Raw genomic sequence first — 57,671 nt, forward strand, 5'->3', positions numbered from 1 at the left:
AGATGTGGGAGAGTAGGTCGCCGCCCTTTTAATAAAAGCTAATTCTTATAAAGAGTTAGCTTTTTTTGTGTCTATACTTTTCTGAAATATAACTATGCTATCGTTTTAGAAATAAAGAGATGTATCTTCTAATATTGGCAAGAGGAACCTCTTCCCGAATTTATTGCCCTTTGGGAACAGAGAAGTTAAGCCCTATCTCGCCAATGGTAATATAGAGATGGGCGATAGTAGGTCGCCGCCCTTTTAATAAAAGCTGATTCTTATAAAGAGTTAGCTTTTTTTGTGTCTATACTTTTCTGAAATATAACTATGCTATCGTTTTAGAAATAAAGAGATGTATCTTCTAATATTGGCAAGAGGAACCTCTTCCCGAATTTATTGCCCTTTGGGAACAGAGAAGTTAAGCCCTATCTCGCCAATGGTAATATAGAGATGGGCGATAGTAGGTCGCCGCCCTTTTAATAAAAGCTGATTCTTATAAAGAGTTAGCTTTTTTTGTGTCTATACTTTTCTGAAATATAACTATGCTATCGTTTTAGAAATAAAGAGATGTATCTTCTAATATTGGCAAGAGGAACCTCTTCCCGAATTTATTGCCCTTTGGGAACAGAGAAGTTAAGCCCTAAGGTGCTGAGGTTATTGCAGAGATGGGTGATAGTAGGTCGCCGCCCTTTTAATAAAAGGGGCTTCTTTAAAGTGTTAGCTTTTTTGTGTCTATACTTTTCTGAAATATAACTATGCTATCGTTTTAGAAATAAAGAGATGTATCTTCTAATATTGGCAAGAGGAACCTCTTCCCGAATTTATTGCCCTTTGGGAACAGAGAAGTTAAGCCCTATGGTGCTGAGGTTATTGCAGAGATGGGCGATAGTAGGTCGCCGCCCTTTTAATAAAAGGGGCTTCTTTAAAGAGTTAGCTTTTTTTGTGTCTATACTTTTCTGAAATATAACTATGCTATCGTTTTAGAAATAAAGAGATGTATCTTCTAATATTGGCAAGAGGAACCTCTTCCCGAATTTATTGCCCTTTGGGAACAGAGAAGTTAAGCCCTATGGTGCTGAGGTTATTGCAGAGATGGGCGATAGTAGGTCGCCGCCCTTTTAATAAAAGGGGCTTCTTTTAAAGAGTCAGCTTTTTTGTGTCTATACTTTTCAGAGGGAAATTTTATTCCTTTTGATGTCTATATCTTATGAGAATAGAACTAGTTTTTATATACATTACAATTGATTCTAATTTCTCTTGTCAAGATTTCTTCTGTAGACTTTCTATCCTATTATACTCTCTTCTATATTATCGTTCTTTCTCTAAAAGATCGATTGAAACACTTTTTTATAGGAAGAGAGTCAATTCTTTTAAAGTCAGTCATAATTTTTGTTATAATTTTACGTTTAGAGTAATGTTAATAAGTTATTTATGTGACTTAAGTGGCGAAGCTGTGTTTGAATGTTCTTACATTGGTTCTTCCATGAATTGCGTATATGAACAAAAAGACTGGTAAACATATTCTATAGTTATTTCTTATATAAAACGCTATAGACTATGAATACCAGTAGTATATATCATTGTTTAGGATTACAAGACCAGCAATTGTTATCCACATCCTATGTTGGAGATACCATCCAACTTAAAGTTAAAACAAAAAAAGACAAACTACGTTGTAGTCGCTATAAAAGAATGCATGTTATTTGTTGTGGAGTTGTTGAACGTAGTTTCAAGGGGCCAATGATAGGCAAAAAGAAGTGCGTTATTATCATAGATGTTCAACGCCTTTATTGCAAGAAATGCAAGATCGTACGTCAGGAACATTTAAGGTTTGCAAAAGAGCAGAAGTCCTATATTCGATCTTTAGAGAAGATGGTTTTACTTCTCTCTTCTCATATGACGATTCAATCAATCAGTCGACTTTTAGATCTTAACTGGAATATTGTAAAAGATATCATTAAGTCTCACTTAAAATCAAAATATCATTCTCCTGGGCTAAAGGGGGTGAAACATATTGCTATCGATGAATTCGCAGTGAGGAAGGGACATGTATACATGACTTGTGTATATGACTTAGATAAAGGAGTCGTTTTGCATGTAGGAAAAGGTAAAGGTTCCGAATCATTGGTTCCATTTTGGAAACGAATAAAGATCAATAAAGTCCAAAGAGAATCTGTTGCTATTGATATGTCAGCTGCCTATATCCTTTCAGTAAAGACCAATGCACCTAAAGCTACTATGGTATTTGACCATTTCCATATAATAAAGAAACTAAATGAGACTATAAGTAAAATTAGAAGAGATCTTTACAACAAAGAGAAGGATAAGGTTATCAAGAAAAGTTTAAAAGGAAGTCGTTGGCTATTGTTAAAGAACCCAGAGAATCTCAACCTTCAGAAAGGGGAAGACTCAAGACTTGAAAAAGTATTAGAAACGAATACCACCTTGTTTTACGCATATTATTTGAAAGAAGAATTAAGGGAATTATGGAATCAAGATAATATTAGAGACGCTTCAAAATTACTTAAACAATGGATAGAAGAGGCAAATGAGACTGAAATACCACGGCTTAAGAAAATGGTAGAACTATTGACCAAACACAAAACAGGAATTTTAAATTGGTATAAGTGCAATATCTCCACGGGGCCTTTAGAAGGAATAAATAACAAGATTAAAACCTTAAAAAGACAAGCATATGGCTATCGTGACTTAGATTTTTTTATGTTAAAAATAAAAGCAATGCATCAAGATATATACGCAAAATGTGGATGAACCAATATTAATTGGTTAATACTTTGAATTAAATTATTGGATCTGTACCTTTATTTAATATGAAATGATAAAAGTGATGAGTAAAAAAAAGTTATATATTGCCTGCATTGGAGCAGGTTACGTTGGAGGTCCAACCATGTCTGTTATTGCTAAGCATTGTCCAGAGATTGATGTGGAAGTGGTTGACGTTAACAAAGATAGAATTAATGCTTGGAATGATTCCAATTTAGATAACTTACCTGTGTATGAACCTGGATTAAAAGAGGTGATACAAAAAGCAAGAGGACGTAACTTATTCTTTACTACTGATGTAAAAGGAGCAATTGAGCGTGCTGATATCATATTTATTTCTGTAAATACTCCGACGAAGGTGTATGGTGAAGGTAAAGGAATGGCAGCCGATCTTAAGTATGTTGAACTTTGTACACGTCAAATCGCTAAGTACTCTAATGGTGATAAGATTGTTGTTGAAAAATCGACTTTGCCAGTTCGTACTGCAGAAAGTATCAGACGAATCTTAGAAGCTGAAGATAGTAAACACAGTTTTACTGTATTATCTAATCCTGAATTTCTTGCTGAAGGGACAGCAATAGATGATTTAGAGAATGCTGACCGTGTTTTAATAGGATCTGATGAAACACCTTTTGGATTAAGTGCTTTAGAAAAAATCTCTTCTATCTATGAGCATTGGTTACCGAAAGAGCGGGTACTAAAAACGAATGTATGGTCTTCTGAATTATCTAAACTTACAGCCAATGCCATGTTGGCTCAAAGGGTGAGCTCTATTAATGCAATATCTGCTTTATGCGAACAAACTGGTGCTGATGTCGCAGAAATCTCACATGCTATTGGGATGGATAGTCGTATAGGATCTAAATTCCTAAATGCGTCTGTTGGTTTTGGTGGTTCATGCTTTCAAAAGGATATTTTGAATTTAACATACTTGTGCCGTTATTTTAATTTACCTGAAGTTGCTGAGTATTGGGAACAGGTAGTTAAGATGAACGATTATCAAAAGAATCGCTTTGCAAACAATATTATTAAGACCTTATTTAACACTGTATCTGGAAAGAAAATAAGTTTTCTTGGTTGGGCTTTTAAGAAGGACACTAATGATACCCGTGAATCTGCTGCAATCTACGTTGCAGATAAATTATTGCAAGACAGAGCTGAGATTCATGTATATGATCCAAAAGTGAACTCAGAACAAGTTATACAAGACTTACTGTATCTACAAAAATATCGATTTGTTAATAATCATGATTTTGAATCTCTTCCAGAAGAAGAAGTTCGTGATCTAGTCAAAGTCTATAATGATCCTTATAGTGCTTTAAAAGATGCTCATGCCATAGCTATTTTAACAGAGTGGGATGAATTTAAATCATATAATTGGCAAGAGATATATGACAATATGCATAAACCTGCTTTCGTCTTTGATGGTCGAAATATTTTAACCAGAACAATGATGTCTAAAATAGGATTCAAATATCAAGGAATTGGTAGTGCAGAATTATAATAATTATTCTCATTGTCTATTTTCCTCCTTTCGATAAAATGAGTCTGTATATTTATTAATATATATTTATGGGATACAACAAAGAAAATACTCAACAAAATAGTACTGAAATTGAGTTAATCCCTTTACTAAAGCATGTGTGGAGTCAACGTATCATTGTAGTGATCGTTTCAGGTATTTTTATTTTTATAGGGTTTTTAATAGCAATAAAATCCAAGGATGTTTATAAAACAAGAACTGTTTTTATAACACAGGAGTCGAAAACAAATACAAGAGGGTTTTCAGGTCTTGCTGCTATGGCTGGGGTCAACTTTTCTTCTCAGAATCAAATGACTATTGTACCTATCGTTTTGTATCCTGTTGTCGTTTCTAGTGTCCCATTCCAGAAAGAATTAATGTATAGTAAGTTATTTCTTGAGGGGGATTCAGTTACATTAATAGAATATCGGAATCGGTTAGAAATGACTAAGAATTCTTTTTTTAGTAAACGGATATTAGGCTTTCCTAAAAAATATATGGGATTCGTTAGTGATGATGTGGGGCTTGATAAGGTTTCTGATTTTAAATCAGGTAGTTATTCTAAAGATGAATTTATTACAATGAAATGGTTGAACGAACGAGTTCATCTCATTATTGATGAGGATACTGAATGCATTACGATTGAGACTAACTTTAATTCAGCAGAAGTTACTGCTAAGATTGCCAATATTTATCTACATCTTCTTCAAAAAAAAATTATTGAGTTCAGAACTAAGAAATCTTTTTTTGATTTGGAAGAGATTGAAACTAGATATTTGTCAAAGAAGAAAGAAACAGAAATGCTTCAGCTAAAATTAGCCACGTACCAAGATAATAATATGCATGTTTCAACTGTATTGGGTAATATTAAGTTTGATCGATTGAACTCTGAGTATATTCTAAGTCAAACTATTTATGCTGAACTTGCTAAACAATATGAACATGCAAAGCTTCAGCTTAAAAAAGATACTCCTGTTTTTGTCGTATTAAAACCTGCTTCTGTTCCTCTTTATAGGAGTGACCCTAACAGAGTTAATATTTGTATTATAAGCCTGTTCCTTGGTTTAATATCAGGATGTTTGATTGTAATAATGAAATTAGTTTTTAAAAACATAGTCAATAAGTGGATAATTTCATAAACTTAAATAATAGTTTAACCTTTATTTTAAAAAGCTCGATATATTTAATCGTAGAATTTGTTCTATTTTTTGAGGATATGTATGAATAATTCAAGTGTTAAAGTAAGTTCATCTATTGATATAAAATTCCTTATTGTAGGAGACTTTGCTTATGATATATATGAAGAAAGTCTTCGTAAATCTTTTCATGGTATTGTTAATGAAATTTATTCATTTCCCCTTGGACCTTATTATGATTACATTACACATCCATCTATCAACAGGTTTAAGTTTACAATAGAGAATGTTTTGAAGTTTTGTCAAATTAAGTTTAGATATGGAAGATTAATTAAAAAAATTAATGATGATTTAGTTGACTTCATCTCAGAGAATCAGGTGGATATCGTTTTTTTATATAGACCTATATTGATAAAAGGTGAGACATTAAGAAGAATCAAAAGGACTTTACCTAACATTAAAATTATTACATACAACAATGATTGTGCATTTTCAAATAAATATCCGTGGTATTTTTGGAGATTGTATCATCAATGTTGTCGTGAATCTTCCTTAAACTTGGCCTATAGATATTTAGATCTTAAGTTTCTTCAGCAACTTTCAATAGATTCATCTCTTTTTTTACCCTCATTTTCTGATCACATATATCCCATTATTGATATTCAAGATAATTATAAGTCAGATGTGGTTTTTATAGGTCATTTTGAAGATGATGGACGAGATTATTATTTAGTAGAACTGTTACGTAAAGGATATAACCTACGTATATTTGGCACAAAATGGAGTGATTCAAAATATTATAAGGAAATATGTAGTTATCTAGGGTATAAAATAATTCCTGTGTACAAAAATGAGTATAATCTGTATCTTAATGGGGCAAAGATTGCTTTAGTGTTTTTATCTAAATTAAACAACGATAGATACACTAGGAGAAACTTTGAAATACCCATGACTAATACATTGATGTTATCTGTTTTCAGTAAAGAGTTAGCCTGTGAATTATTTAAAGAGGGACAACATATAGTGTTTTTTAATGATCTTCAGAGTCTCATGTCTAAGATTGATTTTTATTTAGAGCATGAAGATGAACGAAATAAGATCGTTTCGGATTCTTATTATTGGACATGTAATAACCATTCGATGAATTCAAGAGTTAATTCTTTAATGAAGAAAATCAAAAGTTTATGAGACGATCTATCTTATATCTTTATGCAGAGTTAGCAAATTATCAATATTCAACTTTTATAGAATTAGTGAAAAATTCTTATAGAATTGATGTGGTTTTTTGGGATACTTGTAAAGAGACTCCTTATGAAATGCCTGACATTTTAGACGTTAATTTTTTTCCAAAGAGTAGAATTACAATCTCCGAGATTATTTGTATGGCAAATGACAATCATTATGATATTGTTTATATGTCTGGTTGGATTGACAAAGATTATATTAAAATATGCAAATATCTTAAGAATATTGGCCTAAAAGTTATTGTGGGTTCAGATACACCATGGTATGGGAGTTTTAGGCAATATGTGGCATGTATAATTGCTAATTTCTACCATAAGAAGTTTTGTAGCTATATGTGGGTTGCAGGAGTACGACAGTTTGAATATGCTAGAAGATTAGGTTTTAGAAATGATCAAATTATAATGGATTGCTTATCAGCAAATTCAACGGTATACTCAAATCTGTATAAATATAGAACTACTCTTACGTCTTATGATCGAACATTTTTTTATGTAGGCAGAAATGCGGAGGTTAAGAATGTGAATTTATTGTTGGATGCTTATAAGATATATTCAAATAGAAATGAAAAACCATGGAAATTACAACTAATTGGTGGTGATTTCAATATAAATGCTTACCATGAATTTGATATAGATGTTATTCCTTTTGTTGATTCTGAGGAATTGATTGAGTTAGTAAAAAATAATGGATGTTTTGTACTTCCAAGTATTAAAGAGCCTTGGGGGGTTGTTGTACATGAATTTGCAATTTCTGGATATCCTATTTTGATAAGTAAAAACGTTGGAAGTCGAAGCTCTTTTGTGATAAATGGATATAATGGGTTTGATTTTGATCCGAAGGATGTTAATTCATTGGTGATGCAAATGAATAGAATAACTAATCTTGATTCAGTTGAATTAAATGTGATGGCAAAACGTAGTCATGAGTTGGGAAATAAGATTTCAACTGTTTCTTCTGTAGCTAATTTATTATCTGTTATTTAAAGTGTATATATATATTCTTGTATTATTATTCTCATTCTTATATATTGTAAGAGTACGAAATTTTGCCCCCTTATTTGTAATGGCAATCTTTATGTTTACATATGTTGTTAATAGTCTTCCTCTTTTTTATAGTAATATTCCAGGTGGTGCAAGAGTTCAATATCAATCTATCGATCTCTATTCAGAAGTTTATTTTTCGTATTTATTGTTTATTATACCGTTGTATTTCTTTACTCCTAGAATAAAACAACGTTTCTTTTTACGAAGTCATATACCTCAATACAAATCTAATACAATATATACTATTTGTGTTTTTATGCTTTTCTTTTTTCTTTTTTTTGGGATTTCAGGAGAGTCGATAATATCATCCGGAGGATATGGAAGAGGAGAGGTCACTTCTTTGGGTGGATTCTCTGAGTATTATGTGGTTTTTACAATTCTTGGAATTATATATAGTGGTGGAAAGAAGATTAAAAAAGGATTAATTGTTTTTCTTACATTCATAATCGTTCTAAAATTTATGCTGTATGGTGGACGCATTGCTTTAGTTCAGATGTTTCTACTCTTTTTTTTACTTTTTTTTGATACTAATTCACGGCATTTTAGTCTGAAAACAATTATTGCAATTATATTATTATCATTCTATATCTTGTTAGTATTAGCATGTTTAAGAACACGGTTTATATATTATATCAAGAATGGCAGTGTCTTAAAATTATTATATGCCCCATTTGAGAATGATTTTATGAAGACTTTATCCTTTGCATTTGGCAATCAGAATGATATTGTATATGCTTCGTCTGTTTTTACACAATATGCTGAAAAAATTGGCTTATTTGCTAGAACAAAATTATTCTTCTATAATTGTATGGCTCTGTTTTTGCCGTATTCATTACTTCCTAAGGATGCTAATATCGTATTTTCGATACAAAAAACCTTTGCAAATACAGGGGGAGGTACCCTTATCTCAACATATTACTACTTATTCTTAGGGAACTTCGGTTCAATTTTAATCGGTTCAATCATTGGATTGGTAATTCGAAGATTTTATAGAGTACCTAAGCAATCGTTGCTTTTTGTATTAATTTTTATGCTTTTTTTATATCCTCGTTGGTTTGGGTATAACCAAATTGCATTATTTAAGATGACAATATTTTGCTATCTATTTCATTTAATAGTTAAGAAAATTATTAAATATCTGAGAATATAATAATACTGAATAATTTAAATAAATCTTTAGTATTATATACGTTAAATAATAATTTAACTGGTTTAGACTAAAGATCATAGTGTTATTCCTTACATCTTTTTTGCTATTTGATGTTTATTTGTAATTAACTAGTGAAATGTATTTAAATAATGAACAAGATTAATCTATTAAATTCAGATATAAAAAAGATTTTCAAAAATTTTTCGGTCATTGGAACAGCTCATGTTTTAAACATGTTGATTCCATTAATAGTTTACCCGATCTTGATTAGACGCCTAGGTGCAAATCTATATGGGCAAGTTGTACTTGTTTTAAGTGTTGTGCAATATTTTTCTTTGATTATTAATTTTGGTTTAAATACGATAGGTATTAAAGATATTTCAAAGTGTGAAAGTGATGATGAGTTGGGGGATGTATTCTGTACTATCTATTTCATACGATTTTTATTACTGATTTTATGTGCAATTATATATTTTACAATAGGTTTCATTTTTATCAATGATTTCAGAACAACACCTCTATATTTTTATTCTTTTGGTATATTGCTGTATGATTCGTTTATTCCTTTATGGTTCTTTCAAGGAGTTGAGAGAGTGAAAGTAATGTCTATTTTAATATTGATAACTCGCCTTCTAGGTGCGGGACTTGTTATTTGTTTTGTACAGACAAAGGTGGACCATTATTTAATTCCCGTTTGTTATTTCATAGGTCATATTGTTGCAATTGTTATAGGTTTATTTATAGTTAATAAAGACTATAATTTCAAACCTAGTGTACCATCATTACAAAAATCATTGTATACGATTAAGGCTGGAGCTCCTCTTTTTTTATCTCAATTTTCTTTATTATTAAGGGACAGGGGTATTGTTATCTTATCTGGGATATTCTTTTCTAATACAATTGTTGCATATTATGATTTATCTTCAAAAATTGTGAATATATATTTAAATTTTTATAATCAATTACCTATTGTAGCTTTACCTCGGGTTATCAAGAGTAAGAAATCAGTATTGTTATTCAAACAGTTAATACTCTTGACAATTATTATTGGAAGTATTGGGATATTTGGTTGTCTTATCATCGGAGATAAAGTTGTCTTATTTCTGGGATCTAATAAAATGTATTCAAGTATATTTTTGTTGAAAATTATCAGCCCTCTATTAATTATCACTCCGTTAAATACTCTACTAAACTATTACTTCATTTCTATTGGAGCACAAAAACGGGTCTTGTATTATACATTTTTTTCAGCCGTACTATTTCTTATTCTTAGTTGTTCTTTATTATTATTTAAAGATATTAAAGTGTCAATATTTATTTTGATCCTTGTTGGCGTGATTGAACTGTTCTTTAAATCTAAAGAGTTTAGAAGTTCAGCAAATGAAAGTAGGTAGTTTTGATTGTAAATCTTTATACAATTATTTATGCATATCATGAGAAGAAAAATGTTAAAAATATTTCCAGATTCCATATATCTGACTATCCAATATTTATATCTTAATGGGGCATTCCTTAATTTATTAAGGCCACAAACTTTTAATGAAAAACTTAATTGGTTAAAAATAAATGATAGAACAAGGCTTCACACTATTTGTGCGGATAAAGTATTGGTTAAAGAATTTGTATCTGAAAAAATAGGAGAACAGTATGTAATACCAACTTATCATGTAATTGATAAATGTTCAGATCTTACGATTGAAAAATTGTCAACAAAACCGTGTATGGTTAAAGCAAATCATGACAGTGGAACTACATTTTGTGTAGACCAATTCAATCTATCTGAGAATTACTTTAATCACATTAAGTTAACTTTAGAATCTGCAATGTCCCAAAATTATTATTGGGCAGGCCGGGAATGGCAATATAAGGATATTAAACCAAAGATATTAATTGAAGAATTACTTGAATCTTCAGATCAAGAATTCTTATTAGATTATAAGGTATTTGTTTTTAATGGTGTTGCAAAGTTCATTCAAGTAGATACAGACAAACCTGAATTTCATAAAATAAACCTTTATGATCGGAATTGGGAATTTGTCCCAGTTCAAATTGTTTATCCTAATGACATGAAATTGATTGAAAGACCTGTTTTACTTGATAAGATGTTAGAATTATCTGAAGTTCTAGCTCAACCCTTTAAGTTTGTTCGTATTGATTGGTACATTTCTGATAACAGGCTATTTGTTGGAGAGATGACTTTTCATCCATCCTCTGGTATGGTTCCATTTAAACCAAAGTCAATGAATAGACTGTTTGGAGATTGTTTGGATATCCAGTAGGAGTATGAGCAGTATTAGTCTGTAATATATACTAACTATTCAGTGGTTTACTTGAGAGCATATTGTTTATGGCATTATTATTACCATTGTTTAGTAATATGCCAATACATAAGGTATCCAATCTTAAAGGAGGATGATAAATTATGGACTTTATTGACTAAGTATATCGAGAAGCAGGGCTTGTTCATGAATTATTTAAATGAGAAAAGGTCGACTATTCATATTATATTTGGATTTGTAAAAACAGATATAAATTATGGATAACGACCTTTCAAGTGCCGAAATTAGAAGATTTTATGAGAAATTACAAGTCAAATTGGTAGATAATAGGAGTCATGTAGGACTTAAGCACGAATTGGCTTTTGTTATCACTCTTTTTATTATCTCAATTCTGACAAGTTATGGTCATCTAAGTATGAATAAAATTCATCGCAATATGGTTCGTCATTACGAGAAACTATGTATCTGTTTGCATAAAGATATCGACAGTTGTATAAGTCGAGTTCAGTTAACAAGAATCCTATCTGAATTTGATTATGATTCCTTTTTGACAATTTGTGATGAAGTATACTCTTCTACAGAATGGATATCTATTGATGGGAAGGAACTTCGAGGAAGTATAGATTCTAAAAGCAATAAAAAGAGAGGGTTAAGTATTGTTTATTCTATTGGTCATAACACAAATATACAGCAGTTATTAGGCTTTTATGATGGAACAAAAGAGAGTGAAAAGAACATTGTTTATGATCATATTCTTGAGTTGCCAGAGAAGGCAAAGGTAACACTAGATGCAATGCATAATTCAGAAAATCTGTTGTCTAATATTCACCAAAATAGTCGATTCTATTTAACTCAAATAAAGTCCAATCAGCAGAAATTAAAGGATGACTTAGTACATACATCCAATCATATAAAAGTAGATGATGTGATGACAGAAATAGACAAGTCACATGGAAGAATAGACTCTAGGAGGTACGAAATATACCCAATAAATACAGAAATGTTAGATCCTAGATGGTGTAATAGTGGCATATGTAATATGATTAAAGTGACAAGAGAGAGTTATAATGTAAAGAGAGATAAAAGGAGTACAGAAACACGATATTATATCACAAATTATAATGGGAAAATTGATGAAATTGCTGGAGCTATTAGAGGTCATTGGAAAATAGAAATAATGAATCGTATTCGTGATGTTAATTTTGGAGAAGACAAATTAAAGTCTTTAGATCATGGATTGCAAAAATCGATATCCTCTATTATGTTATTTATATGCAGTAAGTTAATGGAAATAAATAGTTACAACAACTTAAATATTTTAAGAGAAGAACTTGTGCACAATACTGATAAAATACACGATGTCTTCGCTGCTTAAATTTCATGAACAAGCCCTGTATCGAGAAGTCTAGATCTACAGAGTTTTATAATGATTTTGAGATTGTAGGTATTGATGAGATTCCATGAGAAAAAGCAGATAACTATGTGACGCTATTTGTTGATTAAAAGAAATGTAAACGGTACATGTCTTGAAAAATAAAGGATCAGATACTATTGCATCATTTTATGAGGTTATTCCTTATAAGACAGAAGAGAATAAATATATTGACTCAGATCCAATAAAACAAGTCAGTTGTGATATGTCACTGTCCTTTATTAATAGGGTTCAAAAACATCTGCCTAACGTATCGATCACATTTGATGAATACCATATTATAAAACTTATAAATGAAGCTGTAGATCGTGTCAGATGGTTTGAATATAAAGAAGAAAAGTGTTTAAAAGGACTCCGTTATTTGTATTTTTAGGAATAAAGAGAATTATATAACAAAGCAAGAGGAGTCTTTTAATGATCTGATGATTTCTTATCGTAAATTAAAAAGTTTTTGAATTTTACGCATAAGAGAAAGTTCCCAAGATATCTATTCTTATGCTAATATCTTAGACGAGTTTGAATGCCTGCTGAAATAATGGTATTATTGGGCAACACATTCAAGATTGAACCCTATTAAGAATGTAGCAAGAACAATAAAAAATCATTGGAATAGAATTGTTAAGTGGATGGATACTAAAATTATCAATGGTATTTAGAAAGCCTTATTTAGAAAGCCTTATTTAGATTGTTCAATCTGTAAAAAGAAGAGCACACTAGTCCAGAAATATAGAGTATCTTATTACAATGATATACATGACTACAGATTAGTTCGATTTTAGAAAAATCAACGAACATTATAAATTTAAGATAGTTCATCAATAGATTAAGAGTTGTTTTGTATTATATGAAAAAGAATACGATTTTATTAATGGGGCCATTACCTCTACCTATAACAGGTCAGTCTCTTGCATTTAGTGTTGTTTGTGATTCTTTGTCAGGTATATATGTCGTAAATACGACAATGTATTCTAGTAAAATTATTTCCATGATATATGTTCTTTTTTCAATTGTTTTGGGTTTTTTAACGAAGAGATTTACATGTGTCTATTTTACCTGTTCTAGAAGCAAATTTGGTGGGATCAGAGACCTTCTATTATTGTTATGTTCTAGATTATGGAAAGTCCCTGTTGTAAACCATTTACATGGATTTGATTTCTATCAATACTCACAGTCTTTAAGCAAGATCCATAGAAAACTATTCATCTATGCTTATGCTTGGGTTGATACTTCTATCGTTTTGCATGAAGATATGATAAGTGAGTTCAAAGATTTTCCTAAGATGGATATTACCATTGTCGAGAATTGTTACGACCCAAGCTTAGAAATTTCACCATTAACTAGTGTTGGTATAAGAATGAAATTGTTGTATTTGAGTAATATTATGCAATCGAAAGGAATTTTTATCCTACTTGATGCGATTGAAAAGATGAAAGACTTGAAGAATGATTTTGAATTAAATATTGCAGGAGAGTTTCTTGATGACTATTTAATGTCATCTGAGGAAGTAAAAGTTAAATTCGAGAATAAAGTTAAGTTGTTGAATGATAATGGCTTTAGAGTAGTATATAAAGGGGTGGTATTTCAGAGTAAGAAGATTGAATTATTATCAGATTCAGACATTTTCATTCTACCAACTTTTCATAGAACAGAAGCATTTCCGATATCGATTATAGAAGCAATGAGAGCAGGGTGTGGAATTATTTCTACAAACCACAATTTAATACCTTCGATTATTAAAGATACAAATGGAATTTTGGTTGAACCAAAATCAATAAATTCTTTAAGTAGAGGGATTATTCAATTGGTAAAAGATCAATTGAAAGTAGAGAAATTGAAATTCAATAATGTTTTAGAGGCTAAGAATAAATATTCTCCGTTAAGATATATCAAAGAAGTTAATGATATTATTATTAGATGAAAGTATCCATAATTACAGCAACATATAATAGTTCTAGTAAAGTAAAAGATGCAATCCAGTCAGTGAATGATCAAACATATCAAGATATTGAGCATGTATTTATTGATGGAGGTTCTTCAGATAATACTTTAGAGCTTATTAATTCTATTTCAACACGGAAGAGAACAATATTATCCGAACCAGATAATGGAATCTATGATGCATTGAATAAGGGGATTTTGATGAGTAGTGGTGATCTTATAGGCTTTGTACACTCAGATGATTTTCTTGCACATCCAGATACGATAAGTCGAATTGTTCATACTATTAGAAAAAGTGATTATGATGGAGTTTATGGTGATTTGGAGTATATAGATTCGTCAAATAGTTCAAAGAGCATTCGGGTGTGGCGAAGTTGTTGCTTTTCTCCACGATTACTTAATCGAGGATGGATGCCTGCACATCCAACTTTCTTTATTAAAAAGTCTGTTTATGATCAAATGGGGTTGTTTGATATTGGGTATCGTATTTCAGGTGATTATGACTTTATGGTTAGAATTCTCACTTCAAATAGGTATCAGTTTGGATATTTATCTGAAGTCATATCTAAAATGAGAGTAGGAGGAATTTCAAATAGAAGCTTGAAGAGTATTATTCGAAAATCGAAGGAGGATTACTCTATAATGAAACAGAATCGTTTCCGTTTTCCATTATTTGTATTGCTAAATAAGAATATATCAAAAATACCACAATATTTTAGAGCATGTCAAAGAAAGTAGCATTTATAACTGGCGTCACTGGGCAAGATGGTGCCTATTTATCAGAATATCTTCTTAAGAAAGGATATATTGTTCATGGTATGAAACGTCGTGTTTCGTTACTGAATACTGATAGAATTGATCATCTATATCAAGATCCTCATGTGGAGAATAGAAACTTTATTCTACACTATGGAGATTTAACTGATTCGATGAATATAACTAAGTTAATTAAGGAAATACAACCTGATGAGATATATAATTTGGCAGCGATGAGTCATGTTAAGGTCTCATTCGATATGCCTGAGTATGTTGCAAATGCCGATGGTATTGGTACATTAAGGATTTTAGAAGCTGTGAGACTTCTTGGTCTTGAGAACAAAACTAGGGTTTATCAAGCATCTACTTCTGAGCTTTATGGATTGGTTCAAGAGGTTCCACAAAAAGAGACTACACCTTTTTATCCAAGATCTCCATATGCGGTTGCCAAAATGTATGCTTATTGGATTACTGTAAACTACAGAGAGGCTTACGGTATTCATGCTTCTAATGGGATCTTATTTAACCATGAATCGCCTCTTAGAGGTGAAACCTTTGTTACGAGGAAAGTGACAAGAGCTCTTAGCCGAATTATTCTAGGGTTGCAGGATATGGTCTATTTGGGTAACCTATCCTCTAAACGCGACTGGGGACATGCAAAAGATTATGTAAGAGCGATGCATGCAATTCTTCAACAAGAAAAAGGGGATGATTATGTTATTGCAACAGGGATTACTACAACTATCAGAGACTTCATTAAAAAGGCTGCTAAAGATGTTGGTCTAGAGATTTTGTTTCAAGGGGAAGGAGTAGAAGAGAAAGGATATTTGAATCATGTAGATCAAGATATATTTGTTGAGAAAGTGGGAGAGGAATATCTTGAACAGATTCTTTTACGTACTAAAGAGAAGTCTATTATTGTTGGTGTGGATGTATCGTATTTCAGACCAACAGAAGTCGATATGTTGATTGGAGACCCTTCAAAATGTAAGAAACACCTAGATTGGGAACCCGAATATGATTTAGATGGATTGATTAAGGAGATGATGGCTAGTGATATTAAACTGTTTAAGAAAGATAATTATCTTAAAGAGGGTGGTTTTACTACAATGAATTATTATGAGTAATTGAAAAATCGATGAATAAAGATAGTAAGATATATGTAGCGGGTCATAATGGCCTGGTTGGTTCTGCTATATGTCAGAGCCTAAAAAAACAGGGATATACAAATTTGATTAGTCGGTCACACTCTGAATTAGATCTTATTGATCAATGTGCAGTGGACGAATTTTTTCAAAAAGAGAAGCCTGAATATGTCTTTTTAGCTGCTGCTGTCGTTGGTGGTATTGTTGCAAATGCAACTTATAGAGCGGACTTCATCTATGGAAATATGATGATCCAAAACAATGTGATTCACTCTAGTTATCTTCATGGAGTGAAGAAACTTTTATTTCTTGGTAGTACTTGTATTTACCCTAAGTTCGCCCCCCAGCCAATGGTTGAGAGTGCCCTACTAACATCTGAGCTTGAGTATACCAATGAGCCATATGCGATTGCTAAAATTGCAGGAATAAAGATGTGTGAAAGCTACAATCTTCAATATGGGACCAATTTTATAAGTGTGATGCCTACCAACTTGTATGGACCTAATGATAATTTTGATTTAGAGAAGAGTCATGTTTTACCCGCATTGGTCCGTAAAATTCATTTGGGAAGATGTTTAGATGAAGAGAATTGGGATGCTATTCGCGAAGATTTATTACGTAATCCAATCGAAGGAGTAGATCATACTTCCGATGAAAATTGCATTAACACGATCCTAGATAAATATGGTGTAAGAAAAGGGGGCAATGGCAAAACAGAAGTTGAGATTTGGGGATCAGGAACCCCACTAAGAGAATTCTTATGGAGTGAAGAGATGGCAGATGCTTGTGTTTATGTGATGAAACATGTTGATTTTAAAGATGTAGCAAAAGATTCTCCTGTATTAAATACACATATAAATATTGGAACGGGAAAAGAGATACGAATTAAAGATTTGGCAAATTTAATTAAAAATATTGTTGGATTTGATGGGGATCTTTTCTTTAACACAGCAAAGCCTGATGGAACAATAAGGAAATTAACCGATACTTCGAAGCTTGATAGACTAGGTTGGAGTTACAAAATTGGCATACAAGAGGGAGTTGAGAAGATCTATCATTGGTATTCACAAATGCAGTAGAAAGCTCTAACTCTTTTGATCTTATCTTAATAATAAAGGTCTCAATATAAAATTATTGAGACCTTTTTTTATATGTATAGAGAAAACATATTTTAGAATGACTTTATCCTTTGGTGATTATACCATTCCCATTTATATTTTCTTTTACTTCTGCTCCTCCATAATATTTCACTTTGCCATAGCCATCAATAGTGATGTCAAGAAGCTTGTTTGCATAGACGATAGCTTTAGAAGCATTTTTTTGATTCACGATCACGGTATCTGCCTTTACTCCTGGCATATTTACTGTCCCATTTCCAATTTGGTTAATGTGAACATAATTAGCTGTTCCTTGCAAAGATATTTCTCGAGAATTATCTGAATGTATGAAGATAGAGTCAGATGTGATTTTAGGGATTGCTATTTCGCCAACATTCGTAGTGGAGATATGAATATTTTTTGCCATAAATGGGCTCTTCCCAATGACTCTTCCACCTTCAATTTTAAAAGTGATGTCGTTATTTTTCGTATCCCAAGGACTAATAACTAATTGACTTTTACTTAGAGTTGTAATATTCGAAACATTCGGAATTGTAATATAGACAACAGGTGTTATGTTACGGTAATCATCTTGAGGTAGTTTCAAATCCCAAACTCCATCCACAACTTTTTTGTTTGTTAAATCAATGATATTCTGTTCAGATGTAATAGCCACTGAGCTTATATCGCCTTGTTTTAACTCTACTTTATATGGCCAGTGAATAATGATTTGATCAAATTCATCGATCTCAACTTTTTGCGCTTCAACTACTGGTCCTTTCCCTTCTGTATACTCCGTGGCACATGAGCATAGGGTGATTAATGCTAGAAATAGAAATATTTTGTTCATCCTTTAAGATTTTTTTGTTGTGCCGCTACATTTAAGAATATATGATAAAAGTAATGCAAGTTTTGTAAAGTCCAATTTAGAAAGTATTAATAGTACAAATAAACATTTCAGATATTGATTTTTGCTAAATTTGTGTACAGAATTTTATCGTTTAAAGTAATATCCTATGAGTAGCAAAAAGAATGGTCATCCAGAGAATGATCCCCAATATAAAGGTTTGGCTGTTAATAGTGGTGTCGCACAGCCAGAGATTGTGAACCAAAGTGCTGTTGAGCGTTTTTTAAAAAAACGTCGTTCTTTACTCTCTGTAGATGAGTATGTTCAAGGTATATTAGATCAAAATATTACGATTTTAAGTAAGGCTGTAACCTTAATAGAGAGCAGTAATCCAAAACATCAAAAGATTGCACAAGAGGTAATTAAGAGATGTTTGCCTTATTCTGGGAAGTCGATACGTATCGGTATTACTGGGGTTCCTGGTGCTGGAAAAAGTACTTTTATCGAAGCATTAGGAAAACATGTAACAGATAAAGGACATAAACTAGCTGTTTTAGCTATTGATCCATCGAGTGAACGTACCAAGGGAAGTATTTTAGGTGATAAGACTCGTATGGAAGATTTGTCATCTGATCCCAATGCTTATATTCGTCCTAGTCCCTCTGCTGGTTCTTTAGGAGGGGTGGCTAGAAAAACAAGAGAGACTATTATTCTAGTGGAAGCGGCAGGTTTTGATACGATATTTATTGAAACTGTAGGAGTTGGTCAATCTGAGACTGCAGTACACTCTATGGTTGACTTCTTTTTACTGATACAGATTGCAGGAGCTGGTGATGAACTACAAGGAATCAAAAGAGGTATTATGGAGATGGCTGATGCCATTGCGATAAATAAAGCAGAGGGAGATAACGAACACAAAGCGGGACTAGCGGCAACACAGTATAGAAATGCTTTGCATCTATTTCCTAAACCAAAGTCTGGTTGGCTGCCTAAAGTTTTGACTTGTTCTGCTCTTTATAAGTTGCGAATTGAAGAGGTTTGGGAAACGATGCTTGATTACCTATCATTTACTCAGGATAATAAGTATTTTGACCATAGACGCTCTGAGCAAGATAAATATTGGATGTATGAGACTATAAATGAGAGACTGAAAAATGATTTTTATCATAATCCTGAGATAAAAGCAATACTAAGTAAGTATGAGCAAAACGTGGAGATGGATAAAATATCTTCTTTTGGCGCAGCGAAAGAGTTACTAGATATATACCATAAATAAATTTGCTATTTTATTTTTATGAAGCATACTCTAAGACCTTAGGGTATGCTTCATTAAATTTTTTGTTTAATGTCTTCGCAAGATATTAATCCTTTTGCTTTTTAAATATAATATTGACACGGAATTTCGAATCACTTGCTGATAACTCGATATCATCTCCTCCTCCAACTCCAATAGTTCCTGAATTCGCATTGTACGAGTCTTTGTAATCATAACCTAGTTCATCCATAACATTAAATAGATCCGAAGATGTTCTTACACGACGTCCATCTTTTGTTTCGAGATAGTCAAGTAGTTCTTCCAATTGTGGCTTATATGGAGACTTCTTCCAATCGATTGACATCCCAATACCACCTAGAAGTTTTGTGTTTTCAATTGTAATAACAATGTAATTAGGCAATTAAGATACATCAGGCTTATATAAGTGTATTTCCAAATACAGTTGTAGTTGCAATTAAGGCTATAAGAACTAAAATTTTTTTCATAACAGAATGATTTATTTATTAACATCTATATCTGTATAATTCTATGAATTTTTATTTCATATTTAATGTATTTTAACATAATGAGTATTTGTCTTTATACAATAGAATGTTCTATTAATTAAAGAATAGAATTGTACTTCAGGCAACTATATTGGTTGATCATTCAAAAACAGAACTTTCAATAATATTTTAACTATTTTATGTACTATTTGATTCTATCTGAAATTAAATAGTTTAATTAAATGTCAAATTACTATTGAAAAGTTTAAAAACTAATAAATCAATTACTTTGGGGCTGTTGTGCTTACATTTTTAATCATTTATGGTAATTTTGTTGTTGATAAAAGTCATGTGAAATATAATTTTATTAATTTTGTAGCTCATACCCATGATAATATGGCTTAGGAAAAGTTGCTTTCAAATTGTAAGTGATACATATTGTAGCACTTGTATCTAAAGAATGATTCCTAAAAGAGTATTGTCCTATTTATCATCTGATTGATCACAAAATATTTAGGTTCAATGTTGATAGAATTTGAAATTTATAATTGTTGAGACAAATGAAAGTATTGAAATTTGGAGGAACTTCTGTTGGATCAGTTGACAACATGAAGACAGTAATGGATATAGTTACTGATGGAGAAAAAAAGGTTGTAGTCCTTTCTGCAATGTCTGGTACAACCAATACTTTGGTTGAAATAGCAGACTATCTTGCGAAGAAGAACAAAGACTCTGCTCGTTTTGTCATCAGCAAATTAGAGAAACAGTACTACCAAACAATTCGTGAATTATATAAATCAGAAGATATTATTGAACGAGCATTCATGATTGTTGAGGATTGTTTTGATACAATTAAATCATTTACTTCAGGAGTTTTTACTGAGGCAAGTGAAAAGAATATATTAGCACAAGGAGAGATTATCTCTTCGAATTTATTTAATCTATTATTGGTTCAAGAAGGGTATAAATCTACTCTGTTATCAGCTTTAGATTTTATGAAGATAGATAGTGATAAGTCTGCGGACCAATTCTATATCGAGAAAAACTTATGTAGTCTTTTAGAGAATAATATTTCCTCTGATTATTATATTACACAAGGTTTTATTTGTCTAAATAGTGACGATGAAATCGATAACTTACAACGTGGAGGATCTGACTATTCGGCTTCACTTATTGGTGCTGCTATCGATGCGGATGAGATACAAATTTGGACTGATATTGATGGTTTTCATAACAATGATCCTAGAGTGGTAGAAAAAACCAAAAAGGTGGATAGTCTCTCGTTTGATGAAGCTGCAGAGCTTGCATACTTTGGGGCAAAAATACTTCATCCTCAAACTGTTCTACCAGCAAAATTGGCAAATATCCCTGTTCGTTTGAAGAATACCATGAATCGTGATGACGCAGGAACGATTATTATGAGCGATTCTAAAACAGAAGGGTTAAAAGCCGTTGCTGCAAAAGATGGTATCACTGCTGTAAAAATACGCTCTGGAAGAATGTTAAATGCTTATGGTTTTTTGAAGAACATATTTGAGATTTTTGAATTCTTTAAGACTCCTATTGATATGATTACGACTTCTGAAGTTGCAGTATCCGTGACTATTGATAATCCAACCAACCTGGAATCGATTATAATGGAACTAAAAGAATATGGTGATGTTGAGATTGATACAGATCAATCTATCGTGTGTATTGTGGGGGATATGATCTCTTCCTCTCAAGGGTTGGCAATGAGTGTTTTTGATGCATTAGGTGATATTCCTGTACGCATGATCTCCTATGGAGGAAGCGATCATAATATATCTCTTCTTATCTCTACGAAAGATAAAAAGAGAACTTTACAAGCAATTTCAGACAACTTATTAAATTAATATTGAGTCTTAATCATGATTGATAGGAATATATTATCCAAATTATCAAATAAGAAAACCCCCTTTTACTATTACGATACATCTCTTCTACGTCGTACGATAGAATCGATAAAGAAAGAGAGTGGTAAATATGGTTATCATGTTCATTATGCATTGAAGGCAAATACTCATGACGCAGTAGTGAAAGAGATGGTGTCTTCTGGATTTGGAGCTGATTGTGTTAGCGGTAATGAAGTACAATATGCTTCAGAGATGGGAATTCCATCGGAACGCATAGCCTTTGCTGGGGTTGGAAAAACGGATGAGGAGATTCTAACAGCTCTTCGTGTAGGTATTTTTAGCTTCAATTGCGAAAGTATACCAGAGATCGAGGTTATCAACGAATTGGCTGCTAAAGAGGGGGTTGTTGCTCCTATAGCCATACGTATTAACCCAGATGTTGATCCTAAAACTCATGAGTATATTACTACAGGGTTAAAGGATAATAAGTTTGGTATTAATCATTGGGACTTTGATGTGGTTGCAAGTAAGCTCAAAAAGCTAAAAAACATCCGATTGACAGGGATCCATTTTCATGTTGGTTCACAAATTACCGATATGAGTGTTTTTGAACAATTGAGTTTGAAAATTAATAAGATATCTGCGTGGTTTAAGGATAACGATTTTCAACTTCAACATATTAATGTAGGAGGAGGTCTTGGGATTAATTATGATAGTCCTGCATCAGAACCTATTGCTGATTTTGCTGCTTATTTTAAAGCTTTCCATGAATATATTCAGCTTGAAGAGGGGCAAGAGTTACATTTCGAACTAGGAAGATCTGTTGTGGCACAGTGTGGTCATTTGATCTCTAAAGTTTTGTATGTAAAGCAAGGTTTAGAGACTCAATTTATGATTCTTGATGCTGGAATGACAGAACTTATTCGTCCTGCTCTTTATGGTGCTCATCACGATATTTCGGTATTGACTAGTGAGCTTGAAGAAGAGAAATATGACGTGGTTGGTCCTGTATGTGAATCTTCTGACGTATTCGCAAAAGGAGTGATGCTACCTAAGTCACAAAGAGGTGATATCATTGCAATTCACTCTTCTGGAGCCTATGGACAGACAATGGCTTCATCATATAACATGAGAGATTTAGTTCTGGGGTATACCACAGAGGAATTATAAAGTGATACAGATTGGAACAGCACAAGGGTGGAAATATTCCTCTTCTTGTGCTGTTTTTATTTTTATTGTTTAAGTGGAATAAGTTCTACTGCAATATTATTGTTATCAAAACTTTTCCATGCTCCCGTTGGTGCATCAGTCAAGAATGCAAACCAGTTGAATAGAGCATCAAAGACAATCCATCCTGCTTGTACATCAGATCTTAAAAGAATATTCTCTGTCTTGTAGCCCTCTTTCTTAATCATGACTGTGTGTCCATCTTTACGTGTTACGTTAGAAATTACAGAGTTCTCTCCGGCATATTGTCCATCGACAAATATTTTAGAGTCTTCTGTTAATGAACTGATATTAATTTGCTGCTTACTTCCATTAAAAATAAGAGCACATGAAGACATTGTACTTAATAAAATAAATACGAGTAGGAATCTTAAAATTTTCATCTTGAATATTAAGTTAATTTGTAATTATATGTTGAATATAGTAAATAAAAGTAAAATAAAGGGATGTCGTCTACAAGCTATTTCCCATTTATTGTTTTAAAGCAGAATGTATCTAATTATCATACAATATTTTCTAATTGAATATTGATTGAATAAAAACAACAATAAATTATTATTTGTTCGCTGGTATTTTTGATTTGGAAAATATTAAACATCCTTGTTTGGTCGTATGTGAAATGTTTTAGGGATTGTGCGTATAAAACGTTTTTCTATATAAGTTATATCCATAACTCTTAGAACTTAGCTCTAAAAGTCTCTATACTTCGATATAATTGTCCTTTCTAACTATTCCTATCTCTATCGTGTAGGATATTTAATACCTTCTTCCCTCATTTTTGCGAATAAATAAGACTATATTATCAAATTTAGAATTCTACCAAGAGAAGTGTAAGAACTGTTTTCAGTATCCCTTCCGATACCCTTCCGATACCCATCAGTTACCCTTTGGTTACTCTAACAGTAATCAAAGAGTAACTGATGGGTAGTTTAGTTGTACAGGAAAATAGGTTTAATATCGTTTAGAAGTACTTTGAAACGAGTTATATGAAGTCGTTATTTACTGAAGGTTATTGATTTGATCATTCTAGATCGTATTTGGTTCAGGCTATCGATATAGCCCAACAGAATGATCCATTAAAAATGAAAGAGGGTTTAGGAGTTGAAATATTCAACTCCTAAAAAGTTATTATTTTTTCTTCTTCTCGGGGATCTTCCCTTCTAAAACAATTACAAATTCTCCCTTAGGAGTTTTGTTTTCAAAGTGCGAAATCATTTCACTTACCGTTCCCCTGACTGTCTCTTCATATAGTTTGCTTATCTCTCTACTAACGCTCACCTTTCGATCTTCCCCAATAAACTCTTTAAATTGAGTGAGTGTTTTCACTACTCTATAAGGAGATTCATAGAAGATAATGGTACGTTCTTCGTCAGCTAACTCTTGTAACCTCTTTTGTCTTCCTTTTTTCTGCGGTAGAAAGCCTTCAAAACAGAATTTATCATTCGTAAGACCACTATTTACAAGAGCAGGAACAAATGCAGTTGCACCAGGAAGACATTCTATTTCAACATCATTTTCGATACAACTTTTAGTTAAAAGGTATCCTGGATCAGATATTGCAGGAGTACCAGCATCTGTAATTAGGGCAATGGTAACACCCGATTTGATCTCTAGAGCAAATCTCTCTGAGGTCTTATGTTCGTTAAATTTATGATGAGAAACACAACGAGTATCAATTTCAAAATGCTTAAGCAGTTTACTAGAAGTTCGAGTATCTTCTGCAAGAATTAAATCGACCTCTTTCAGAATACGTATCGCACGAAAGGTCATATCTTCCAAATTACCAACAGGTGTTGGGACTAAATATAGTTTAGACATTTGTTGTGATCTATTTATAGAATTTACATTTTATTTCTTCTAAGAAAGCTAAAAGAGTTGTCGAATCCTGAAGATTTGGTGCCTCTAATAGGAATTCTAATGCTTCATCTTCTGATTCGGTAGTATTTAATTTTCCTAATATATTTTTATATAACGAGGTGTCTTCATTGAAAATTTCACGACAAAACATGATATTATCGTTGATATTAGGAGTTATTGCTCGTTCTTCGATAGGACCAAGAAGAGGTATTTTGGTTGGCTCTAATTGTATGGAATTATAGGTTCTCTTTAGGTTTACAAGTATGGTTTGTTTACCAGTATTATCGGGAGTGTTTTTTTTATCTATTGTACTAGGTTCTGGTTTTACATACACCTGAGGATGTTGTACGTTTCGTTTATTCTCTTCTTCTCTTCGCTCTTCCTCTTCTTTTCTTTCTATTTCGCGACGAAGTTCTTCTCTTCGCTCTTCCTCTTGTTTTCTTTCTATTTCGCGACGAAGTTCTTCTCTTCGCTCTTCCTCTTCTTTTCTTTCTATTTCGCAACGAAGTTCTTCTCTTAGTTTTTCCTCCTGTTTTCTCTGAAGTTTCTGATGAAGTTTATCTTTCTGATCCTCTTTTTGTCCTTTACTACGTTTGTTTTCGAATTCTTTAAGAATCTTTTCTCGGATCTGTTCTAGCTCTTTTTGTTTGGATTCTTCCAAAGGGCTATTTTGACTTATAGGCAGTAGTAATTTTATGCTGCTAGCAATACTTTCACACTTATCTACAACAGATTGAAGATGAATAGGAGAAATTTCATCATTAATTTCGAGATTATCTAATAGAAATTTTACATGATCGATATCTTCGCGTACAAAATGTAAATGTTTTTTTGTCTGTTCCTTATTCATAAACAAGATTATTAGAAGAAAAATTGAATTTATTTCAAAGTTAGTAACAAACCTAAAAAACAACTATTTTTAAGCATTACTTTTTTCATGAATACCATATGAAAAGGGCTGATAAGCTAATGTTTTAAGCAAGACTAGTTCCTTTGGTACAGAAGATTATCCATTAACCACAAAAATATATTTTAATCGCTTGGCTCTTTCTCATCTCCGTTATGCTTAGATCTATTATCTTTGTTGTGGTTAAAAAATTACGTTCATAGTTATAACTAGTTAAATATGTTTTTAGAAACAACCATCAACACAACACAAAAGAGAGGTTGGATTGAGGTCGTATGCGGATCAATGTTTTCTGGAAAAACAGAAGAGTTGATCCGTCGACTAAAACGTGCTCAGATCGCAAAGCAGAATGTGGAGATATTTAAACCTGCCGTGGATACACGTTATTCCGACGATAAAGTGGTATCTCATGATGAAAGTGCAATTCGTTCTACACCAGTTGAGAGTGCTTCAAATATCTTACTTTTGAGTGGAGATACTGATGTCGTTGGGATTGATGAAGCACAATTTTTTGATGAATCGATTGTCGAAGTTTGTCGAGAATTAGCGAACAGAGGTGTTCGAGTAATTGTTGCAGGTCTAGATATGGATTTTAAAGGAGTCCCTTTTGGTCCAATTCCTCACCTAATGGCCGAGGCCGAATATGTAACAAAAGTACATGCAATATGTGTTAGATGTGGAAATTTGGCTCAATATAGCCACCGTTTATCCCATGATGATAAACAAGTACTTTTAGGTGAAAAAGAGGCTTATGAACCTGTTTGTAGACACTGTTTTCAAGAAATAAACATTCAACAATAATTTATGAATTATCCATTACGTCATTTAGTCTCACTACTAGATTGCACCTTAAACAGGTCAGATATCGATGATATTCTGATTACAAATATGGCTATTGATACTCGTTCTTTGGGAGATACTGTCAATACTCTTTTTGTGTGTCTTAAAGGGACTAAAAGTGATGGGCATAATTTTATTAAAAGTGCTGTTGCATTAGGTGTTCGAGTTTTTCTTGTTAAAGAGTTTCCTCGAGAGGTGTATACTGAAGCAATTCTTTTTATAAAAGTGGAGGATGTATTAAGATCTATGCAAAAGATCGCCTCTGATCACCGATATCATTTTAGTATTCCGGTTGTAGGTATAACGGGTTCTAATGGAAAGACACAAGTGAAAGAGTGGATCTATCAGGTTCTTTTTAGAACTTGTAACATCGTGAAAAGTCCTCGAAGTTTTAATTCTCAAATAGGGGTTCCTCTTTCTGTTCAATTTTTAGATGCATCTCATGAATTGGCTCTTTTTGAAGCAGGAATTTCACTCCCTCATGAGATGGGTTTTTTAGAGAAAATTATCTCACCTACTCTGGGTATTCTCACCCATATGGGAGATGCTCACTTGAGTAATTTTGAGAGCAGAAAAGTGCTTTTAAATGAGAAATTAAACCTTTTTCAACATGTTGAAAAGTTGCTTTTTTGCGATTCACAGGCATGGGTGAAGGATCTTGTGTCTAAACAAATTTCAGAACGTTCTCGTCTATTTGTAATCTCTTATGAGGATGATCTTGCTGATGTCTTTATAAAAAGTGTGATTGGTGTTGAGGAGTGTACTACCATTGAATTAATATACAAACAAAAAGGCTATCTTTTTTCGATTCCTTTCACGGATGAGGCTTCTGTTGAAAATGCAATTCTCTCTGCTTCGTTTATTTTGTATATGGACCTATGGGATAAAAAGATATCTGAGCGATTCAAGTTATTGGAGCGGATTTCGTTACGCCTAGAATTGAAAGATGGTTTACATGCTTCAACGATAATTGATGATAGTTACAATAGTGATCTACTTTCATTAAGGGTCGCTCTAAATTATCAAGATCAGAATAATAAAGAAGGTCAAAATAAGGTCTTGGTTTTATCCGACCTTTCTCAACAAAGAGATGACGACGAAGCAGATATCTATCATGAGATATCTATGCTTTTAGCTCATCATGATATTATGCAATTATATGCTGTTGGACCGAGGCTTTACCATTACAGAAATCTTTTTAAAACAATCAATTCTAAATTCTATTTAGAGACAGACCAGTTGATAAAAGATATTCCAAATCTTCATATTGCAGGAAATTCTGTTCTTATAAAGGGAACTAGAAGCTTTAAATTAGAAGAGTTTTCTTATCAGATACAAGAGAAGACACATCAAACATATTTAGAGATTAACTTAGATGCAATGCGAGAAAATCTATTGTATTATAGATCTTTATTGGAGGATGATACAAAAGTGATGGCAATGGTAAAAGCTTCTTCATATGGATCAGGAAGTATTGAAGTGGCTCATCTATTGCAAAGAAGCGGAATTGACTATTTGGCAGTCGCGATTGCTGACGAGGGGATTGAGCTTAGAAAGGCCAATATCACCACACCAATAATTGTGATGAACCCAGAAAAGCATGCCTTCGAGCTGATGCTTGAATATAACTTGGAGCCAAATATCTATGATCTCTCTCTTCTTCGTGAATTTGCTGTTGCGGTAGCTAAAAGTGAGAAATCAAAAGTTGATATACACCTAAAGTTTGATACAGGAATGAGACGTTTAGGTTTTGATAAGATTTCAGATATCGAGTTGCTTGGAACATTAATTCCATCATTTGCTTGTTTAAAAGTAAAGAGTGTGTTTACACACTTGTCTGTAAGCGATACAATTGGAGAGGAGCATTTTACAAAACAACAACTCGATCAATTTGAACTCTTTGCTTCTATTTTGGGAGACAAACTAGGGTATTCATTCTATAGACATGCATTGAATACAGCTGGAATTGAGCGCTTTGTAGATCATCAATATGATATGGTAAGATTAGGGCTTGGACTTTATGGTGTTAGCTTCTTTAAGCAGTCTAGCCTTACGGAGGTGATGACGTTGAAAACTCAAGTTTCACAGATAAAGAGTGTTGATCCTGAAGATACTATTGGATATGGACGTCATGGAAGAAGAAACTCTTCAGGAAAAATAGCAGTACTACCTATTGGTTATGCGGATGGTTTTCATCGAAAGTTAGGGAATGGAAATCACTCCGTATTAATTAAGGGGGGGTATGCTCCAACCATCGGAAATATCTGTATGGATATGTGTATGGTCGATATAACCAATGTTCCTGATGTTTCGATTGGAGATGAGGTGGTTGTTTTTGGCCCCAATCATTCGATACATCATATCTCAGACTCTCTAGAAACAATACCTTACGAAGTAATGACTGGGATTGGGCCTAGGGTGAAGAAGATATATTTTTCTGAGATGTAGAATAATCAACAGGTGTCCTGTTGTACACACCTGTTGATTTATTGGGTTAATTTTTGATCACTTTATAAACTTTCTTATTTACAGGGATTAGATAAATTCCTTGTTTTAAGTCCTCTATATTTATTTTTTCACCAGAATGATAATCATAAATTGTTTTGACTTTTGCTCCTAAGATATTGTATATATTGATACTGCTTTCTATATTTTCTCCATTGATTTCAATAAAATTGGATGCAGGATTAGGATATATATTTATCTTTTCATTCTGTTCTGTCGTTGCCGAAAATAATGTATGTTTTTTTGTGTTTGTATCTGTTCCAAACACTCTTAGTTCAGTTAATGCCCAATATGAAGAGGATGGACCCGGATAAACGTTCGGTGTCTTTTGATATGAAGTAGTCCTGATATATTTTACATTCTCTGGAGAAGATAGACCAATACGTTTAAAGCAATTCGAGGATTTTTGCTTTGAAATAGTTCTCCATTTTTTCTTGTCTAAACTTATTTCCACCTTAAGATCGATGATCGGAGGAAATCCTACTGATTGCATAAAATTACGGTATTCAAAGAAATCAATTTGATCTATTGTCTGAATTGATTCGAATTCAAAAATATGAGTATTCGACTTTTCTACTTTCCATTCTTCTGCATTATCCGTATAATTTTTATCATTTAACGACGGTTTAATACCCTTTATATGATTGGTGATATTTGGGGTCTGCCCTTGTCCATAGATCTGAAATAAAGCTATATAACCATTTTCTATTTTATCATTCTGATCAATGGAAAGCTTTACATACCTTGCTTGTTTACGTTGAATATGAAAATGCTTGAAATTTGATTTATCATTGATAAAGTAATCATTCCATTTTATCTTATCATTACTTAGACTTACTTTAATAGAGGATAAATTATCGTTTTTATCTCCTGTAAGTTCTCCTTTATCTATTATGATAAAGTCACTGATGTATGGACTGTTGCCTAAGTCTAGAATGAAGCTGTTCTTATTACTATTTGAATAGTTCCAAACATTATAAGCCTCGGTGCTGTTGTTCTTGGACATAAAATTATTATTGTAAGATACGATCTGACAAATTTCTTCGTCGTTATCTGCTGGAGTAATTAAATTATTGGATGCAGATAGTAGTATTTGATCAGTCAATGTAATCCTAACTTTAATCCAGTCTTCTTTATAGCTATTTGTTTTGTGGTCGTATATAAATGTGTTGTTTACTATATAACGAATCTCTGCTCCATAAACAGGTTTCGCTGAGTAGAAAGTTACCCTTATGTTTGCCCATGAATCATCCCCTTCGCTCTCAAACTTTATGTCTTTAACCTTTAATCCTGATTCAGGATTAAGTTCTATTTGAATATCGTCAGGAGTACAGTTTTTTGAGTTTTTATTATAGTCTATTGAAGCAAGTAGTAAATCTGTAGCTGTAGTTGAGTTTAAAAAGACTCGTTTACTAGTCATTCGATTTAGAGTGTTTTCTGCTAACAGTTGGAAACTAGATAACAAAAAGATAAAAGATAGAATTTTATGCATATGTAAAATTGTTTGTTTATTGTATGAACTTTTGATTTGTGACAATTTGCAATTTCTTATTTTTAGTTTTATATGTTAATATAAAATCATGTTATATTAACATCTCTTAACATAAGATTAAAATATCGAAGGCTAAATATTTGATATTTAGTGCATAAAATGTTAGAATTGTGTTTGTGTTTTCCTGTAGATTGGATTTATTTTACAAATCCATGCCTTGTTCTAACGAAATAGTGTGTTGAAGAGTAAATAATTTGTTGAAGTCTTTAATTACAATATTTTAAAACCATTTTTCTGTTAAGTTGTCGTAAACTATTTGATTATAAATGGTTTTTTAGGTATTTTTGCCGAGCATTTTAATTTAGAATTGATCAAAATAATTAAAGATGGCAGATACAAAAAAAGCCTTACTGATGATCCTAGACGGATGGGGTATTGGCGACAAATCAAGTGCTGACGCAATTTACAATACACCAACTCCTTTCATAGATTCTCTAGTTGAGAACTATCCAAATAGTCAACTTTTAACTTCTGGAGAGAAAGTAGGACTTCCAGATGGACAGATGGGAAACTCAGAAGTTGGTCACCTAAACATAGGTGCTGGTCGCGTCGTTTATCAAGACCTTGTAAAGATCAATAAAGCGATTGAAGAGAATACGCTTAAAGATAACGAGCAGATTCAAAAAGCATATACATACGCAAAAGAGAACAACAAGAATGTACACCTTTTGGGACTTATTGGTCCTGGGGGAGTTCATGCTTTAACAAAACATATGACTGCTTTAGCAAAAGTAGCTGGTGGGATGGGATTAGAAAATGTTTATGTTCATGGATTGACTGATGGACGTGATACAGATCCTAAATCTGCATATAGTTATGTTGAGGAGGCTATTAATTCTCTTGAGGGAACTCCTGCAAAAATGGCTTCTTTGATCGGGCGATACTATGGTATGGATCGTGATGAAAATTGGGAGCGTGTTAAATTAATGTATGACCTAATCACCAAAGGTGAGGGAGAAAAGTCAACAGACTTGTTAGCATCAGTTCAGGCTTCATATGATTCAGGAGTATTCGATGAGTTTATTAAGCCAATCGTAGCTGTTGATGCTGAAGGAAATCCTTTAGCTACAATCAAAGAGGGGGATGTTGTGATCTGTTATAATTATCGTACAGATCGTCTTCGTCAATTGACACGTGTGTTTACTCAAGAAGATCATTCTGATGCGGGTATGACGATGATGGATGTTCAGTGGTATACTATGACCTGTTATAATGAAAGCTTTAAAGGTGTAAATGTAATTTTTGATAAAGCAAATATTACAGAGACTCTCGGAGAAGTTGTTCAGGATGCTGGATTAAAGCAGATTCGTACTGCTGAGACGGAGAAATTTGCGCATGTTACTTTCTTCTTTTCAGGTGGTCGTGAGTCAGAATTTAAGGGAGAAAGTCGTATCCTTGTTCCTTCACCGAAAGTTGCAACTTATGATATGCAACCAGAAATGTCTGCACCAATCGTTACTGAAAAGCTCCTTCCTGAACTAGAGGCACAGTCGGCTGATTTTGTATGTTTAAACTTTGCTAATGGTGATATGGTTGGACATACAGGAGATTACAAGGCGATTGAAAAGGCAATAATGGCAGTCGATCAATGTGCTAAGCAAGTGGTTGAAACTGCACGTGCTAATGGTTATGATGTAGTGATTATTGCGGATCATGGTAATGCAGACAATGCTTTAAATAAAGATGGTTCTGTAAATACAGCTCACTCTTTAAATCCTGTTCCTTTTATTTGGGTTACTGACCAAAAAGATAAAAAGGTTAAGTCTGGTATCTTGGCTGATGTAGCACCAACAATCTTAAGGATTATGGGGCTAGAGATTCCTGCTGCGATGACTGGAGATGTTCTTATTGAAGAGTAATCTACAAGAGTTCAAGTAATGCCCTTTGATAGGGTACAATATATTAAAGAAGCTGCCTAATGATTTCTGGTAGCTTCTTTTTTGCTTTATATATCTATCGAATTTACTTCGAAAGATAAAAACTATTGCATTGAGAATATATGGTCTAATACTCTTTCGTTACAAATAAAATAATTGAATAAAATTATGTAATAAGGGTTTTCACAAAAAAACCTCTTTCTTTGCAATTCTATTAATTCTAAAAAAAAGGTATGTTGATTCGTGATAACATTGAACTCCTTGCTCCTGCAAAAAATCTTGAGTATGGGAAGGTCGCGTTCGATTATGGAGCTGATGCAGTATATATTGGGGGCCCTAGTTTTGGTGCTCGTGCCAATGCAGGTAATAGTATATCTGATATCGAATCCTTAGTTCGTTATGCACATCGTTTTGATGGAGATGTTTTCATGGCTTTGAACACGATTCTTTTTGACCATGAATTAGAGGAGGCACATCGCATTATTTGGCAAGCATATAATGCTGGGGTAGATGCGTTGATTATTCAAGATATGGGTATTTTGGAGATGGACCTTCCTCCTATTTCACTACACGCAAGTACTCAGACTAATAACTTTACTTTAGAAAAGGTTCAGTTTCTTGAGAAGGTAGGTTTTGATCGTGTAGTCTTAGCACGAGAACTTTCTTTAACAGAGATTCAAGATATTGCAGAAAATACCAATGTCTCTTTGGAGGCTTTTATACATGGAGCCCTTTGTGTAAGCTTAAGTGGTCAATGTTACATGAGTGCTTTTAATGGTGCTAGAAGTGCTAATCGTGGTGCATGTGTTCAATCATGTAGAAAGGCATATTCTTTATATGATAGTAAAGGAGAATGTTTGGTGGATAACAAGTATCTTCTTTCTCTCAAAGATATGAACCAGACCAACTCTCTCAAAGATATTGTGGAGAGTGGTGTTCAATCGTTAAAGATAGAGGGACGATTAAAAGATATAAATTACTTAAAGAATAGTGTAGGTCACTATCGAAGAGAGTTAGATCAAATACTAGAGGGTAGTACAAAAGTTAGAGCCTCTGTAGGCAAAACAACATTTGACTTTACCCCTGACCCTAAAAAGAGTTTTTCTCGAGACTTTACTTCATATTTCTTGAATGAGAAACAGCCGAGTATTGCAAATTTAGAAACACCGAAATCCTTAGGAGAGCTTGTAGGGACTGTGAAACTTATTGGAAAATCGAACTTCACTCTAGAAGGTTCTGTTCAAATATCAAATAATGATGGACTTGTTGTAGTTCATTCTGACGGAACAACAGAAGGAGTGAAGGTAAATGTGGCTGAAAATAATACAATTACCCCATTAAAGATGCCTAGACTTAATAAGAAGGATATGGTATATAGAAATTATAACCATGGCTTTTTACAATCTCTTGAGAAAAGTCGTACATCTAGAAAGAGAGGAGTTGATATTCTTATCTCAGAAGAAAAAGAGTTTGTTGAGATCTCTTTTGCAGTAGATTCAAATAGAGGAGTGGAATACACTTTTGAATCTACTTTTGAGTTTGCGAAGAATGAACAAGTAGCACAAAATAATATTCAGAAACAGTTATCCAAGTTAGGTGATACACCATTTTTTGTTTCATCATTTACTAGCGAATTAAAGCACACCCCATTTATTCCAAATAAAATATTAGGGAATGTGCGTAGAGAACTTGCTGAAAGATTGGTTGTGGTTCTTGAATCCGAAAGAAAAGTGTCAAGAAATATTGAGACTAATGATATTCCTTATATTGAGGATATCGTTGACTATAGAGCGAATGTCGCGAACCAATTAGCGGTTGATTTTTATAAGAGACATCAGACTAAGGTTACAGAGATGGCATTTGAGTCACATAAAAAAAATAACTCCTCATTGTTAATGCAAACGAGATATTGTATTCTAAATGAAATCGGGCAATGTTTGAAGAAAGGTTTTTCTCTCGATCTCCCCTTAAAATTAGTAGATTCTCATCATGAATATCAATTATCATTTGATTGTAAAAACTGTTCTATGCAGATTTACAGTTAAAAAGATATAGCAAATAAGTCAAAACATGAAGCAAAGAAGAGGCCTTTAACAATAAATGTATCAAAAGGTTATATTTATTTCTATCTTTGCACCAAATTACATATAATATAAAATAATGAAGCACAAATCAGGCTTTGTCAGTATTGTCGGAAACCCAAATGTAGGAAAATCGACATTGATGAATGGACTTGTAGGAGAGAAACTCTCAATAATCACAAGCAAAATGCAGACGACTCGTCATCGTATTAAAGGAATTGTTAATGGTGACGACTTTCAAATTATCTATTCAGATACTCCTGGGATCTTAAAACCAAACTATAAACTTCAAGAATCAATGTTGAAGTTTGTTGACTCTGCATTAGTTGATGCAGATGTGATTCTATATGTGACAGATGTTTTTGAACGTTGGGATAAAAATCAAGAATATTTAGAAAAACTACAAGCTACAGATACACCAATTCTTTTGGTGATTAATAAAATTGATATTTCAGATCAGGATACTGTAAATCAGTTAATAAAAGATTGGCAAGAGCGTCTACCAAAAGCCGAAATATTGGTGATCTCAGCACTTCGTAAATTTAACTTGAATTACATATTTGACCGTATTGTTGAACATCTTCCAGAAGCTCCTCCTTATTTTGAGAAGGATCAACTGACTGATAAGAGTGAGCGTTTCTTTGTACAAGAGATAATCCGAGAGAAAATTCTTGTACACTATAAAAAAGAAATTCCATACTCAGTAGAGATTGAAGTTGAGGAGTTTAAAGAGGAGCCTGATATTATTAAGATTCGTGCGATAATTCACGTTATTCGTTCAAGTCAGAAGGGTATTATTATAGGTCATCAAGGTTTGGGACTTCGTCGTGTTGGAACAGAAGCGCGTAAAGATATGGAGGAGTTTTTTGGTAAGCAGGTATTCTTAAAGACCATTGTTAAGGTGAATAAGGATTGGAGAGATAAAGACAATCAATTGAAGAACTTCGGATACAACGAATAAAATAACAACGAATATAAGCATGAGTGGTATAGTAGCAGTGGTAGGGCGTCCGAATGTAGGTAAATCGACGCTTTTTAACCGTTTTACGGAATCACGTAAAGCCATCGTCAATGATGTAGCTGGGGTGACCCGTGATCGTAACTATGGAAAAGTAGAGTGGAATGGTAGAGAGTTCTCTATCATAGATACTGGAGGATATGTGGATGGTTCAGATGATATCTTTGAGGATGAAATTCGTCGTCAAGTGCATCTTGCCATAGAAGAATCGGATGTGATTTTGTTTGTCGTGAATGTTGAAGATGGGATCACTGAGTTAGACAATGGAGTTGCAGAACTTCTCCGAAAATCTAATAAGGAGTTCGTCCTTGTAGTAAATAAAGTGGACAATAATAAACGCTCATTAGATGCAACAGAATTTTATTCTCTTGGATTAGGTGAATATTATTGTATCTCTTCGATTAACGGGAGTGGAACAGGTGACTTACTAGATGAAGTGGTAAATAAATTACCAGAAGAGATTCCTGTAGAAGATGAAGATCTTCCAAAGCTTGCTTTTGTTGGTCGTCCAAATGTCGGTAAATCATCTACAGTGAATATATTGTTGGATGAAAACAGAAATATTGTTACTGATATGGCTGGTACAACGAGAGATTCGATTTCAACACGTTTCTCTAAGTTTGGACATGATTTCATCATGGTCGATACCGCTGGATTACGTAAGAAAAGAAATGTAAATGAAGATGTTGAGTTTTATTCTACTCTTCGTTCTGTTCGTACCATCGAAAATTCTGATGTCTGTATCTTAATTATTGATGCAACTCGTGGAGTGGAGGCTCAAGATGTTTCTATTTTCAATTTGATCCAACGAAATAGAAAAGGATTGGTTGTAATGGTAAACAAATGGGACCTTATTGAGAATAAAGATACTAATACGATCAATGAATTTAAGGAGCGTATTCATAGACGTTTTGCTCCATTTGTTGATATCCCAATCATCTTTACATCTGCAGTAACAAAACAGCGTATTATTAAAGTTCTAGAAGAAGCAATGATTGTTTATGAGAGAAGAACTACTCGTATTGCAACCTCTAAGATTAATGATGTTATGCTACCTGTGATTGAGGCATATCCACCTCCAGCATATAAAGGAAAGTATATTAAAATTAAATATGGTATGCAGTTGCCTACCCATGCACCTACTTTCGCATTCTACTGTAACCTTCCTCAATATATTAAAGATCCATATAAAAGATATATCGAGAATAAGTTTAGAGAGAACTTCGAATTAACAGGTGTTCCTATTCAGATTTTCTTTAGAAAGAAATAAAAAAAAGGCTGTAGATTATCTACAGCCTTTCTTATTGGTTCATCCACATTTTGCGTATATATCTTGATGCATTGCTTTTATTTTTAACATAAAAAAATCTAAGTCACGATAGCCATATGCTTGTCTTTTTAAGGTTTTAATCTTGTTATTTATTCCTTCTAAAGGCCCCGTGGAGATATTGCACTTATACCAATTTAGAATTCCTGTTTTGTGTTTGGTCAATAGTTCTACCATTTTCTTAAGCTGAGGGATTTCAGTCTCATTTGCCTCTTCTATCCATTGTTTAAGTAATTTTGAAGCGTCTCTAATATTATCTTGATTCCATAATTCCCTCAATTCTTCTTTCAAATAATATGCGTAAAACAAGGTGGTATTCGTTTCTAATACTTTTTCAAGTCTTGAGTCTTCCCCTTTCTGAAGGTTGAGATTCTCTGGGTTCTTTAACAATAGCCAACGACTTCCTTTTAAACTTTTCTTGATAACCTTATCCTTCTCTTTGTTGTAAAGATCTCTTCTAATTTTACTTATAGTCTCATTTAGTTTCTTTATTATATGGAAATGGTCAAATACCATAGTAGCTTTAGGTGCATTGGTCTTTACTGAAAGGATATAGGCAGCTGACATATCAATAGCAACAGATTCTATTTGGACTTTATTGATCTTTATTCGTTTCCAAAATGGAACCAATGATTCGGAACCTTTACCTTTCCCTACATGCAAAACGACTCCTTTATCTAAGTCATATACACAAGTCATGTATACATGTCCCTTCCTCACTGCGAATTCATCGATAGCAATATGTTTCACCCCCTTTAGCCCAGGAGAATGATATTTTGATTTTAAGTGAGACTTAATGATATCTTTTACAATATTCCAGTTAAGATCTAAAAGTCGACTGATTGATTGAATCGTCATATGAGAAGAGAGAAGTAAAACCATCTTCTCTAAAGATCGAATATAGGACTTCTGCTCTTTTGCAAACCTTAAATGTTCCTGACGTACGATCTTGCATTTCTTGCAATAAAGGCGTTGAACATCTATGATAATAACGCACTTCTTTTTGCCTATCATTGGCCCCTTGAAACTACGTTCAACAACTCCACAACAAATAACATGCATTCTTTTACAGCGACTACAACGTAGTTTGTCTTTTTTTGTTTTAACTTTAAGTTGGATGGTATCTCCAACATAGGATGTGGATAATAATTGCTGGTCTTGTAATCCTAAACAATGATATATACTACTGGTATTCATAGTCTATAGCGTTTTATATAAGAAATAACTATAGAATATGTTTACCAGTCTTTTTGTTCATATACGCAATTCATGGAAGAACCTTCTTATTTATAATTCAATCTTATTGTATTTGAGATACACCTTTGCATGTGAATACCCTTCATTAAGGCACTCTTTTATAATTTTAATTCCTGCTTCTCGATCTTTCTCGACACCTCTTCCTTTGAATAGACATACTCCTCGTCTAAATTTAGCAGGAAGGGTTTCTTGTTTTTCTCCTTGTAGAAACCATTTATATGCTTCATCATAGTTTTTTTCTGTCCCTTCTCCACGATAATAACATTTCCCAGTCCAAAATACTCCAATACTATGATTAATATCAGCAGCCATTTTGTAGTACTTGAATGCCAATTCTTTGTTTTTAGGAATGCCACCTCTTCCTGTTCTGTAGAGCTTTGCTAAGTTACACATTGCATCGCCAACCCCTTGTTCGGAGGCTTTTGTAAAGTATTGACATGCTTTGAGTGTGTCTTTCTCTGAAATTTTACCTTTCATGTAGATAAGACCTAAAGCATTTAATGCCATACCATTGTTTTGATCAGCAAGTTGGTTGATAACCTCCAATGCTTTCTGTTTGGCTATCTTATCTTGGGAATGATAGATAGTATATCTAGATCGTTCAACAAGTAGGTATGTTTTTTTATCTTCTAACGTTTCTGAAAATCCATCTGCTTGAACTATAAGTAGAAGTAGAAGAGATATAAATGAGAATCGTTTCATAACGATATTTCGGTTTTTAGTTCTTTGAAATCATTTTGCAATGATATAAAAATATCTTGTTGAAGTATGTAATTATTATAACAAATTATTTATGTTAATCTTAAATAACAATTACTTAACTCATTTTTACAACTTTTTGAAAGATATGGGGCGTGTGATATCATACTTTTCAATTCTGAAAAACTCTCCTTTTTTTGTAATTTAGCGACAAAACATAGAAGGATGCTTTACTTTCCCAATGCTAAGATTAATATAGGGTTGCACATCACCTCGAAAAGAGAAGATGGGTTTCATAACTTGTCCACTCTGTTCTATCCCACAAAACTTTCTGATGGCTTAGAAATTGTAAGAAGTGAAAGAGATGAGAGTCATTTAAGTTTGTCTGGTTTAAAGATCGATGGATCTGCAAAGGATAACTTGGTTTATAAGGCTTACGAAATGATTCATGCTAAATATAATATTCCTGTGGTAGATTTGCATCTACATAAAAAGATTCCTTTTGGTGCAGGTTTAGGTGGAGGATCTTCCGATGCCTCTTTTGTTTTAAAAGGATTGAATAAGATGTTTGACCTCCATATATCCAATGAGATGCTTATGGATATGGCGGCTGAATTGGGGAGTGATTGTCCTTTCTTCATCATAAATGAGCCATGTTTTGCTACTGGACGAGGAGATGTGTTAACCCCTAGTTTATTATCTCTTAAGGGTTATCGTTTGGTCTTAGTTCATCCAAATATAATGGTCTCGACTCCTGATGCATTTCGTTATGTCGTGCCACAAGTGCCAGACATTCCATTAGAAGAGTCATTGTCTATGCCTATAACAAGATGGAAAGACCATGTAGTAAACCATTTTGAGAAAAGTGTGTTTTGTCAATATCCTAAGATAAAAGAGTTAAAGGATAAGTTATACCAACTTGGAGCAACTTATGCATCGATGAGTGGAAGTGGTTCTACCGTTTTTGCCTTATTTGAAGAATATGTACCATGGTCAAAAGAGATGTTGAGTCCTAGCTATTTTGTTTGGGACGAAGTATTATAGTTTAATGTTTTAATAAAATATTGTATTCTTGGAGATAAAAGAGATAACTAAAAGTCTTTATACTCACCCGAAGATAGAGCTTTTAAGAGATAAGATAGAAGAGAATCGTCAGACCCAGGTTCGATGTGTCGGTTTAAAAGGGTCTGCGGCGCCAATTTATTTATGGTCTGCATTAAAGAAGTATGAAGGGGTTGTTCTAATTGTTGCAAATGACCAAGAGTCTGCTGCCTACTTTTATGATGATATCATGCGCTTTTATTCTCCAGATAGTTTGTATTTTTTCCCTTCTGCCCATCGACGTCATCTTGATTTTGAACGAACTGAAAGTGAAAGTCTTATTCAACGTACGGATGTTTTAAATGCTATTGGTGATGGAGGTTCGTGTTGTATTGTAACATATCCAGAGGCTTTAGCAGAGAAAGTTGTGGAAGAGAAGACATTGGCTTCTATCACTCTATCGATTCATGTTGGAGACAAATTGGATAATGCATTTGTAGTAGAAACCTTGGAATCTTATGGTTTTGAAAGAGTAGACTTTGTGTATGAACCAGGTCAGTATTCTGTAAGGGGATCCATTGTAGATATTTTCTCTTATTCCAATGAAGATCCTTATCGAATCGATTTTTTTGGTGACGAAGTCGAGTCAATTCGAATCTTTGATATCGAAACACAAATATCGAAAACCCAAATAAAGAGTATTTCTATTGTTCCTAATATTCAACATACTACAAAAGAGGTTCGCAAGTGCTCTTTATTCGAATTTATTGGTGCTAGATGTTTGCTTGCAATTCAAGATATTGCTTATGTATCCGAGAAGATTACTCATTTCTATGATCACTCAAATAGTTATTTAAATAGAATAGAGTCTGAGGTAATAATTGATGATATATTGATTCATGGTTCTCATTATGAAGATATACTTGACTCTTTTCCGATTATAGAATATGGAACAAAGCATTTCTTGAAGAATCCAACAGAAGTGGTCTTTAAGATGTCGAACCAACCTTTATTGCATAAAAACTTTGACCTTTTAGCAGAAAATCTCCATCATCATAAATTAGAAGGATATCATAATTTAATCCTCTCCTCCAACGAAAAACAGTTGAAGCGTATCAGGGCTATTTTCCATGATAAAGGTTATAGTGAAGATTTTGAAGATGTGGTAGGTGCTTTGAGTGAAGGTTTTGTGGATCATGATCTGAAATTATGTGTCTATACAGACCACCAAATATTTGAGCGTTATCATCGATTTAAGTTAAAATCAAAAAAGTCTTCCAAGTTAGCTATTACATTAAAGGAACTACAAAAACTAAGTCCTGGCGACTATGTGGTTCATATAGATCATGGTATTGGTCAATTTGCTGGTCTTGTTCGTACAGAAGAGAATGGGAAAGTACAAGAGTCTCTTAGACTTGTGTTTAAGGGTAATGACTCTCTTTTAGTTAGTATCCATGCTTTACATCGAATCTCAAAATATAAAGATAAAGAGGGAACCGAACCTAGATTAAATAAATTAGGTACTTCTGCATGGCAGAAGATGAAGAATAAAACCAAATCGAAAGTTAAGGATATTGCCAAAGATCTAATTGCTCTATATGCAGAGAGGAAGAAAGAACAAGGTTTTTCTTTTAGCGAAGACAACTATTTACAACAGGAGTTAGAAGCTTCATTTATTTATGAAGATACTCCCGACCAAAATAAAGCCACTCTTGTCGTTAAAGAGGATATGGAGAAACAGATTCCTATGGATCGTTTAGTCTGTGGAGATGTAGGATTCGGTAAAACAGAAGTAGCGATAAGAGCTGCCTTTAAGGCTGTTTGTGATAGCAAACAGGTTGCTGTATTAGTTCCTACTACCATCCTTGCTTTTCAACATTATAAGACTTTTCAACAACGATTAAAAGAGCTTCCATGTAATGTGGAGTATATCTCTCGTATGCGAAAACCTAAAGAGGTGAAGCATGTGTTGAAAGAGATGAAAGAGGGTAAAGTCGATATCGTTATTGGTACCCATAAATTAGTTGGAAAAGATATTGAATTTAAAGATCTTGGTCTTCTGATTATTGACGAAGAGCAAAAGTTTGGTGTTGCCGTAAAAGAAAAATTAAAGAAGCTTAAGGTGAATGTGGATACACTAACCTTAACAGCGACTCCAATACCTAGAACGCTACAATTCTCTTTGATGGGTGCTCGAGATCTTTCTGTGATCAACACGCCTCCGCCAAATCGTTATCCCATTCAGACTGAGGTTCATGGATTTAATGAAGAAATTATCAAAGAGTCCATAGAATATGAGTTGGAACGTGGAGGACAGGTTTTCTTTATCAATAATAGGGTGCAGAATATTCTCGAAGTGGAAGCAATGATCCAACGAGTATGTCCAGGAGTAAAGACTTTGGTTGGTCATGGTCAAATGGATGGGGCCACTTTAGAAAAAGTCATGTTGTCTTTTATTGCAGGAGACTATGATGTGCTTATTGCCACCACCATCATTGAGTCGGGGTTAGATATTCCTAATGCCAATACCATCATTATCAATCATGCCCATCAATTTGGTTTGAGTGAACTACACCAACTTCGTGGTAGAGTTGGCCGTTCAAATAAGAAAGCATTTTGTTATCTTTTAGCTCCCCCATTGTCTTCATTACCAAGTGAATCAAGACGTAGATTGGAGGCTATTGAAGAGTTCTCTGAACTAGGTAGTGGATTCAATATCGCGATGCAAGATTTAGATATTAGAGGAGCAGGAAATATGCTTGGAGGAGAACAGAGTGGTTTTATTGCTGATATTGGATTCGAAACTTACCAGCGAATACTAAATGAAGCAATCCAGGAGTTAAAGACCCAAGAGTTCAAAGAGATATTTGAGGATGAAAAAGAGAATGATCAAGCTGCTCGTAAAGCATTCATGAATGTATCTTATGTTCAGGATTGTCAGATCGAAACGGACATGGAACTTCTTTTCCCGAGTGACTATGTTGAGAACACTGCAGAGAGAATGATTCTCTATAATGAATTGGATAACTTAGAAGATGGTGAAGCCCTGACTGAATTTATAAAAAATACAGAAGATCGATTTGGAAAGATGCCTCAAGAAGCGATTGAGTTAACTAAAATTGTTCAGATGCGTTGGATCGCTGAGCGTACAGGTATTGAGAAGATACGTTTAAAGAAGAAAAGAATGATCATTGACTTTGTGTCAGATCCACAATCTTCATTTTACAGTTCAGAACAATTCTCACATGTGTTAAGTTGGTTACAGCATAATCCAGGTAAAGCGGGGATGAAGCAAGAGAAGGATTGTATTCGATTGACTTTTATAAAGATATTTGATGTTAATGATGCACTAGAAGCATTGAATTTATTGTCTGGTAATTCATGAACTTAATACCGTAAATAAGAGACGGATTAAAATAATAATAAAATGGAGTCACTACCGTATATCTTTTAAGATAGAAAGTAGTGACTCTTTTATTTTATTGAATAATAATTCTATGTTTTGTAATGGTATTGCCTGATTTTATCTTAACAAAATATACACCAGGAGTAAGATCCCGTACCGAAACTTGTCTTAACCCTTTTGATAGTCTCACTTGTTTCATTGTAATGCCCTCTATATTACAGATAGTAATTGTCGAAGATCCTTTTAAATGAACCGTAAATGATTCTTTTGTTGGATTAGGATAAATAACGTCCTTTTCTGAATTGTTTTGATCTATGTTCGTTGAGATTTTATCATTATCAATGACAACCGTGTAGTCTACAACCATCCCTTGGTATGTAATAGGATCGCATGCTTTTTTGTCTTTATTGCCATAATAGAGCATACATCTCATATGAGTTTGTGGTACTGCATCTGTTGGAATATTAATAGCACCACCATATGCAGAGGTTGTTCCTTGCATATAACAAGCTAGCTCTTCATCGGTAAATTTATTATCACCATTCCAGTCAATCCAAACTTTGACATAGGTACCTTCCCATTTTGGAGTAATATCTACGTAAACAATATTGGTTTCGTTGCGATTGAAATAGAAATCATTACTTGACATAATATATCCCTCTCTGTTGACATCAAAAGTTTGATTGTTAACTGAAACATTGATGATCTTTAGCCCTAAATATTTTGGCTCTACTTTCGGAATACAATAGTCATTGACTACTTTTTTAGTGACAGTAACCATATCATTTTTGGATACAGTGGAATTTTGATCCCCTGAGATGATGTCTGCTGTGACATTAAAAACCCCTTTGTGATTATATGTGACACGAGGTGGGGTGGTTCCGCTATAAGTGTATGGACTACCACCTTCGAAGGTCCAATTACATGAATTCACTACTTGGTTACTATTCAGTGAGAACTGTACCGAATTTCCCTCTTCAATATGGTAATTGTCAGCTACGATATCGACCTCTAGAGGTAATGTTGTTTCTCCTTCTCCAGCGTAAATTGGCGCGTTTGGCTTTTCATTATAACCATATGCCACAAGGTGGAAGCGTTCCCCATAGCCTTCCATCTTTCCTTTCAACCATCCGTAGTGTAATTGATCTTTAAGATAGAATTTAATCCCGATATACCCTTCGGTATTCCCCCATTTTGTATAGGAAGCATGGTATATATCTAATTGATCAGGATATTCACCTGGCTTTTGCCAATTTCTATCTTCAGAGACCACTTCACCCCTGTTTAGTCTTTGAATATTTCTTGAATCTTGTTCCGTAATACAAGCCTTATTGTAAGTCTCAAGCTTGATATGACTTTGCTTATACATCCAGTTTCCATAAGCAGGACCCTCTTCAAATAGATTAAACCATTTCCACTTATTACTACTATCAACGAGTATATCTGTTAATTCTCCAGTAATAATTCTATAAGGATCTATAAAATTCATGTGATAGACAATCTCTTCAGTATAGCTCTCCTCTCCTACGAAGGTGTTGGATTTTAGTTGAATGGTTATATCCCTATTGTCTTTCTTTTCATGTTTAATAGCTGTACCCATCCACTGAATCCATATATTTCCATCTATCACTTCAATTTTAGAAGTTAGGCCTGTTGGCACATCAGATATTTCGTAATCAGTAGTTGGTTGAAGTACTCTGTCTGAACCGATATCATATTTCGACAAGAATGTAATAGATGCTTTTGTAGAGACTGTTCCATTGTTCAAATCGCGATCCTCTTCAAAAGTATTCGTATCTTGACTATAGACTGGAAGCTGTGAATCTATTTGTCCTGCACGGATTCCTTTTGTTGGATCTGTATTAAGAGCATACTCTATTAATTCTGCTTGTGTACCAGCATTATTGATTGATACTTTCATCCAACCATAGAGGTTTTCGTTCATCTCGTTAGTCACAAAAAAACCTAAAAATGCTGTTTTCCCTTCCCAACTTCTATATTGTGATGTTATAAAATTATGCTCATTTGGATAATTCCCTCCTTCATTCCATGTTTCACTCACTTCATTAATCAACACACCTAGATTGAGTGGGGTAATATTTTCACTCTGTGATTCACAAAGAATATTTTTCTTATACGTCTCTAATCTAAGTTTTCCTTTTTCATACCAAAGACCATAGCTATTAGAGGTATTCTTAAGTGTAAAATACTCCCAAGGGTTATTTTCGTCAACCGAAATAGATAATTTATTGTGAATCATTCTGTATGGATCTCTAAATACTATAGGGATTCCAAAACCGCATTTCTCGGTGGTATTCGAAATAAGCGCTTCTCTTTTAATTTCGACCTCTATGGTAATATTATCTTCAGAGGAGTGTTTGATTGCCTTGCCTGAGAGAGAGATTTCGAAATGATTTTCATCAATCTTCTTTGTTTCGGGAACCAATCCTTGTGGAAGATTTTTAAACGTAATATTTGAACTATTCCATGGATCGGAAGTAAACTCATCTCCAATAATTTTGGCTGTAATAGTGGTTGAGAATGAACCTGTGTTTGTACTACTTTCATTAAAATTTTGCCCTTCCAAATCTACCAATGCATGTTTGGGATATAATACATTTTGGATATTTTCTTTACTCCATAAATTATTACGATGAGAAACTTTAGAGTGAAGTGCATGGTGCATTCTCTCTACTTGTCCTTTTGTAAATGCAATGGGACATTTTGCATAATCCATATAATTTTGAATCATATCTAACGATCCGCAGCTGTGATGGTCTAATTCACAACCTCCATAATAACCTGTACAGTTTGGAGTATCAGCAACTTCGTCGTCTTCATTACATGCAGACGTTTCGCCACAACTAAGCCAAGGACTCCATGTATGGTATAGGTTTAGAAAGTGTCCAATTTCATGAGTTAAGATGCGATGATATCCTTCTGTGGTTGCTCCAAAAGCCCATGAAGAGATAATAATACCATCAAGATCTGCATATTGCTCGTTGTCTGTCTGGTATGGTAGATATGCCCAAGCCGAACCATTCCCTCCATCAGAACTTCTTACAATCCAAATATTTAAATATTTTTCATGAGGCCAGCTGTTAATTCTTTTAACTTCAGGATGATCCCAGCTTCCATTAATTGTAAGAGGAGATACATCTCGCGTAATTCCCGTTGTATAATTGCCTAAAGGATCTACTTTTGCCAATCGAAACTCGATGTTTGGTATTCCTACAGAACCATTAAATCGATCCACAATCTGATTCATATCTTCATTAATTGCCGCATAATCCTTGTTGATAATTGAGAGGGCCTCCATGATTTTTTCATCAGAAATGTTCTCCACTCCATAGTCGTGAATTACGTGAAAAACAATCGGAATCACATATTTCCTATCTGCGTCTAAGTCTAGTTTTAAGGTCTTTTTCCCGTCAAACATGGATTGTTCCACTTTCTTAGAAAGTCCTGGATCTTTTGCTAGATGCTCCATAAATGCTCGATATTGATCGCTATTGGAGCAGTGCGATTTCTTTTTGGGTTGTGCAGTAGTTACTAAACTAATAGCAATCAAAAACACTAGAAAAGTAAAATTTTTCATATAGATAAATTTAGGTTGTTTAATTAAGTTATACATTTACAATAGGCGAGTTAGTGACTTTAATCATAAATACAAACATGGTTTATGTATTGAAATATTATGTTATCTTTTGATAACGTGTGTGTTAGGTGTTTATGTGGTGGTGTGTCGGATCGTTCTGTACTATTTGTGCCATTATTCATACTTGATAATGCGATGTTAAATATTGTTAAAACAGGTTTTGCGTATGACAAGGTACAAGAGGTGTGTGAAAATAAAATTTATCTCAAATTGAAGTGTTGAATGAGGCTACCTACTTAATGATATAATAGAACTGAAGTTTGCGTCCAAATAGAAAAAACTATGATGAGGTTCCAAGTTTTGTGAGTCGAAGGACTTTAAGTCACATTACAAATTAGGGTGGGGAATGATATCTCTAAATTTGTTTTAATCCCTCAAGAGAAGTCGAAATACAGAACTTCATGGACTCATATTAAATGGGTCCATGAAGAGGTGTTTTATTTGATTAATTTAGAGATCGTTTTGAATGCTGGTGCTTTGGCAGATTCTGTTAACTCAAATAGAATTGATTCAACAGTTGTTAGCATAATGCCTTCCATTTCAAATCGTTTGATTGCCATTTTTTTATTGATCTTTTTTCTTGAATCAATAGCATCGACTACCACGATGGGATTATATCCTGCATCTTTTAAATCTATTGCTGTTTGAAGAACACAGATATGAGACTCTATTCCCGTAATAATCACATTTTTTGCTTCGTTGGCATTTAGAAAACTCTGAAACATATCGTGTTTGAAACAGCTAAAGTCTGTCTTATCAAAGCTTTGGAATGCGCTTGTTTTCTCTACAATTTCTTGAACTGTTGTTCCTAGTCCTTGAGGATATTGTTGAGAAAAAATAGTGGGTATCTCCAATGCTTCTAAACCAGATATTACAATTTTATTGTTCTTAATCGTATCCTTTGCTTTTTGCATTACAGGAATCAACTTCTCCTGTAGGTCAATGATAAGTGCAACTGAATTGTCTTTTGTTATTTTCATAGTATTGATGGAAATTAAATCAGTTATTGTTTCTTTGATTGACGCTTAGATTTCTCTCCAAGATAACCTCCATGATGTCTTTTGGCATACTGTTCATTGGTGAAATTGATCTTCTTCATCATCAAATTAACCAAAATATCTCCAATAACTGTCATGGTCGTGGTCGAAGTGCTTGGTGTCAATCCTAATGGACATAACTCTTTTGGATTACCAGTAAGGAGAACAATATCTGCAACTTCTGCAAGATCGCTATCTGACTTTGATGTGATTACAATCAAAGGAAGCCCAGGATAAAGGTTTTCTGCTAAATGGACTAGTGCAACAATTTCACTAGTACGTCCTGAGTTTGATATAAGAAGAAGAACATCATTAGGTTGAATTACACCAAGATCTCCATGTTGCGCTTCACTTGGGTGAAGAAAGATAGACGGAGTTCCCGTAGAACAGAATGTCGTAGAAATATTCAAAGCAATCTGTCCTGCTTTTCCCATGCCACTGGTTACCAGTTTTCCACCAAGTTTTTGTACACGCTCTTCGATAATTAGAATGGCTTTTTCGAAGTCGTTGTCTTGTGGTATGTTTAATACTGCCTGTGCTTCACGTTGTAGTAAATCTGAAATGATATTTTTCACGTTATTACATGTATTATTATTGGTAACTATCTTATTTCCGAATTAAACACATATTCGTGCCTAATATCGTTTTGATTTTAGGCAAAAGTAAGTGAAAAAGAGTGTGTATGAAAAAGTTTATCTTATTTATTTGAGTATAAGATGAAATATTAGGAAAATAAAATGCCAAACAATCTTCATTAATTTGTACTTTTCACACTAATTATTTCTAAGTGATTAGAGACGAGTGAAACTATCAGATGATGGCGTTATTTTAAACTTATATAAATGGCATTTAGAGAATTAGCAGAGTTTGTTGATCTATTGGATCAAGAGGGTGAATTAATCAGAGTGAAAGAGTATGTAACTCCTGATATGGAGATTACGGAAATTGTGGACAGGTTCTCGAAAAGTAAGGGAGGGGGAAAGGCACTATTATTTGAAAATAATGGTACGGATTTCCCTATTCTTATCAATGCTATGGGATCTACCAAAAGAATGTCTATGGCTTTGGGATGTTTTACTCTTGATCAGGTGGGTGAGAGAATAGATAAAGTCTTCTCCGAACTAACCTCTCCTAAACTTAGCTGGATTGACAAGTTTAAAATGATTCCAACCCTAAAAAATGTATCCTCTTGGATGCCTAAACGTTCTAATAGTAGAGGGAGATGTCAAGAGAATATCTTTAAAGGTGATGACGTCGACCTTACGACGCTTCCTGTCTTAAGATGTTGGCCTGCCGATGGTGGCCCATTTATAACCCTTCCTTGTGTGGTTACGGAAGATCCAGATACCAACATACGGAATGTAGGAATGTATCGTATGCAAGTATTGGATAAGAATACTACTGGTATGCATTGGCATAAGCATAAGACTGGTGCTAGACACTACAATAGACATAAAGAATTAGGGACAAAAATGCCTGTATCTGTCGTATTAGGCGGAGATCCTTCTCTTATGTTTTCTGCGACGGCTCCTTTGCCAGATAATATTGACGAATATTTATTGGCTGGTTTCTTAAGAGATGAATCTGTAAACCTTGTTAAATGTATCACCAATGATCTATATGTCCCTGCAGATGCTGATATCATTATTGAAGGGTTTGTAGATCCTCAAGAAGAGCTTGTGTGGGAAGGACCATTCGGGGATCATACTGGATTCTACTCTTTGGCAGATTGGTACCCAAAATTTCATGTTACTTGTATTACGTATAAGGATCGTGCAATCTATCCTGCTACAATCGTAGGAATCCCACCGATGGAAGATGCATACATTCAGCGAGCATCGGAGAGAATATTCTTAGCTCCAATGAAATTGGTAATGGTTCCTGAAATATTGGATATGGATTTACCTCCAGCTGGGGTTGCCCACAATATTACTTTGGCACAAATCAATAAGACATTTTCTGGTCAAGCTCATAAAGTGGCATATAGTATGTGGGGAGCAGGGCAGATGATGTTTAATAAGGTGATGGTTATCACTGATGAGTCAGCTCCTAATGTTCATAGTTATAGACGAATGGCTCGAATAATATCTCAGAAAGTAGAAGTGTCTAGAGATATCTTTTTCTCTAGAGGGCCAATGGACGTACTTGATCACTCTTCTAATGCTTTTGCTTACGGCTCTAAAATGGGTGTCGATGCAACCGAAAAACTAGATGAAGAGTTACAAGGCTTTGATCACTGTGTGGCATTAGACAAAAAAGGAACTTTTGTGCAGCCAACTTCTATGCCTGAATATATTGTTAAGGTCAATGGAAGTCTAATTGAACAGGAGATATCTGTTATCATCATTTCTATTGACAAACGATCAAATATGGATCTAAATGATCTAAAGCAATATATTTTAAATGAAAAATCTTTCGCACTAGCCAAATTCATTGTCATTGTAGATCGTGGAGTTTGTATTGATGATTATGATTTTGTTAGTTGGTACTGTTCTGGCAATATCGATCCAATAAGAGATTGTTCTATTCATGAACCAATGGTTCCTAATGCACCTAGTCGAATGATTATTGATGGAACTAGAAAGACTTCATTACATGATAATTTTAAACGATTGTGGCCAAATCCAGTAGTTTCTGATGATGAGATGATTGAACAAATTGATATGAGATGGGAAAGTTTAGAGTTAGGCCCTTTTGTCTCTTCTCCATCACGAAAGTATAAATCTCTGATGAGAGGATCTGGTGCGGTTGCTGAAGATATATAAACTGAACAAAAACCATACTTAATTGAAATCACTATGTGGCATTCTACGAAAATCTATTTGTTTGTTGTACTATCACTTTGGTGTTCTTTATTCGCGAAAGCAGATCGTCCAAAGAACTTCCCATCCACGAGCATTTGGACCTCGGTGTGGGATACTGAAGTGAATGATGTCGCTTTTAAAAAAGTTGGAAATAAACTACAAGAAAATCTCACTGTTGAGGAACTAGTTCTTATTTTGAATAAAACATTGTTTCTTGATATTGAGGTGGTGGGATTAGAATCCGAGACATTAAAAATTAAAATTAATGACTCCGAAACACTCACAGAACATATGGGATCTAGTGGAGCAAAGACTTGTTTGGGTATTATTACTTTTACTTTGACAGAAAATTCACAAGTGAAGATGGTAGATATGGACTTCGAATATGGATCGCACGCTTCCCCTGGTGTATATTCTAGAATAAATTTTATTCAAGCTTTTTAAAATCGATTTATTCAAGCTGCTTGGTTATGAATCCGAACAAGCAGCTTGATCTATTGTATAAGATTTTGGGTGGAAACCATACAATGATTCCACTCTTTCATATTCTTTTAGAATCCTATCATACAAGAATAATCTTATCTATATATTGGTTATTTCTAAAGGGATCTGTTTTGATTTGGATGTTAGATTTGTTGCACTTTATCTATTGTATTAAAAATCCAATGGTAAGCTCTCCAAGAAAACCAATAGGTTCTTGTGTCGTAATATTTAGATCTGTATGATGCCACCATTGCTTACACCCTCCTGCTTTTCCTTCTAGGTAAAACCAATTGAAAGTACGTCGTATTCCCCATTGTAGTTTGCAATCAAATCCAATAGGATTCGTATTGTATAAATATTTGCTTTTTGTAATGTTTCTGTGTGTATAACCTATGCTCGCGATCAAAAAGCTCGCACTATTTCCCTTTATATTTCTGCCTCTTGATTCTCTTCTAAGAATGTTGTAATAGTATCGATACCCTATATCTATAGAGGGTTTAATATATGTATCACTGCCTACCCAAGAAAAATATCCTGTTGCTGTAAGGTCTAATGTTCCTTTGGTTCCTAACTTCTTTTCGTATCCAATACCTGGGGTAAGAAGGTTTATTTTAAACTGATCCATGGTTCCTCCTTCTTGCGCTTTGATGGTAAAAGAGGTAATCATCATAATGAATGCAATGAGTGTAAATATTTTCATAGTATAGTTTATTGACTCAATTTATTGTAATAAATGTTTTTAAAAGTTAAATAGATTAAAACAAATAATATGCCAAAAATCACGTTTTAGCTATATTTATGTAAAAGTGCATTCATTACATCCTTCCTATTATACACTCTTTCTCTCTTCTATTTTTTTGTGCAATCTATCTGAGATCTTCTATCTTGACTTTTATATCATATAGTCTTCTTCTGAAATCGTAGATAATGATTTTTAATTGCTCGTACAATCTTTGTCTATTGATCCTACTTTAAGCCTTACTTTGGATACCTTTCCTTTACCCTTCCTTTACCCTTTGGTTACCCTTTCTCCATCGATTGGGTAAACGAACCCTAACCAATGTGTATCGTATATGTAGCCAAAGATAGAATGAGGTCCCTATTATTAAAGGTTTGAAGGATTGTATCTATTGAGAATGAAGACACTGTCATGACTTTGTCAATGAACAGGATCTTACACAATTACTGTTAATTAATGATATTTTATGTACATTTATTGATGGTGTACCAATTAGATGGGAACTGACCTAATGTCTTTGGATGGAACTAGAATGTGTCTATACATCGATTGATTCGATGGAATAGACTCTATTGACCTTCTTAACTTATGGTATATGCGACCTGATTTTGAAATACAATATGGTGATTTGTATCCATTAAATTTGTGTTGGATTATCTTCTTGTTGCAATTCGTTATCATTTAGTTTATTCCGTTTATGAACTAGGTGTTAGAACTTACAAAATAAAATTATTATGAAAAAATTATTATTCGTTACCTTTTTCTTTATGATTGGTCATGTTTATTCTCAAACGATAGATGGAGATGTAAGTAGTCTGAGTTTTCAATTAATTGAGAAGAAGATTATTGATACGGCTAAAGTGGACATCTTTTATACTTTAGATTTCCGTAAAAATCCCAATAAACCTGATAAAATTAGTCATGCACAGACTTTTCTGCAAGTTGGTAACCATTGTAGATGTTTTAAGGACTATAATGAATTTCTTTCGGACTCTGTGAATGATGATTGTGCCGTAAAATCCCTGAGTGCGATGGAGGGAATGATGAAATACATGTCTGCTTTGAAGAGACGTAACTATTACAAAACGATTCTTTATGGTGTTCAGGAAGACCAATTAGTACGGAGACATAATATTTATCCTACGATCTATGAATATAGCGATAGTATTCCCACGTTTGAATGGGTAATTACAGAAAAGGATAGTGTCATTCTTGATTACAAATGTACAATGGCAACATGTCATTATCGAGGACGTGATTACGAAGCGTGGTTTGCAGAGGATATTTCCATGCCATATGGTCCGGATGTCTTTGGTGGCCTACCTGGATTAATTATGGATGTTCATGATACGCAATTTCATTATCATTTTCGATTAAATGGATTATATCCAGTCGAGCATCTTCAATTGATATATAAAAGAGATGGAGAGAAAGTGGTTTCTTCCACAAGATCCCGTTGTCGAAAGATTTATAAACATAGCAGAGAATTTCCTGCTCAAGCGATGCAACAAGCTTTTCCCAATGACAAATTAACGGCAGAAGATATTGCACAAATTAAGCCTAAATCATATAATCCTATGGAGTTAAAGTAAGAGATGAGAAAATATATTACGATTGTAATAGGGATAATCTGTACTTTCTCTTCAAGAGGGTATGCAGAGAAAACGAAAGGTTTAGAGGGGGTCGTGGTAGATGCTAAGAGTTTAAAGCCTATTCCCAATGTTATATGCAAGCTCTATGATGTATCGGGAAAAATGTTGGGATATTTTCTTACGGATACCAAAGGGAGCTATCATATCAAAGCGTATCCTATTGCAAAGCGTGTTACATATGCACATATGGGGTATAAAATCCATTCCATTCCTTATATAGAGGCGATGCAAGAACACCGAATTAAGTTATATACGAAAGTACAGAAAATTGCTCAAGTCACTGTTCATGTACCTCCAATAAAAGGAACAAAAGATACGATTCGATATAATATAGGGTCATTTGTAGAGAAGAAAGATCGAACAATTGGGGATGTATTGAAGAAACTTCCAGGTATTGAGGTAAGTAAGAATGGTACGGTAAAGTATCAAGGCGAAGCGATCAGTCGCTTTTATATTGAAGGGAAAGATCTTTTGGGAGGTGCTTATAATCAAGCGACCAATAGTTTGCCTGTGGATGCTGTAGCACAGGTTCAGATTATGGAGCATCACCAGCATAAACGAGCATTAGAGGGGACAGCTCCTCCGAGACAGGCGGCATTAAATGTTACTATTAAGAAGGGGCATAAGATGCGAATGTTTGGTGAGGTAAAAGGGGGTATAGGTACTCCTTGGACCTCTTGGGATAATAGTGTTTTTCTGATGAGGGTAAATCCGAAACATCAAGCACTTATTACAGGAAAGATGAATAATATAGGAAAAGATATATCGGGAGAAACGAGTAATCGATTAGATTATTCAAACCAATCAACGTTTGACCCTCTTCCTGAGGATCTTTATGGTGAATTGGTAGCACAACAGATCCCATTGCCAACATCACGATATCTGGATAACAACTCGTTATGCTTAGGGGTAAATGAACTCTTTTCGCTTTCAAAACATACCGAATTTAGAGTCAATACATCTTATTATGGGGATGCTACAGATCAGTCTTGTCTGATGTATCAGCGTTATGGTGTAGATAATCCTGTGACTGTTCAGACATTTCAACAGGGTGTTTATAAGACTAATAGGGTGGTGCCCCAGTTGCAAATTGAGCATAATGGAGACCAATTCTATCTAGAAGATAAGATGAAGGCCTCCTTTTCGTGGCAGAAACAAGACTTTAGTGTAACAAATAATGGAGTTCATCGTAAACAGGTGAATCGGCAGTCTCCTAATTTTATGGATAACACGCTAGATATGTCATTAAGAAAGGAGAAGTGGCTCTTTTCTATGCGTATGCTGTTGAGATATTATGATGGTGAAAGTAAGATGGATGTTTGGAATGCGTCTTCATCTAAGAAGGAAACTAGCCCTTGGCTACATCAAGTGGCCGATCGAAATTATTGGGTTGCCAAAGGCGAGGTTGGAATAGGTTCTCTTCATAGTAAAAGGGAACTGAAACTAAGACTACATTATCTGTTGAAACAAGATCATTTAAGTTCGATAGGAACTTATGATTTTGTGGGCAATCCTTTAGACACAAGCGTGTCGGGAGACCAAACGAAGAGTGAATATAGTCTTGGGATGACCCCATCTTATAGGTGGCGTTTTAGGGGAGGGTATGTTCATTTTGAACTTCCTTTTAAAGTTGAAAAATTGGGTTGGGAAACAAGTTCTGAGAATCAGTATCATTACTACATCTCTTATATTCCGAAGATTTATTTTAATTATGAACATTTGGATCTATGGGAGTTTCGTTTGGATGCTTCTTACGATAGTGATGTATCAAATGATTTGGTGGTAACACAAACACCGTTTTTTAAGGATTATCGAACGTTGTATAGAAATCAATCAGATATGGATCAATGGTTTGATCGCGTTTCTCGTTTTCAAACAGGAGGAAGTATTATGTATAAAGATTTGGCTACGATGTTTTTTAGTAGTTTGAGTGGAACATATTATAAGAATTGGTCTCATCAATACCATGATTATCGTTATTCTTCTCAGTTAACAGAGATACTTCCTACTTGGGGAAGCAATGAAAGTGAGTTCCTATATGTTAGTGGGATAATCGATAAGACTTTATACGGAACAGGTTTGACTTTTAAATTGAAAGGAGATTACAATAATTATAAATCGCTGTTCTCGCAAAATGGAGAACAGTTTTATAACCGTTCTCAAATAGTAACAGGAACTTTTACGACGATATTTAAGAAATATAAATGGTTCTCTTTGGATTATAACCTAGTAGGAAACTATATGTGGCAAAAGTATGAGGAGGTGGTGACAGATCCTTTGAGAAGCTTTACCCATAGAGTAGATTTTCATTTGTACCCATTTAAAACAGTTATTTTATCAATGGTAGGAGACTATACCCAGAGAGAGTTGTCTAAAGAGAGGTTTAGTAATTATTTTTTTATGGATGCAGAATTGCGATTTAGTCCTGGTAAGCGATGGGATTTTTCTTTTGTGGTGTCTAATTTATTTGATCAAGATCAATATAAGATAGGTACAGAATCTGGAGTCAACTATAGTTACATACAATTGCCATTAAGAGATAGGTCGATGAGGATGAAGGTTGCTTTAAAATTGTAACTTACAAGACAACGTGATACTGATATCTAATTATATTTATCCACGTTGTAATGGATTCAATGTTTGTGGACAATACCTTATGGACAAATTGTTGTCGAATAAAACAAAACCACTCAATAGTCCTTTTATTGAGTGGTTTTAAATACCTAAGAGAGGGATAACCCTTATTTATTCGTGCGTCCAGGATAAACTTTTAAAGCTTCTTCAAGACAGTCTAGCGCTTTTTCTAGATCTTCTACTTTTAGGACAAAGGCAATTCTTACTTCATTGATTCCTGCTCCTTCTGTTTTATAGAATCCAGTCGCTGGAGCCAACATAATGGTTTGTTTTCTGAAGGAAAATGATTCAAGAAGCCATTGACAGAACTTATCACAATGGTCTATTGGCAGTCGAACAATAGAGTAGAATGCACCTTGTGGCATTGGAGCATAGACACCATTCATGTTGTTCAGACGATTGATACAGTAGTCTCTTCTTTTCAAATATTCCTTATATACCTCTTGGATATATTCTGGAGGGGAATCGAAAGCAGCTTCCGCCACTTCTTGTCCTAATATTGGAGGACAGAGACGTGCCATTGCAAACTTTAGTATTGTATTGATCACATTTTTGTTGTGAGAAACCAAAGAACCTATTCTTACCCCACAAGCACTAAAGTGTTTTGAGACAGAATCAATCATGATTACATTCTCTTTGATATTCTCAAGCGATAGTACCGAGCAGTGTTTTTTTCCATCATAGACAAACTCATTATATACTTCATCCGATAGAAGATAAAGGTCGTGCTTTTTGACGATTAATTCTAATGCATGAAGCTCCTCCTTGGTGTATAGATAGCCAGTAGGATTGCTTGGGTTACATATAAATATTCCTTTGGTTCTATCGGTGATAACCTCTTCGAACTTCTCTATCGCAGGAAGTTTAAACCCGTCTTCCATGGTGGAGGTTACCGTTTTAATTACAATGTCTGACTCTTGTGCAAAAGAGAGGTAGTTTGCATAAAATGGTTCTGGAATAATAATTTCGTCTCCTGGATTGAAACAAGCTTTGAATGCGAAACTGATTGCCTCAGACCCACCCGTTGTCACTAAGATATTTCGTGCTTCTACATCGAGATTGTGTGATTGATAGTACTT

The 57,671-nt window shown here is 33.8% G+C and carries 43 protein-coding genes and 1 rRNA gene (2 of these 44 cut by a window edge); 31 read left to right on the forward strand and 13 right to left on the reverse strand.

Features of this window, described 5'->3' with window-relative positions:
- The 16 genes from rrf to K4L44_12705 all read left to right on the forward strand — a co-directional run.
- Positions 1-29: ribosomal RNA gene (gene rrf / locus K4L44_12630) — 5S ribosomal RNA — on the forward strand (it extends 82 nt beyond the left edge of the window).
- Between the two features lie 1,510 nt (positions 30-1,539).
- A complete protein-coding gene (locus K4L44_12635; protein ID QZE13421.1) occupies positions 1,540-2,754 on the forward strand; it encodes an ISL3 family transposase in 1,215 nt (404 codons plus the stop codon).
- 76 nt (positions 2,755-2,830) lie between these two features.
- The gene (locus tag K4L44_12640) at positions 2,831-4,270 is read left to right on the forward strand and encodes a nucleotide sugar dehydrogenase (GenBank protein ID QZE13422.1); all 1,440 of its coding nucleotides are present in this window, start codon (positions 2,831-2,833) and stop codon (positions 4,268-4,270) included.
- Between the two features lie 68 nt (positions 4,271-4,338).
- A complete protein-coding gene (locus K4L44_12645) occupies positions 4,339-5,427 on the forward strand; it encodes a hypothetical protein (protein ID QZE13423.1) in 1,089 nt (362 codons plus the stop codon).
- Between the two features lie 81 nt (positions 5,428-5,508).
- Positions 5,509-6,612: a glycosyltransferase gene (locus K4L44_12650; protein ID QZE13424.1), complete on the forward strand. Its 1,104-nt coding sequence runs from the start codon at positions 5,509-5,511 to the stop codon at positions 6,610-6,612.
- Positions 6,609-7,652, forward strand: coding sequence for a glycosyltransferase (locus K4L44_12655; GenBank protein QZE13425.1), 1,044 nt, complete (start codon positions 6,609-6,611; stop codon positions 7,650-7,652). The genes K4L44_12650 and K4L44_12655 overlap by 4 nt, the downstream gene beginning before the upstream one ends.
- Positions 7,653-7,743: 91 nt before the next feature.
- Entirely contained in the window at positions 7,744-8,862 is a 1,119-nt protein-coding gene (locus K4L44_12660; protein QZE13426.1) for a hypothetical protein, read from the forward strand.
- Positions 8,863-9,011: 149 nt separating this feature from the next.
- Complete coding sequence (locus K4L44_12665) at positions 9,012-10,256, forward strand: oligosaccharide flippase family protein (protein ID QZE13427.1); 1,245 nt, start codon at positions 9,012-9,014, stop codon at positions 10,254-10,256.
- 39 nt (positions 10,257-10,295) lie between these two features.
- Complete coding sequence (locus tag K4L44_12670) at positions 10,296-11,141, forward strand: hypothetical protein (GenBank protein QZE13428.1); 846 nt, start codon at positions 10,296-10,298, stop codon at positions 11,139-11,141.
- A gap of 256 nt (positions 11,142-11,397) precedes the next feature.
- On the forward strand, positions 11,398-12,516 hold the full coding sequence (locus K4L44_12675; protein QZE13429.1) for an ISAs1 family transposase: 1,119 nt from the start codon (positions 11,398-11,400) through the stop codon (positions 12,514-12,516).
- A gap of 151 nt (positions 12,517-12,667) precedes the next feature.
- Positions 12,668-12,946 carry a transposase gene (locus tag K4L44_12680; GenBank protein ID QZE13430.1) on the forward strand — a complete coding sequence of 93 codons (279 nt, stop codon included), beginning with the start codon at positions 12,668-12,670 and terminating at the stop codon, positions 12,944-12,946.
- 190 nt (positions 12,947-13,136) lie between these two features.
- Complete coding sequence (locus K4L44_12685) at positions 13,137-13,229, forward strand: transposase (protein QZE13431.1); 93 nt, start codon at positions 13,137-13,139, stop codon at positions 13,227-13,229.
- A gap of 188 nt (positions 13,230-13,417) precedes the next feature.
- Entirely contained in the window at positions 13,418-14,491 is a 1,074-nt protein-coding gene (locus tag K4L44_12690; protein QZE13432.1) for a glycosyltransferase family 4 protein, read from the forward strand.
- The gene (locus K4L44_12695; protein QZE13433.1) at positions 14,488-15,249 is read left to right on the forward strand and encodes a glycosyltransferase; all 762 of its coding nucleotides are present in this window, start codon (positions 14,488-14,490) and stop codon (positions 15,247-15,249) included. The genes K4L44_12690 and K4L44_12695 overlap by 4 nt, the downstream gene beginning before the upstream one ends.
- The gene (gene gmd / locus K4L44_12700) at positions 15,234-16,394 is read left to right on the forward strand and encodes a GDP-mannose 4,6-dehydratase (GenBank protein ID QZE13434.1); all 1,161 of its coding nucleotides are present in this window, start codon (positions 15,234-15,236) and stop codon (positions 16,392-16,394) included. The genes K4L44_12695 and gmd overlap by 16 nt, the downstream gene beginning before the upstream one ends.
- A gap of 11 nt (positions 16,395-16,405) precedes the next feature.
- Complete coding sequence (locus tag K4L44_12705; GenBank protein QZE13435.1) at positions 16,406-17,491, forward strand: GDP-L-fucose synthase; 1,086 nt, start codon at positions 16,406-16,408, stop codon at positions 17,489-17,491.
- Between the two features lie 103 nt (positions 17,492-17,594).
- Here K4L44_12705 and K4L44_12710 read toward each other — a convergent pair whose 3' ends face one another.
- Positions 17,595-18,359 (reverse strand): DUF2807 domain-containing protein, encoded by a 765-nt coding sequence (locus K4L44_12710; protein QZE13436.1) that lies wholly within the window; start codon positions 18,357-18,359, stop codon positions 17,595-17,597.
- Positions 18,360-18,525: 166 nt separating this feature from the next.
- Between K4L44_12710 and meaB the strand changes: the two genes are divergently transcribed.
- Positions 18,526-19,632 (forward strand): methylmalonyl Co-A mutase-associated GTPase MeaB, encoded by a 1,107-nt coding sequence (meaB, locus tag K4L44_12715; protein QZE13437.1) that lies wholly within the window; start codon positions 18,526-18,528, stop codon positions 19,630-19,632.
- 85 nt (positions 19,633-19,717) lie between these two features.
- Here the strand turns inward: meaB and K4L44_12720 are convergent, their stop codons facing one another.
- Positions 19,718-20,032: a hypothetical protein gene (locus K4L44_12720; GenBank protein QZE13438.1), complete on the reverse strand. Its 315-nt coding sequence runs from the start codon at positions 20,030-20,032 to the stop codon at positions 19,718-19,720.
- 645 nt (positions 20,033-20,677) lie between these two features.
- On the opposite strand from K4L44_12720, the gene K4L44_12725 reads away from it, so the two are divergent.
- On the forward strand, positions 20,678-21,991 hold the full coding sequence (locus K4L44_12725; protein ID QZE13439.1) for an aspartate kinase: 1,314 nt from the start codon (positions 20,678-20,680) through the stop codon (positions 21,989-21,991).
- 15 nt (positions 21,992-22,006) lie between these two features.
- Positions 22,007-23,161, forward strand: coding sequence for a diaminopimelate decarboxylase (gene lysA / locus K4L44_12730; protein ID QZE13440.1), 1,155 nt, complete (start codon positions 22,007-22,009; stop codon positions 23,159-23,161).
- A 62-nt stretch (positions 23,162-23,223) separates the two neighbouring features.
- On the opposite strand, the gene K4L44_12735 is transcribed toward lysA, so the two are convergent.
- The 3 genes from K4L44_12735 to K4L44_12745 form a co-directional block, all read right to left on the reverse strand.
- Complete coding sequence (locus K4L44_12735; GenBank protein QZE13441.1) at positions 23,224-23,601, reverse strand: hypothetical protein; 378 nt, start codon at positions 23,599-23,601, stop codon at positions 23,224-23,226.
- A gap of 745 nt (positions 23,602-24,346) precedes the next feature.
- Positions 24,347-25,036 (reverse strand): 16S rRNA (cytidine(1402)-2'-O)-methyltransferase, encoded by a 690-nt coding sequence (gene rsmI, locus K4L44_12740; protein ID QZE13442.1) that lies wholly within the window; start codon positions 25,034-25,036, stop codon positions 24,347-24,349.
- Positions 25,037-25,046: 10 nt separating this feature from the next.
- Positions 25,047-25,925, reverse strand: coding sequence for a hypothetical protein (locus K4L44_12745; protein QZE13443.1), 879 nt, complete (start codon positions 25,923-25,925; stop codon positions 25,047-25,049).
- A 276-nt stretch (positions 25,926-26,201) separates the two neighbouring features.
- Here K4L44_12745 and K4L44_12750 point away from each other — a divergent pair, with 276 nt between their 5' ends.
- Together K4L44_12750 and K4L44_12755 are read left to right on the forward strand one after the other, a co-directional pair.
- The gene (locus K4L44_12750) at positions 26,202-26,783 is read left to right on the forward strand and encodes a thymidine kinase (GenBank protein QZE13444.1); all 582 of its coding nucleotides are present in this window, start codon (positions 26,202-26,204) and stop codon (positions 26,781-26,783) included.
- Positions 26,784-26,786: 3 nt separating this feature from the next.
- Entirely contained in the window at positions 26,787-29,270 is a 2,484-nt protein-coding gene (locus K4L44_12755; GenBank protein QZE13445.1) for a bifunctional UDP-N-acetylmuramoyl-tripeptide:D-alanyl-D-alanine ligase/alanine racemase, read from the forward strand.
- Between the two features lie 46 nt (positions 29,271-29,316).
- Here K4L44_12755 and K4L44_12760 read toward each other — a convergent pair whose 3' ends face one another.
- The gene (locus K4L44_12760) at positions 29,317-30,747 is read right to left on the reverse strand and encodes a T9SS type A sorting domain-containing protein (protein ID QZE13446.1); all 1,431 of its coding nucleotides are present in this window, start codon (positions 30,745-30,747) and stop codon (positions 29,317-29,319) included.
- Positions 30,748-31,205: 458 nt separating this feature from the next.
- Between K4L44_12760 and gpmI the strand changes: the two genes are divergently transcribed.
- From gpmI to der, 4 genes are all read left to right on the forward strand, one after another.
- The gene (gpmI, locus tag K4L44_12765) at positions 31,206-32,738 is read left to right on the forward strand and encodes a 2,3-bisphosphoglycerate-independent phosphoglycerate mutase (GenBank protein ID QZE13447.1); all 1,533 of its coding nucleotides are present in this window, start codon (positions 31,206-31,208) and stop codon (positions 32,736-32,738) included.
- Between the two features lie 251 nt (positions 32,739-32,989).
- Positions 32,990-34,801 carry a U32 family peptidase gene (locus K4L44_12770; protein QZE13448.1) on the forward strand — a complete coding sequence of 604 codons (1,812 nt, stop codon included), beginning with the start codon at positions 32,990-32,992 and terminating at the stop codon, positions 34,799-34,801.
- A 115-nt stretch (positions 34,802-34,916) separates the two neighbouring features.
- Entirely contained in the window at positions 34,917-35,798 is an 882-nt protein-coding gene (gene era, locus K4L44_12775; GenBank protein QZE13449.1) for a GTPase Era, read from the forward strand.
- Between the two features lie 19 nt (positions 35,799-35,817).
- Positions 35,818-37,125, forward strand: coding sequence for a ribosome biogenesis GTPase Der (gene der / locus K4L44_12780; protein ID QZE13450.1), 1,308 nt, complete (start codon positions 35,818-35,820; stop codon positions 37,123-37,125).
- Positions 37,126-37,164: 39 nt separating this feature from the next.
- Here the strand turns inward: der and K4L44_12785 are convergent, their stop codons facing one another.
- Together K4L44_12785 and K4L44_12790 are read right to left on the reverse strand one after the other, a co-directional pair.
- Positions 37,165-38,379, reverse strand: coding sequence for an ISL3 family transposase (locus tag K4L44_12785; GenBank protein ID QZE13451.1), 1,215 nt, complete (start codon positions 38,377-38,379; stop codon positions 37,165-37,167).
- A gap of 90 nt (positions 38,380-38,469) precedes the next feature.
- Positions 38,470-39,141 carry a sel1 repeat family protein gene (locus tag K4L44_12790; GenBank protein QZE13452.1) on the reverse strand — a complete coding sequence of 224 codons (672 nt, stop codon included), beginning with the start codon at positions 39,139-39,141 and terminating at the stop codon, positions 38,470-38,472.
- A gap of 222 nt (positions 39,142-39,363) precedes the next feature.
- On the opposite strand from K4L44_12790, the gene ispE reads away from it, so the two are divergent.
- Together ispE and mfd are read left to right on the forward strand one after the other, a co-directional pair.
- Positions 39,364-40,182 carry a 4-(cytidine 5'-diphospho)-2-C-methyl-D-erythritol kinase gene (ispE, locus tag K4L44_12795; protein QZE13453.1) on the forward strand — a complete coding sequence of 273 codons (819 nt, stop codon included), beginning with the start codon at positions 39,364-39,366 and terminating at the stop codon, positions 40,180-40,182.
- 28 nt (positions 40,183-40,210) lie between these two features.
- Complete coding sequence (mfd, locus tag K4L44_12800; GenBank protein QZE13454.1) at positions 40,211-43,564, forward strand: transcription-repair coupling factor; 3,354 nt, start codon at positions 40,211-40,213, stop codon at positions 43,562-43,564.
- Between the two features lie 94 nt (positions 43,565-43,658).
- Here mfd and K4L44_12805 read toward each other — a convergent pair whose 3' ends face one another.
- The 3 genes from K4L44_12805 to K4L44_12815 all read right to left on the reverse strand — a co-directional run bounded on the left by K4L44_12805 (position 43,659) and on the right by K4L44_12815 (position 48,855).
- Positions 43,659-47,183 carry a zinc-dependent metalloprotease gene (locus tag K4L44_12805; GenBank protein ID QZE13455.1) on the reverse strand — a complete coding sequence of 1,175 codons (3,525 nt, stop codon included), beginning with the start codon at positions 47,181-47,183 and terminating at the stop codon, positions 43,659-43,661.
- Between the two features lie 497 nt (positions 47,184-47,680).
- A complete protein-coding gene (locus K4L44_12810) occupies positions 47,681-48,223 on the reverse strand; it encodes an isochorismatase family protein (GenBank protein QZE13456.1) in 543 nt (180 codons plus the stop codon).
- Between the two features lie 23 nt (positions 48,224-48,246).
- Positions 48,247-48,855 carry an SIS domain-containing protein gene (locus K4L44_12815; protein ID QZE13457.1) on the reverse strand — a complete coding sequence of 203 codons (609 nt, stop codon included), beginning with the start codon at positions 48,853-48,855 and terminating at the stop codon, positions 48,247-48,249.
- A gap of 267 nt (positions 48,856-49,122) precedes the next feature.
- Here K4L44_12815 and K4L44_12820 point away from each other — a divergent pair, with 267 nt between their 5' ends.
- Together K4L44_12820 and K4L44_12825 are read left to right on the forward strand one after the other, a co-directional pair.
- A complete protein-coding gene (locus tag K4L44_12820; protein QZE13458.1) occupies positions 49,123-51,045 on the forward strand; it encodes a menaquinone biosynthesis decarboxylase in 1,923 nt (640 codons plus the stop codon).
- Positions 51,046-51,078: 33 nt separating this feature from the next.
- Complete coding sequence (locus K4L44_12825) at positions 51,079-51,528, forward strand: hypothetical protein (protein ID QZE13459.1); 450 nt, start codon at positions 51,079-51,081, stop codon at positions 51,526-51,528.
- A 202-nt stretch (positions 51,529-51,730) separates the two neighbouring features.
- On the opposite strand, the gene K4L44_12830 is transcribed toward K4L44_12825, so the two are convergent.
- Positions 51,731-52,267 carry a hypothetical protein gene (locus tag K4L44_12830; GenBank protein ID QZE13460.1) on the reverse strand — a complete coding sequence of 179 codons (537 nt, stop codon included), beginning with the start codon at positions 52,265-52,267 and terminating at the stop codon, positions 51,731-51,733.
- Between the two features lie 773 nt (positions 52,268-53,040).
- On the opposite strand from K4L44_12830, the gene K4L44_12835 reads away from it, so the two are divergent.
- On the forward strand, positions 53,041-53,898 hold the full coding sequence (locus K4L44_12835) for a GLPGLI family protein (GenBank protein QZE13461.1): 858 nt from the start codon (positions 53,041-53,043) through the stop codon (positions 53,896-53,898).
- Positions 53,899-53,901: 3 nt separating this feature from the next.
- Positions 53,902-56,535, forward strand: coding sequence for a hypothetical protein (locus K4L44_12840; GenBank protein ID QZE13462.1), 2,634 nt, complete (start codon positions 53,902-53,904; stop codon positions 56,533-56,535).
- A gap of 164 nt (positions 56,536-56,699) precedes the next feature.
- Here K4L44_12840 and K4L44_12845 read toward each other — a convergent pair whose 3' ends face one another.
- Positions 56,700-57,671 carry the 3' portion of a pyridoxal phosphate-dependent aminotransferase gene (locus K4L44_12845; protein QZE13463.1) on the reverse strand. 231 nt of this gene lie beyond the right edge of the window, so 972 of the gene's 1,203 nt are visible here — the last part of the coding sequence; its start codon lies off the right edge, out of view; its stop codon occupies positions 56,700-56,702.

The organism is Prolixibacteraceae bacterium (genome assembly GCA_019720755.1).
In the GTDB taxonomy this organism is placed as follows: Bacteria; Bacteroidota; Bacteroidia; order Bacteroidales; family Prolixibacteraceae; genus Halosquirtibacter; species Halosquirtibacter laminarini.

Bases quoted from the DNA above. Each gene is read 5' to 3' on its own strand.
- K4L44_12745 (QZE13443.1), bottom strand. From the start codon at position 25,925: ATGAATAAGGAACAGACAAAAAAACATTTACATTTTGTACGCGAAGAT.
- rsmI (QZE13442.1), bottom strand. From the start codon at position 25,036: ATGTCTAAACTATATTTAGTCCCAACACCTGTTGGTAATTTGGAAGAT.
- K4L44_12695 (QZE13433.1), top strand. From the start codon at position 14,488: ATGAAAGTATCCATAATTACAGCAACATATAATAGTTCTAGTAAAGTA.
- K4L44_12840 (QZE13462.1), top strand. From the start codon at position 53,902: ATGAGAAAATATATTACGATTGTAATAGGGATAATCTGTACTTTCTCT.
- K4L44_12760 (QZE13446.1), bottom strand. From the start codon at position 30,747: ATGACTAGTAAACGAGTCTTTTTAAACTCAACTACAGCTACAGATTTA.
- K4L44_12820 (QZE13458.1), top strand. From the start codon at position 49,123: ATGGCATTTAGAGAATTAGCAGAGTTTGTTGATCTATTGGATCAAGAG.
- K4L44_12650 (QZE13424.1), top strand. From the start codon at position 5,509: ATGAATAATTCAAGTGTTAAAGTAAGTTCATCTATTGATATAAAATTC.
- K4L44_12805 (QZE13455.1), bottom strand. From the start codon at position 47,183: ATGAAAAATTTTACTTTTCTAGTGTTTTTGATTGCTATTAGTTTAGTA.
- gmd (QZE13434.1), top strand. From the start codon at position 15,234: ATGTCAAAGAAAGTAGCATTTATAACTGGCGTCACTGGGCAAGATGGT.
- K4L44_12645 (QZE13423.1), top strand. From the start codon at position 4,339: ATGGGATACAACAAAGAAAATACTCAACAAAATAGTACTGAAATTGAG.
- K4L44_12670 (QZE13428.1), top strand. From the start codon at position 10,296: ATGAGAAGAAAAATGTTAAAAATATTTCCAGATTCCATATATCTGACT.
- K4L44_12835 (QZE13461.1), top strand. From the start codon at position 53,041: ATGAAAAAATTATTATTCGTTACCTTTTTCTTTATGATTGGTCATGTT.
- K4L44_12825 (QZE13459.1), top strand. From the start codon at position 51,079: ATGTGGCATTCTACGAAAATCTATTTGTTTGTTGTACTATCACTTTGG.
- K4L44_12660 (QZE13426.1), top strand. From the start codon at position 7,744: ATGTTTACATATGTTGTTAATAGTCTTCCTCTTTTTTATAGTAATATT.
- K4L44_12690 (QZE13432.1), top strand. From the start codon at position 13,418: ATGAAAAAGAATACGATTTTATTAATGGGGCCATTACCTCTACCTATA.
- gpmI (QZE13447.1), top strand. From the start codon at position 31,206: ATGGCAGATACAAAAAAAGCCTTACTGATGATCCTAGACGGATGGGGT.
- der (QZE13450.1), top strand. From the start codon at position 35,818: ATGAGTGGTATAGTAGCAGTGGTAGGGCGTCCGAATGTAGGTAAATCG.
- K4L44_12705 (QZE13435.1), top strand. From the start codon at position 16,406: ATGAATAAAGATAGTAAGATATATGTAGCGGGTCATAATGGCCTGGTT.
- K4L44_12830 (QZE13460.1), bottom strand. From the start codon at position 52,267: ATGAAAATATTTACACTCATTGCATTCATTATGATGATTACCTCTTTT.
- meaB (QZE13437.1), top strand. From the start codon at position 18,526: ATGAGTAGCAAAAAGAATGGTCATCCAGAGAATGATCCCCAATATAAA.
- K4L44_12640 (QZE13422.1), top strand. From the start codon at position 2,831: ATGAGTAAAAAAAAGTTATATATTGCCTGCATTGGAGCAGGTTACGTT.
- K4L44_12675 (QZE13429.1), top strand. From the start codon at position 11,398: ATGGATAACGACCTTTCAAGTGCCGAAATTAGAAGATTTTATGAGAAA.
- K4L44_12770 (QZE13448.1), top strand. From the start codon at position 32,990: ATGTTGATTCGTGATAACATTGAACTCCTTGCTCCTGCAAAAAATCTT.
- era (QZE13449.1), top strand. From the start codon at position 34,917: ATGAAGCACAAATCAGGCTTTGTCAGTATTGTCGGAAACCCAAATGTA.
- K4L44_12785 (QZE13451.1), bottom strand. From the start codon at position 38,379: ATGAATACCAGTAGTATATATCATTGTTTAGGATTACAAGACCAGCAA.
- K4L44_12735 (QZE13441.1), bottom strand. From the start codon at position 23,601: ATGAAAATTTTAAGATTCCTACTCGTATTTATTTTATTAAGTACAATG.
- K4L44_12810 (QZE13456.1), bottom strand. From the start codon at position 48,223: ATGAAAATAACAAAAGACAATTCAGTTGCACTTATCATTGACCTACAG.
- K4L44_12710 (QZE13436.1), bottom strand. From the start codon at position 18,359: ATGAACAAAATATTTCTATTTCTAGCATTAATCACCCTATGCTCATGT.
- K4L44_12750 (QZE13444.1), top strand. From the start codon at position 26,202: ATGTTTTTAGAAACAACCATCAACACAACACAAAAGAGAGGTTGGATT.
- ispE (QZE13453.1), top strand. From the start codon at position 39,364: ATGCTTTACTTTCCCAATGCTAAGATTAATATAGGGTTGCACATCACC.
- K4L44_12725 (QZE13439.1), top strand. From the start codon at position 20,678: ATGAAAGTATTGAAATTTGGAGGAACTTCTGTTGGATCAGTTGACAAC.
- K4L44_12635 (QZE13421.1), top strand. From the start codon at position 1,540: ATGAATACCAGTAGTATATATCATTGTTTAGGATTACAAGACCAGCAA.
- K4L44_12665 (QZE13427.1), top strand. From the start codon at position 9,012: ATGAACAAGATTAATCTATTAAATTCAGATATAAAAAAGATTTTCAAA.
- K4L44_12755 (QZE13445.1), top strand. From the start codon at position 26,787: ATGAATTATCCATTACGTCATTTAGTCTCACTACTAGATTGCACCTTA.
- K4L44_12790 (QZE13452.1), bottom strand. From the start codon at position 39,141: ATGAAACGATTCTCATTTATATCTCTTCTACTTCTACTTATAGTTCAA.
- K4L44_12655 (QZE13425.1), top strand. From the start codon at position 6,609: ATGAGACGATCTATCTTATATCTTTATGCAGAGTTAGCAAATTATCAA.
- lysA (QZE13440.1), top strand. From the start codon at position 22,007: ATGATTGATAGGAATATATTATCCAAATTATCAAATAAGAAAACCCCC.